The sequence below is a fragment of the Psychromonas ossibalaenae ATCC BAA-1528 genome (assembly GCF_000381745.1).
Lineage (GTDB): Bacteria > Pseudomonadota > Gammaproteobacteria > Enterobacterales > Psychromonadaceae > Psychromonas > Psychromonas ossibalaenae.
The window spans coordinates 1-57,671 of the sequence record NZ_KB906990.1 but is presented as its reverse complement, the minus strand read 5'-3'; the positions used below and the strand labels follow the sequence as shown (position 1 = coordinate 57,671).

48 protein-coding genes and 1 pseudogene (1 of these 49 running past the window's edge) are annotated in these 57,671 nt (G+C 41.2%); 37 read left to right on the top strand and 12 right to left on the bottom strand.

Features of this window, described 5'->3' with window-relative positions:
- On the bottom strand, positions 1-1,390 hold the 5' portion of the coding sequence (locus G327_RS0112785) for an NAD-dependent malic enzyme (protein ID WP_019615178.1). It extends 326 nt beyond the left edge of the window; 1,390 of the gene's 1,716 nt are visible here — the first part of the coding sequence; its start codon is at positions 1,388-1,390; its stop codon lies beyond the left edge, outside the window.
- A gap of 483 nt (positions 1,391-1,873) precedes the next feature.
- On the opposite strand from G327_RS0112785, the gene G327_RS0112780 reads away from it, so the two are divergent.
- The gene (locus G327_RS0112780) at positions 1,874-2,257 is read left to right on the top strand and encodes a hypothetical protein (protein WP_019615177.1); all 384 of its coding nucleotides are present in this window, start codon (positions 1,874-1,876) and stop codon (positions 2,255-2,257) included.
- Positions 2,258-2,349: 92 nt separating this feature from the next.
- Here G327_RS0112780 and G327_RS0112775 read toward each other — a convergent pair whose 3' ends face one another.
- Positions 2,350-3,285, bottom strand: coding sequence for a LysR family transcriptional regulator (locus G327_RS0112775; RefSeq protein ID WP_019615176.1), 936 nt, complete (start codon positions 3,283-3,285; stop codon positions 2,350-2,352).
- 780 nt (positions 3,286-4,065) lie between these two features.
- Between G327_RS0112775 and G327_RS0112765 the strand changes: the two genes are divergently transcribed.
- Entirely contained in the window at positions 4,066-4,722 is a 657-nt protein-coding gene (locus tag G327_RS0112765) for an NAD(P)H-dependent oxidoreductase (RefSeq protein ID WP_019615174.1), read from the top strand.
- Positions 4,723-5,142: 420 nt separating this feature from the next.
- On the opposite strand, the gene G327_RS26090 is transcribed toward G327_RS0112765, so the two are convergent.
- Positions 5,143-6,264 carry a GGDEF domain-containing protein gene (locus G327_RS26090; RefSeq protein WP_019615172.1) on the bottom strand — a complete coding sequence of 374 codons (1,122 nt, stop codon included), beginning with the start codon at positions 6,262-6,264 and terminating at the stop codon, positions 5,143-5,145.
- A 225-nt stretch (positions 6,265-6,489) separates the two neighbouring features.
- Between G327_RS26090 and G327_RS0112750 the strand changes: the two genes are divergently transcribed.
- The 3 genes from G327_RS0112750 (at position 6,490) to G327_RS0112740 (ending at position 10,411) form a co-directional block, all read left to right on the top strand.
- Positions 6,490-6,948, top strand: coding sequence for an AAA family ATPase (locus G327_RS0112750; protein WP_019615171.1), 459 nt, complete (start codon positions 6,490-6,492; stop codon positions 6,946-6,948).
- Positions 6,949-7,585: 637 nt separating this feature from the next.
- Positions 7,586-8,158 (top strand): class I SAM-dependent methyltransferase, encoded by a 573-nt coding sequence (locus tag G327_RS24620; RefSeq protein ID WP_245542692.1) that lies wholly within the window; start codon positions 7,586-7,588, stop codon positions 8,156-8,158.
- Between the two features lie 300 nt (positions 8,159-8,458).
- On the top strand, positions 8,459-10,411 hold the full coding sequence (locus G327_RS0112740) for a methyl-accepting chemotaxis protein (protein WP_019615169.1): 1,953 nt from the start codon (positions 8,459-8,461) through the stop codon (positions 10,409-10,411).
- A gap of 130 nt (positions 10,412-10,541) precedes the next feature.
- Here G327_RS0112740 and G327_RS0112735 read toward each other — a convergent pair whose 3' ends face one another.
- Positions 10,542-11,129, bottom strand: coding sequence for a hypothetical protein (locus G327_RS0112735; RefSeq protein WP_019615168.1), 588 nt, complete (start codon positions 11,127-11,129; stop codon positions 10,542-10,544).
- Between the two features lie 702 nt (positions 11,130-11,831).
- Here G327_RS0112735 and G327_RS0112730 point away from each other — a divergent pair.
- A complete protein-coding gene (locus G327_RS0112730) occupies positions 11,832-12,386 on the top strand; it encodes a type II secretion system protein (protein ID WP_019615167.1) in 555 nt (184 codons plus the stop codon).
- 452 nt (positions 12,387-12,838) lie between these two features.
- Entirely contained in the window at positions 12,839-15,031 is a 2,193-nt protein-coding gene (locus tag G327_RS0112725) for an alpha-amylase family glycosyl hydrolase (protein ID WP_019615166.1), read from the top strand.
- A 78-nt stretch (positions 15,032-15,109) separates the two neighbouring features.
- Here the strand turns inward: G327_RS0112725 and G327_RS0112720 are convergent, their stop codons facing one another.
- Both G327_RS0112720 and G327_RS0112715 read right to left on the bottom strand, forming a co-directional pair.
- Entirely contained in the window at positions 15,110-15,829 is a 720-nt protein-coding gene (locus tag G327_RS0112720) for a phosphatase PAP2 family protein (RefSeq protein ID WP_019615165.1), read from the bottom strand.
- 100 nt (positions 15,830-15,929) lie between these two features.
- Positions 15,930-16,694, bottom strand: coding sequence for a substrate-binding periplasmic protein (locus G327_RS0112715; RefSeq protein ID WP_019615164.1), 765 nt, complete (start codon positions 16,692-16,694; stop codon positions 15,930-15,932).
- A gap of 276 nt (positions 16,695-16,970) precedes the next feature.
- Here G327_RS0112715 and G327_RS0112710 point away from each other — a divergent pair, with 276 nt between their 5' ends.
- The 5 genes and pseudogenes from G327_RS0112710 to amrA all read left to right on the top strand — a co-directional run bounded on the left by G327_RS0112710 (position 16,971) and on the right by amrA (position 20,457).
- Positions 16,971-17,168 (top strand): EamA family transporter, encoded by a 198-nt coding sequence (locus G327_RS0112710; RefSeq protein ID WP_026339350.1) that lies wholly within the window; start codon positions 16,971-16,973, stop codon positions 17,166-17,168.
- A 395-nt stretch (positions 17,169-17,563) separates the two neighbouring features.
- Positions 17,564-18,233 (top strand): annotated as a pseudogene (locus G327_RS26530) (DMT family transporter); the annotation flags it as partial.
- 154 nt (positions 18,234-18,387) lie between these two features.
- Entirely contained in the window at positions 18,388-18,732 is a 345-nt protein-coding gene (locus G327_RS0112695; RefSeq protein WP_019615163.1) for a YggL 50S ribosome-binding family protein, read from the top strand.
- 219 nt (positions 18,733-18,951) lie between these two features.
- On the top strand, positions 18,952-19,734 hold the full coding sequence (gene amrB, locus G327_RS0112690; protein WP_019615162.1) for an AmmeMemoRadiSam system protein B: 783 nt from the start codon (positions 18,952-18,954) through the stop codon (positions 19,732-19,734).
- A gap of 123 nt (positions 19,735-19,857) precedes the next feature.
- Positions 19,858-20,457 (top strand): AmmeMemoRadiSam system protein A, encoded by a 600-nt coding sequence (gene amrA, locus G327_RS0112685; protein WP_245542691.1) that lies wholly within the window; start codon positions 19,858-19,860, stop codon positions 20,455-20,457.
- 71 nt (positions 20,458-20,528) lie between these two features.
- Here amrA and G327_RS0112680 read toward each other — a convergent pair whose 3' ends face one another.
- The gene (locus G327_RS0112680; RefSeq protein WP_019615160.1) at positions 20,529-21,830 is read right to left on the bottom strand and encodes a DEAD/DEAH box helicase; all 1,302 of its coding nucleotides are present in this window, start codon (positions 21,828-21,830) and stop codon (positions 20,529-20,531) included.
- Between the two features lie 703 nt (positions 21,831-22,533).
- On the opposite strand from G327_RS0112680, the gene G327_RS0112670 reads away from it, so the two are divergent.
- The 7 genes from G327_RS0112670 to G327_RS0112640 all read left to right on the top strand — a co-directional run bounded on the left by G327_RS0112670 (position 22,534) and on the right by G327_RS0112640 (position 29,582).
- Positions 22,534-24,243: a sensor histidine kinase gene (locus G327_RS0112670; RefSeq protein ID WP_019615158.1), complete on the top strand. Its 1,710-nt coding sequence runs from the start codon at positions 22,534-22,536 to the stop codon at positions 24,241-24,243.
- Complete coding sequence (gene btsR, locus G327_RS0112665) at positions 24,236-24,964, top strand: two-component system response regulator BtsR (RefSeq protein WP_019615157.1); 729 nt, start codon at positions 24,236-24,238, stop codon at positions 24,962-24,964. Before G327_RS0112670 ends, btsR begins: the two co-directional genes overlap by 8 nt.
- A 279-nt stretch (positions 24,965-25,243) precedes the next feature.
- Complete coding sequence (locus tag G327_RS0112660; RefSeq protein ID WP_019615156.1) at positions 25,244-26,743, top strand: carbon starvation CstA family protein; 1,500 nt, start codon at positions 25,244-25,246, stop codon at positions 26,741-26,743.
- Positions 26,744-26,863: 120 nt separating this feature from the next.
- A complete protein-coding gene (locus G327_RS0112655; RefSeq protein WP_019615155.1) occupies positions 26,864-27,226 on the top strand; it encodes a peroxiredoxin family protein in 363 nt (120 codons plus the stop codon).
- 84 nt (positions 27,227-27,310) lie between these two features.
- Positions 27,311-27,583 (top strand): hypothetical protein, encoded by a 273-nt coding sequence (locus G327_RS24610; protein WP_019615154.1) that lies wholly within the window; start codon positions 27,311-27,313, stop codon positions 27,581-27,583.
- Between the two features lie 12 nt (positions 27,584-27,595).
- Positions 27,596-28,459 (top strand): putative metalloprotease CJM1_0395 family protein, encoded by an 864-nt coding sequence (locus G327_RS24605; protein WP_019615153.1) that lies wholly within the window; start codon positions 27,596-27,598, stop codon positions 28,457-28,459.
- 223 nt (positions 28,460-28,682) lie between these two features.
- Positions 28,683-29,582, top strand: a complete 900-nt coding sequence (locus G327_RS0112640; RefSeq protein WP_019615152.1) for a LysR substrate-binding domain-containing protein — start codon at positions 28,683-28,685, stop codon at positions 29,580-29,582.
- A 116-nt stretch (positions 29,583-29,698) separates the two neighbouring features.
- Here G327_RS0112640 and focA read toward each other — a convergent pair whose 3' ends face one another.
- On the bottom strand, positions 29,699-31,192 hold the full coding sequence (gene focA, locus G327_RS24600) for a formate transporter FocA (RefSeq protein ID WP_051090315.1): 1,494 nt from the start codon (positions 31,190-31,192) through the stop codon (positions 29,699-29,701).
- Positions 31,193-31,878: 686 nt separating this feature from the next.
- Here focA and G327_RS0112630 point away from each other — a divergent pair.
- Together G327_RS0112630 and G327_RS0112625 are read left to right on the top strand one after the other, a co-directional pair.
- Entirely contained in the window at positions 31,879-32,217 is a 339-nt protein-coding gene (locus tag G327_RS0112630; protein ID WP_019615150.1) for a hypothetical protein, read from the top strand.
- Positions 32,218-32,285: 68 nt separating this feature from the next.
- Entirely contained in the window at positions 32,286-33,461 is a 1,176-nt protein-coding gene (locus G327_RS0112625) for an HD-GYP domain-containing protein (RefSeq protein ID WP_019615149.1), read from the top strand.
- Between the two features lie 49 nt (positions 33,462-33,510).
- On the opposite strand, the gene G327_RS0112620 is transcribed toward G327_RS0112625, so the two are convergent.
- The gene (locus G327_RS0112620; protein ID WP_019615148.1) at positions 33,511-34,494 is read right to left on the bottom strand and encodes a Gfo/Idh/MocA family protein; all 984 of its coding nucleotides are present in this window, start codon (positions 34,492-34,494) and stop codon (positions 33,511-33,513) included.
- Between the two features lie 383 nt (positions 34,495-34,877).
- Here G327_RS0112620 and G327_RS0112615 point away from each other — a divergent pair, with 383 nt between their 5' ends.
- The 3 genes from G327_RS0112615 (at position 34,878) to G327_RS0112605 (ending at position 38,673) form a co-directional block, all read left to right on the top strand.
- On the top strand, positions 34,878-37,061 hold the full coding sequence (locus G327_RS0112615; protein WP_019615147.1) for a Tex family protein: 2,184 nt from the start codon (positions 34,878-34,880) through the stop codon (positions 37,059-37,061).
- A 254-nt stretch (positions 37,062-37,315) separates the two neighbouring features.
- Entirely contained in the window at positions 37,316-37,993 is a 678-nt protein-coding gene (locus tag G327_RS0112610; RefSeq protein WP_019615146.1) for a tRNA (adenine(22)-N(1))-methyltransferase, read from the top strand.
- Between the two features lie 137 nt (positions 37,994-38,130).
- Positions 38,131-38,673, top strand: a complete 543-nt coding sequence (locus G327_RS0112605; RefSeq protein WP_019615145.1) for an NUDIX hydrolase — start codon at positions 38,131-38,133, stop codon at positions 38,671-38,673.
- A 64-nt stretch (positions 38,674-38,737) separates the two neighbouring features.
- On the opposite strand, the gene G327_RS0112600 is transcribed toward G327_RS0112605, so the two are convergent.
- Together G327_RS0112600 and G327_RS0112595 are read right to left on the bottom strand one after the other, a co-directional pair.
- Positions 38,738-40,132 (bottom strand): hypothetical protein, encoded by a 1,395-nt coding sequence (locus tag G327_RS0112600; protein WP_019615144.1) that lies wholly within the window; start codon positions 40,130-40,132, stop codon positions 38,738-38,740.
- 13 nt (positions 40,133-40,145) lie between these two features.
- Entirely contained in the window at positions 40,146-40,808 is a 663-nt protein-coding gene (locus G327_RS0112595; RefSeq protein WP_019615143.1) for a DUF2913 family protein, read from the bottom strand.
- A gap of 230 nt (positions 40,809-41,038) precedes the next feature.
- On the opposite strand from G327_RS0112595, the gene G327_RS0112590 reads away from it, so the two are divergent.
- From G327_RS0112590 to G327_RS0112540, 11 genes are all read left to right on the top strand, one after another.
- On the top strand, positions 41,039-41,923 hold the full coding sequence (locus G327_RS0112590; RefSeq protein ID WP_026339347.1) for a patatin-like phospholipase family protein: 885 nt from the start codon (positions 41,039-41,041) through the stop codon (positions 41,921-41,923).
- A 104-nt stretch (positions 41,924-42,027) separates the two neighbouring features.
- The gene (locus G327_RS0112585; protein ID WP_019615141.1) at positions 42,028-43,173 is read left to right on the top strand and encodes an HD-GYP domain-containing protein; all 1,146 of its coding nucleotides are present in this window, start codon (positions 42,028-42,030) and stop codon (positions 43,171-43,173) included.
- 73 nt (positions 43,174-43,246) lie between these two features.
- Entirely contained in the window at positions 43,247-43,729 is a 483-nt protein-coding gene (locus G327_RS0112580) for a hypothetical protein (protein WP_019615140.1), read from the top strand.
- 56 nt (positions 43,730-43,785) lie between these two features.
- The gene (locus G327_RS0112575; RefSeq protein WP_019615139.1) at positions 43,786-44,337 is read left to right on the top strand and encodes a DUF1415 domain-containing protein; all 552 of its coding nucleotides are present in this window, start codon (positions 43,786-43,788) and stop codon (positions 44,335-44,337) included.
- Between the two features lie 265 nt (positions 44,338-44,602).
- A complete protein-coding gene (locus tag G327_RS0112570) occupies positions 44,603-45,508 on the top strand; it encodes an ROK family protein (protein ID WP_019615138.1) in 906 nt (301 codons plus the stop codon).
- A 241-nt stretch (positions 45,509-45,749) separates the two neighbouring features.
- Positions 45,750-49,496, top strand: a complete 3,747-nt coding sequence (locus G327_RS0112565; protein ID WP_019615137.1) for an ATP-binding protein — start codon at positions 45,750-45,752, stop codon at positions 49,494-49,496.
- Positions 49,496-50,119 carry a hypothetical protein gene (locus G327_RS0112560; protein ID WP_019615136.1) on the top strand — a complete coding sequence of 208 codons (624 nt, stop codon included), beginning with the start codon at positions 49,496-49,498 and terminating at the stop codon, positions 50,117-50,119. The genes G327_RS0112565 and G327_RS0112560 overlap by 1 nt, the downstream gene beginning before the upstream one ends.
- The gene (locus G327_RS0112555) at positions 50,119-51,381 is read left to right on the top strand and encodes a hypothetical protein (RefSeq protein ID WP_019615135.1); all 1,263 of its coding nucleotides are present in this window, start codon (positions 50,119-50,121) and stop codon (positions 51,379-51,381) included. Before G327_RS0112560 ends, G327_RS0112555 begins: the two co-directional genes overlap by 1 nt.
- Entirely contained in the window at positions 51,378-52,238 is an 861-nt protein-coding gene (locus G327_RS0112550) for a DUF7281 domain-containing protein (RefSeq protein ID WP_019615134.1), read from the top strand. The genes G327_RS0112555 and G327_RS0112550 overlap by 4 nt, the downstream gene beginning before the upstream one ends.
- A 37-nt stretch (positions 52,239-52,275) precedes the next feature.
- A complete protein-coding gene (locus G327_RS0112545; protein WP_019615133.1) occupies positions 52,276-53,259 on the top strand; it encodes an alpha/beta hydrolase in 984 nt (327 codons plus the stop codon).
- A 20-nt stretch (positions 53,260-53,279) separates the two neighbouring features.
- Entirely contained in the window at positions 53,280-53,681 is a 402-nt protein-coding gene (locus G327_RS0112540; RefSeq protein ID WP_019615132.1) for an NUDIX hydrolase, read from the top strand.
- 61 nt (positions 53,682-53,742) lie between these two features.
- On the opposite strand, the gene G327_RS0112535 is transcribed toward G327_RS0112540, so the two are convergent.
- The gene (locus G327_RS0112535; RefSeq protein ID WP_019615131.1) at positions 53,743-54,594 is read right to left on the bottom strand and encodes a tetratricopeptide repeat protein; all 852 of its coding nucleotides are present in this window, start codon (positions 54,592-54,594) and stop codon (positions 53,743-53,745) included.
- A gap of 176 nt (positions 54,595-54,770) precedes the next feature.
- Here G327_RS0112535 and dapA point away from each other — a divergent pair, with 176 nt between their 5' ends.
- Positions 54,771-55,652 carry a 4-hydroxy-tetrahydrodipicolinate synthase gene (dapA, locus tag G327_RS0112530; protein ID WP_019615130.1) on the top strand — a complete coding sequence of 294 codons (882 nt, stop codon included), beginning with the start codon at positions 54,771-54,773 and terminating at the stop codon, positions 55,650-55,652.
- Positions 55,649-56,773 (top strand): outer membrane protein assembly factor BamC, encoded by a 1,125-nt coding sequence (gene bamC / locus G327_RS0112525; protein ID WP_019615129.1) that lies wholly within the window; start codon positions 55,649-55,651, stop codon positions 56,771-56,773. The genes dapA and bamC overlap by 4 nt, the downstream gene beginning before the upstream one ends.
- The last annotated feature ends 898 nt before the right edge of the window (positions 56,774-57,671 follow it).

Sequence of the window (57,671 nt, the reverse complement as noted above, 5' to 3'; positions counted from 1 at the left end):
AGCACTGATCGTTAAACTGTACATCATCAAAGGGGCTGCCTGTTGCTACTATAGCCTGACCGTCACTCCAGTTATAAATATCTTCCGGTAATGCTTCACAATTACTGGTTGGATTAGAAAGAGGGAAGATCATCGGTCTTGCAGTGTAATCGAGCATTTTCTTGATATGCTGCTCTTTGAATGCACCGCCGACACCGCTGCACCCCAGCAGAACGGTGATCGCTGTGTTATTTATTAATTCTGTTAGAGTCGCTTTGTTCGGTACCGCCAGCTCCCAGTCTGCAGCTAACTGTGCAGGTTTTGCAAAACGCTTTTTGTATTCATCCAGATCCGCTCTGTCGTCAAATACAACGCCGCGAGAGTCGAGAATAAATATTCTGTCCCGTGCTTCCTGATGAGATATACCTTCTTTAAGCAGGCCGGCAAATATTTGATCTGCAACCCCTACGCCGCCGGCTCCAGCACCATAAACCGCATAAGTCTGGGTAGCTAAGCTTTCACTTTTAATTTTGGTCGCGCCGATTATGCCGGCAAGTACTACCGCACCAGTGCCTTGTATATCATCGTTGAATGACGGAAGTTGATCTTCGTAGTTGCTTAAATTGTCAAAAGCATTAGATTTACTGAAATCTTCCCACTGCAGCACAGCTTTAGGAAAGTGCAGTTGTACCTGTTCAACAAACTTTTTAATAAACACCTTGTAAGCTTCACCAGTTAAGCGCTTATTCGGAACGCCTAAATACATAGGATCGGAGAGTAAGTCTTGATTGTCTGTACCTATGTCTAACGCGATAGGTAAACAATGATCCGGGTGGATGCCTGCGCCTAAGGTATAAAGGGATAATTTACCAATTGGAATCCCCATACCGCCGACGCCCTGATCGCCAAGCCCTAGAATTCCCTGACTGTCCGTTACTACGATAATTTTAATATCTTTACCCGCAAACTGGCGGGCCATATCGCCGAGATCATTAACATTATCAGCAGTTACATAAAGGCCTCTGGCTTTCTGATATCGGTGACTGAACTCCTGACAGGCTTTGCCCACGGTTGGAGTATAAATGATAGGAGTCATCTCTTCGATATGACGTGAAATCAGTGCGTAAAACAAGGTTTCATTTCTATCCTGCAGTGCCCGCAGAAACAGATATTTTTCAATGTCGGTGGATGCATTACGAAAGCCGTGGTAAACACGCTTAAGTTGATCTTCAAAAGTTTGTACACGCGGCGGGAGCAGGCCGTTTAGTGAAAACTCTTCGCGTTCCTGGTAACTGAAGGCTGTACTTTTATTTAATGTTCTGTCATTGAGCAGTTCTGTGCCTTTAATTGAAACGGGTCTGAATTCATTACCCTGAGAATCTTTCCATCTTAAGTATTTACCTGTGCTCATAACATGCTCCGTGATTAATATTGTTAATAATTTGTATGATATTTCCAAGAAGCTTAACAATACTCCGGTCAGTGCTTAAATAAAAGTACCTTTATCCTTAATAACAGATAGTTATTTAGTGTATTAAGGCGCCGTGCTGTATTGTTGAGGAATTATTAAGTTGTAGAAAATTTGTAAAAGAAATCATTTTGTGCGATTGACAGATTGCCGGTGGTTTGAAGAGCATAGATTGACGGCTTTATGCCCGGCCTGGGTACGTAGTATCTGCTGGGCTTATTACGCTTAATTAAACGTACAGGATGTATACTCTTTGTTATGTTGTAACTATATTGTTATCTCTACACTGCTGGTCTATATTTATTCAAACAGATTTCAGTTGATGAAAAATTATATGAAGCGTGATATTTTTGTGATTGGCTTGATCTGATCAGCAATAGTACTGATCAACCGGAACAGAACTTGAATCATTAAAAAGGATATTTTATGAATCTATATGATCTGTCTTTTGTAAAAATTATTTTATTGCGTGATGATATCGCAGAAGTGATCGTCAATGACCGTATCGAAGTTAATGTAGAAATGGTAAAGCAGACGCATGCGTTTTTGCTTTCTCATTTGACTCAGCCGTTTTCGCTGCTTATTAATAAATTAAACTCCTACAGTTATACATTTGAGGCACAAATGGAAATTACCAGTCTTCCTGAAATTAACGTATTAGCAGTCGTTTCCTACAATAACTTCAGCACAGTATCTACTCATTATCTGCACTCACTCACACGAGATAACAACTGGAATCTACATATATTTTCTCAGCGGGATGAAGCATTAGCCTTTTTAGAAAAAGCTCAGGAAAAGTGTTTAATTTAGCTGGTCTGAATTAAGCCGGGTAATTGAACTCATAATAAAGCTTCATCTGCACCAATATCGCTTTATATTACATAACTTAATTAGAGCGGGCGCTAGATAAGCACCTTTTCATCTAAAATACCCTGTTCTATCAATTGTTTTAACACGGCTTTACTCTGCGTTCTAAATGTATCTCTTAATAAACGCACCGCAGGCGTAATGGACTGCCGACTTGGGCAAATCAGCCATAACTCAGTGGGTTTCGGTTTAAACTCAGGCATTACATTAACGAGTTTTCCCGATAATAAATCTGCAGACATATCAAGACAGGATTTAACCGCCAATCCGTGTCCGGCAACACACCAGCGCCTTACTAGCTCAGCATCATTGGCAATGCGGTTGCTGCTCATTTTTATTTTATAGTCTTTATCTTTATCTGAAAATCGCCAGACATTATGAACGATATCATGAAGCTGATAAAAAAGTCCGTTATGTGCAGCTAAGTCATGAGGGTGTTCAGGTGTACCGTGTTTTTCTAAATATTCAGGCGTTGCACATAATATTCCTGGAACATTACATATTTTAAACCCGTAAATACCGGCATCCGAAGGTGACCCGTAACGTAATGCTATATCTACAGAATCGCGGTAAAAATCGACATTACTGTCACTAATATTGACTCTTAAACTAACATTAGGATGAGCAGCCATAAAATCATCCAGCCAGGGAATCACTCTATTTCTTCCTAAGTCTGATGACAGTGCAATACGCAGTTCACCGTCAATGATATCCAAATCATCCTTCATGTTTTTTTTTGCGAGATCTAACATCACTAATGCCTGCTCACATTGTGGGATATACCGCTCACCTGCGCTGGACAGGCGAAGCTGCCGTGTTGTCCGAATAAATAATTCGAATCCTAATGATTTCTCGACACGTTTAACAGCCGCACTGGCCGTTGCTGTACGCATATCTAAATTTTCAGCTGCTGCAGTGATACTGCGAAACTCAGCGACTTTCAGGATAACCTGCAGATCTTCTAATAACATATTGTCTAATCTAATTTGATAATATTTAAAATATTATACTGTTCAAAGATGCCTGATCAACCTCAACTACTAACATCAGTCAATAATACACTGGAGATACATCAATAATGCAGTTTCAGATACTTAGCTGTTAAGCACAGATTAGTTTTAGTTAACTCAACCCGTGGGGGGATTTACTGATCGAAGTTATAACTAGTGCGGATAAATTTAATGAAGTGTTTCAAGTTATAGGCGCAGTTAGCGAGAGCAATAACCAGTGCAGATGTATAGCGTCGCTATGTGGGACTATCCTGGAAAAAGTATTCGAAGGTTTTTACTACTATCAATTTTAATTTGATAATAATTCAAACAGCAGGCTGTTTATAGACGATGCAACTAACGCTATTGTTTAGTACGTAAACACAAATATAAATACACAGGAGAATATTATGACTACATTAAGTATCGTTGTCGGCATTGCTGCAAAATCAGGAAAAATTGAACTAGATAAAGCTGAGGTATTAAACTTTTCGATATAACTCGCGCTGAACAAGGCTGCATTAATTCTTATTTAAAGCAGAATAATGATAATCCTGTGCATTTGATATTTTATGAAAACTGGACGATTCGTGAACTATAGCGGGTAGACATGGATAGTCAGTACTTAGCTGATTAGATAGCTGCCGCCGCTGGTACGGTTGAGGAGTTTGCATTAGATGGAATGACGCAAACAGCAAGGGCTGCACCTGAAAGTACTACCGGTCACGACCGTATACAGTGAGAGTTAAACTGGAGAGAGATATGACACACCCAATTATTACCGATTTACAAAACCGCTATACAGCAAAAAAATATGACCCGTCAAAACGTATATCGCAGCAGAATTTAGAGGTGATTTATGAAGCAATGCGTTTGTCTGCTTCTTCAATTAATTCTCAGCCATGGAAGTTTATCGTGATTGAAAGTGAACAGGCTAAGCAGCGCCTGCATGATACTTTTGCGCATAAATTTCAGTTTAATCAGCCTCATGCCAAAGCCGCTTCGCATATTATTTTGTTTGCATATAACCCGGAATATAAACGGAAAGATTATGCTAAAGTAATTGACAGCGATATTGCAGCAAAGCGTACAAAATCACAAGATCGTGAACAAGCATTCGGCGCTTTTGCGTTTGCGGATTTAAATACCGATAAAACAGGCCGCAATGCTTCCTGGACTAAGGCTCAAACCTATCTAGCACTGGGTAATACACTGCATGTGTTAGCGCGTCTTGGTATTGATTCCACTACCATGGAAGGTATAGACAGCGCCATGATCAGTGAGATGTTTGCTGACGAGTTAGGCGGCTATACTTGTGATGTCGCACTGGCGATTGGTTATCATGACAGTGTCGAAGATTATAATGCGGCACTGCCTAAATCACGTTTAGCCGCCGGGCAGGTGATGCAGGTTTTATAATCCCAGCCACGGTTTTACTCAATGAAAGCTGCCTGATCTGGAAGCAGTTCAGGCTTTATGCTCGAAAAATAAACCATGTTACTTGAACCTCCGCTTTGTGATTTTGGTTGGAAAAACGCTGAGTTTACTTTACAAAATGCAGATGATAAAAGTTATACCATGAGCCTGTAGTTGGAGATAAAGGTTTATTAATCATGTTTATCTGTAGTCACTGCCCGTATGTGCTGCTTAATACGGTTTGACTTAGCCTTATCAGATTGATGAAACACAAATGGTCGGTAGACAATACGGTGCGCTCTGCATCCCTGATTTCTTTGTTTTTAACAGCAGAGTGAGCTTCAATATCGAGGCGCATTAGATAATGCGAATATGGGCGGCTCTATTGAATGGCGATAAAATAATTTTTGAATGCAGTTCTCATTACATAATGACTTGATTTCTGCCTGCATTTTTTGCTTGATATAAAGCAGTATCTGCTTTTTCAAAAAAATCATCTTTGCTTTCATCAAAAGCGGGGGTTGAATTGGAAATGCCGATACTGATGGTAATATGCAGCTCCAGCGTCTTATGCCGAAAAACCATATTAGTAACACTATTTCTAATTTGTTCAGCCAGGTTTAAAGTATCCTGCCTGCTCGTATCAGGTAGTATTACCGCAAATTCCTCTCCTCCATAACGCGCGACTACATCATTTTCTCGTTTAACCTGCTTTTTTAATAAGATTGATAATTGCCTTAAACATTCATCTCCCACCAAATGCCCGTAGTTATCATTAATTTTTTTAAAGTGATCGATATCGATAAGCAGTAAAGAGAGTGCAGATTGAGAACGGACTGCTTTTTTAATTGAAAGCGTTAAATAATCATCAAAAAAAGCGCGATTTTTAAGGCCTGTCAAAGCATCCATTGTGTTCAGCATCTTCAGCTTTTCGGCCTGCTCCTTTGCTATAAAATACGATGATAGCCCCAGCCAGTACTCTTTGTATTGGATTTTTGTCACAATGAACATTCCAACAGCAAAAATAATAAAAAGCAGCAGGATTGAAACAGATTGAGTGTTAAAAAATAATAAGGTAATAATTGACGGAAGCAGGTAGCCTGCAATAAGTCCGATAGTTAAAGAACGATCAGGAACTAAGGCCGCCACTCCGCCGCCGCAAAAACCGGCGGTAGAAATAATGACAGCTAAGGAAATGGGCTCAAAAATGGGAAGCACTAAAGCCATTGCACATAAAACGCCCCAGCTTAAGGCTGAGCCCCATACTAAAGGGGGGAATAATTGTCTCCATAATCTAGGTTGTTTTTTAAATAATCGTTCAAAATTCAGTGTTAAAGCAATGCGGGATAAAGAAAGGAAAATAAAAATCGAAGTAAAGGCAAGGCAGATAGAGGGGGCACTGCTGTAGAATTGAGTAGGAGTAATCAGAGCAAACCAGACAAGTAAATAGATGAAGGTGCCGTTAAAAGAGCGGCTGACAATGTCTTTATTGGCACGAAAATGCATTTGCTCGTTAATTTCTACATCCGCTAATTTAGTGATCATATTCCCTGCCTGTTCTTATCTCTGACCTTGTGTATATTGTCTGAGGAAAAATAAGATATATAAGATCATTCATTAATAGTAGCAGTAAAGCGCGAATATTAAGCTGAATGCAAAACAGTTAATTTAAACTTTTTGCTCAATAAACTGTTAAACTGCGCTTAGAAGCTGTTTTAAAATACAACTACATACAATATGATGCTTTAGCATCAAGCAGATGGATACAAAATGATAATCATAGAATACCTCAGCAAAAGCTATAATCGCTTTTTACAAGATTTGCCTCAGCACTCTACTCATCCGAGACGTTTCCTGATCACATTTAACGGTGCTTCCCCGAGTGATCTTAGTGCAGCAACCAATGATATTAGAACTTATACCAGTAAAGAGGTGGAGTTATCGAGCGCGGTTGCAGATAAGCAATCGGAATCTCATGTTGCTGAGTTATTCAGCAAAGCTCGAAGCAGTAGAGATATAATACAATTTGACAAAACAGATCTGTTATTTGAGAGAAAAACTGCCGTTCGAAATTCGCATGAACAAGAAAGCAGTTTTGATATTAATAATTTATTTAAGAACATCGCAAAACACAACGGTATAGTAATTTTAGCGACTGAAAAAGCGCAGACATTAACTGCTGCTATGTCATCAAAAGTAGATGTTGTTATCCGTTTTCCCAGCGTGTAAAAGTATCTTTGATAACCGGGCTCTCTCGGTTATAGGTGCCCGGCCGTTACATAATCTGCTTTTTTAGCGTACATAGTAACGGCCTTTCTTTATCAGCCGTTCTGTTATGGTTATTCTGATAATAAAAATAATTGGAGTAAATCAGCAGACATTATTTCACTGTTTATTATTGAAGTATGTGTCTGATCATATCCCTTGATTTGAAATACATTATTTTGTGCCTCCCTGCGTAACTGGCTGTGTAAAAAGATAACTCCGTCACTGTCTCCTCTATTGAATTTGTTGTCTGTTTTAAACAGTAAACAGCAAATTATACGGCAGGTTAACCAGTAGCTGCGGATTAAATTATTTGACTAAGAATTCTCTACAGATCGTAGTTCTGCATCATATGTACAGCAAAACCATCACGTTTAAAAAAGGTTAACGGCTCCCACATCCCCGTCTTTCCATGTTTAATTGTAAACAGGGGACTTTCGGCGTTTTCATATGTAAACACTTCTGAGAGTTAAGCGACTGAATTCACAGTAATAAAATAGTACTGATTTTTTAAAGATAAAAATCTGCATTATCTATTTTATGGTTAATAATAGGCTGAAGAATTATTAGACTTTTCACTTCAACAGAAGAGATCTTTATTGTGCCGTTTTTTTATATTTCATTGTTTTCATTACTGTTGTTAATGACTATTTCTATTATCTATAACACCATAAAATTAGGCATATCCCCCATGCCAAGCTCAAGCACAGCGTTTAAAGCAGTAAGTCAGCTGATCGATGAAAGCAGCACTGGTACAGTAGTAGATTTGGGCTGCGGTTGGGGCAATCTGGTTATACGTCTGGCGCGCAGATACCCGCAAAGACAAGTAATCGGTTATGAGCTGTCTTTATTACCCTGGTTAACAACTAAAATAATCAGAAAATGCCTGGGTTTGAAAAATTTAACTTTGTATAAGCAGGATTTTTATAAGGCAGATTTTTATGAAGCTTCACTATTAATCTGCTATTTAGAACCGAAGGCTATGCATAAAATCGAAAAAAAGCTGGCGGAACAGCCGGGGAAGGTTAATTATCTGATCAGCAATAATTTTGCGCTCCCCACATGGACGCCGGTGAAAGTGATCCGCCTGAATGACTTTTATAAATCACCTGTTTATATATATAGAGTTAAGAGACCCCCTAATAAATGCATAAGCAATATACCCGTGCTTTAAATGCACGCTTATATTTCACAGTAAGCAGTGTTTTCAAAGTATTTAACTCTCTCTTTAATAGAATCTATTTCCGGCCGAACCTTATTTTTATCTGTTGTCTACAACACTTTGAGGTACACCTGCTTTGTCATAAGTTAACTGGTGATTAGCGCTTTTTTTCCTGTACAGATCTAAAACAGTGCGAATACTGGTTATTCTGTGCATTTATCCTAATCTAAAAATTATAGAAAGGGGTTGAGTTAACAGCTGTAATAGAATTGTAAAGCTCAATAAAAGGATGTAACTCGAAGAAGGTAATCTATGAAAATACGTACTAAGTTCCAGCTTGCTATTGCTGCAAGTGTATTATTTCCGGTGCTGCTATTATCTGCAGTCGCAATAAAGAGTATTCGTGATAATGCTGTTTTATCTTTTCAGCATTCAAGCTCTTCTGAAATTACCCATGTTGATACCGCTTTTACGCTCTATCTAAACGGCCTGGCTGAAGATGCCAGGTTTCTGGCAAATGTCATGCAGATACGCCAGCTGGACAAGTCTGTAATCAGTTATGTCGATTTGCCTTCACAAGATATGACGCCCCTGAGTAACTCTGCCGTTGAGGCGACTGCATTTGAAATGATGACTGCTTTCGGGGAAGCCCGGCCGGATCTTGCTTACGTTTATCTTGGTATGGATCATGGCGGTTATATTCAGTGGCCGACCAGTAAAAGTGCGGATCACTATGATCCTCGCGTGCGTCCCTGGTATACCAGCTCAATTAATTCAACGACACCAGTTCGTGTGCCGGCTTATGCTGATTCAGTAACAGGAACGCCGCTGCTTGATTATCTGCAGCGCTTTGAAGGAAAGGACGGATCGTTTGGTACTGTAGGTGTGGATGTTACTTTGTCAAAGCTTACTGAAATGGTAAAAAATGTGACTTTTGCCGAATCTGGTTATGTCATTCTGGTAGAAGATACCGGTAACGTTTTAGCTGATCCGCGCAACCCGGATCATAATTTCAAACAGCTTAACTCGCTGGGAGGCGCTTATGCTGATCTGGCAAATCTACCTCAGGGGCTGCATCCTATTGAACTTGACGGTAGTGAGTGGTTTGCAAATATTTATGTATCTCCGGATCTGGGATGGAAATTTATCGGCCTGGTAAATACCGATGAGGTGTATGCGCAGGCAAACAGCATGACTAGCAAAATGCTGTTTATCAGTGCTATATTGCTGCTGATATTTATTGCTGCTGGATTCTGGTTATCGGGTATGATCACTAAACCCATGAGTGCAATAACAGAAGGGCTGCAGGATATTGCTTCGGGAGAAGGAGATTTAACCCGTCGACTTGATATTAAAACAAAAGATGAATCTGGTGAAATGGCCAGTGCATTTAACACCTTTATCAGTAATATTTATCAGATTGTCAGCAAAGTGACTGCCACCAGTAAGGAAATGAACAGCATCTCAACGCAGGCTAGAAATGCATCTGCGGAAGTGGATGTGGTATCTCATAATCAGCTTGCCTCAATAGATCAGGTTACTACGGCATTTCATGAAATGGTCGCAACAGCTAATGAAGTTGCATTAAACTGTACCGAAGCCGCTTCTGCTGCCGATAACGGCGACCAGCAGGTCGATCAAGGCAGGGAGTTAATTCAGGGAACAGTTGATGCTGTAGCATCGCTGGAAAATATTCTAGCGGAATCTAACGAGGCAATGGCTGAACTTGCAGAAGAGTCGAATAATATTACGGTTATTTTAGATACAATTCGGGGAATTGCCGAACAGACCAACCTGCTTGCGCTAAATGCGGCTATTGAGGCTGCGAGAGCTGGAGAACAGGGAAGGGGCTTTGCTGTAGTCGCAGATGAAGTGCGAACTCTGGCAGGGCGCACAGCTGAGTCTACGCAGGAGATAGATCAGCGTTTAAGCAGTTTACGTCAGCGCACAGAAGTTGTCGCAAGTAAATTATCAAGCAGCATGGTTCATTCAAAACAAACTGCTGAGCATACGGCATCTACCGAGTCTATTTTTGAGTCCATTCAGCTGTCGGTCAAAACAATTCGCGACATGACAACTCAAATTGCGACTTCGGCAGAGGAGCAGCATCTTGTTGCAGAAGAGATAAACCGTAATGTGGTAGAAATTCAAACCGGTGCCAATGAAGCGAATGCCGCTTCTTCTGAAGCTGGGAAACACGCACAGTCACTTGAGGAGTTATCAGACCAGCTTACCGCACATGTCAGTCAGTTTAAAACGGAGTAATGTTTATCAACCAAAGAGCAGGGGCTATTGAAACTAGCGCCTGCTTTTTTATGCGTAGAATTATAAATGCCTGATCAGTCTGACTGCTTTAATGCAACACTAATTAGTTAACCTCGTTTCTAATATGCAGCTACTCATCAAGCTGTTTTTCATAATCTCTAAGCTGTTTATGTAATTTTAATATAGTGCGGATTAATTCTGATTTTTCCTGGCCTGCCAGTTCTTTTACATCATAATTTTTGGCTGCTTCATCTTCGAGTTCCTTTTTGTCCGCTTCTCGCTGCCTAACCTCTTGTTGTTCGGCTTTCAACTGTTTTGCTTCGCTTCGCTTAATTTCTTCGGATTGATAAGTACCGTATATTAAATCTTCAAGAGTACCGTTGATGGTACGGTTTTTAGCCAGCTTTTTCAGTTGAATGCCGGCCTGGATATCCAGATTAAAGGTAAACAGTTTTTTTCCGTTGTTACTGTCCCTAGATTTCTTGCTTCGCCAGGCTTTAAACAAACGTGTTCTTAATTCACGGCCTTCTGCAGATTTATCAAGCAGCTCACATAATTCATTAAAGCGCAGTAAATTGAGATTGTGAATATCGATACCAATACCGCTGCTTATCTGGTTGAGAAGGGGGGTTTTCTGAATCAGGTAACTTTTCAGCCAGTTAATATTACTTTCATTCCACTTAAATTCTTTAGGTATATAACTCGTCGCTGCATGCATAAATTCTCCATGAGACAGGTTCGTTTATCGGAAATACTTTTATAACAAACTAGCCTGCCATAGCGCAACAGGTTATTAATTAGTCATAACAGTATATGCGTGGTACTGACAGGGAAATGTATTACGGCGTCATGCCGCTAAATGTTGCCGCTATATGGTGCTGCATAGTGATATAAGATTGATTGGCAGGCTGTCGGGAGTGTGTTGAAAAGGTAATGCTGCAAAGTGGTGCCGCTTAGTCATGAAATTGTCATATCTACTTGAATTTAATCGTTTAAATGGCATTGGTTTGTTGGTAAAATATATTGTAAGGCTAAGTTTGGATGGTGTTTTTTCTGTAACTGAGAGTTTATGTGTGTTTGTTATTTTTAAGGTTAAGATGGATGGTAAAAGCAATTAATAATGCTAACCGACATAGTATATTTAATTGTTATACTAGTGTCCATCAGCTTCTCATCAGTAGATGACAGTTAATTTTTTGGTGGTACTGAGTTTCAAAACGCTACTGAACAGTCAAAATAAAACTATCGTTTTAATTGTTAATAAGCTTTAGTCTTCTGTGCAGGTTATTAAAGCTACAGTTCGTTAATACAGTCATCAAATCATTAACTGTATTAACGGCGATTGTCTGCTGCTTAATTGAATAGAATAAATTTAAGAAAAGTTTCTGTAAAACGCTAAAATTATATATAGAGAGATATCATGGACAGCAGTATGTGTAATAAAAGCGACACTATAAATAAAGTACGAGGGTTTACTCTTATTGAACTTGTGGTTGTTATTGTCATTCTCGGCATATTAGCCGCGACTGCACTGCCGAAGTTTTTTGATATGAGCGAGGATGCACATGCCGCAGTTGTAAAATCCACTGGCGGTGCTTTTTCTGCCGCGGTTAATCTGGCTAATATGAAATGGATTTCTACGGGCGGCTCTGGACCTGTAGATAATTTACAGGTATATGGAACGGGTGTGGATGGACAGTTAGACATTAACCAGTGGGGCTGGCCTGCTCAGAGTTGGCCTCCTGTAGAAACAAGCCCAAGACTAGATAATACCGAAGACTGTATTTCGGTCTGGATCACGGTTTTAGAAGACGGACCTACCGTATCGCTTTCTTCAGATAAGGCTGATTCAGACTATTTAGTTACGTATATCTCACCGGACCAATGTCGTTTTGTCTACAACCCGTTACCTTCGTTGTCTATATATTACGATTCACGCGACGGCAGCGTTATTACGGACTCTGATCCTAATTAGGGAGGAAAGAATCAATCAGATGCAAAGTTGGTTTAATGTAAACGTTTACCTGTTTTTGCATTAAAGGTTTAATGTAAACGTTTACTCGCTTTAGTTAAAGCTGATATATATCAAGAATGTTCTTTAACACGGTATATTACTGGTAAAAATCGCGATTTAATCCTATGTCTTTGTATTTAAAGTTTTTATTTTGTTTTTTTGGAGGTGTGGCTTTCAGTGTGATTAATTATAATTAATATTTATTAAAACCAGCTGCTATAAAAAATATAACTCTCTGCTCATGTTTTTGCTCTTTATAAATTACGTCTGACTTCAAACTACCTGTGTTTTTTATGGTTTTTTTGTTAAGGAGATCAACTTAACAGAATGATATTACTGACCTGCTCTTCACCTTTTTTATTCATATGCTTAAATCTGCGCCGGGAAGATAATTACAATTAAAAGGAAAAAAGATGAAATACGCATTTTCAAAAGTATCCCTGGCATTATCGCTTGCACTGACCTTGAGTGCATGTAACAGCAGCGACAGTACAGATTCCGTGATTCCGACACCTACGCCGACACCTACGCCGACACCTACTCCAGCACCAACACCAACACCAGAAGTAATACCTGAAATAATAGTTGAGCCATTGTCCGATGGAAACGATGTCACTATTGATATTGTGCAGGCCAGCGCGGCGCAGGACAGCAGACTTGCCTGTTATCAGGGCTTAGATTCGGTTTCGCAAACCTGTGGACTGGTTACCTATCAGATAATGGTGGAATCATTTATTGATGGTGACAGTAATATTGGTTACGGCACAGGGTATGGAAGCAGCCATCATGAAGGTGATCTGCAGGGGGTCATTGACTCGCTTGATTATATTAAAAGCTTAGGTGTGAATGCTATCTGGCTGACGCCTATTTTTCAGTCCACGCCTAAACAGGGGCAAACTGAGTGGGTGGATCGTCTGGATGCAACGGGTTATTTTACCAGTGATTACTTTAAAATAGACAGCAATTTTGGTGATCTGGCTAAAGCGAAAGAGATGGTTGAGGCTGCGCACGCCAAAGGTTTATATGTCTTTTTTGATGGAGTTTTTGGTCATCATAAAGGTAATGTAGCAGCATCACCCAACGGGCTGACTCCAACCAACGGCACCGCTCAAGGTGATGGATTTGAAGCGAGCTACCCGGCAGATTTAGCTTTTTATAAAGAGGTGGCTGCTTACTGGATTAATGAACTGAAAATTGACGGCTGGCGTTTAGACCAAGCCTACCAGGTGCCGACAGCTCAGTGGATTGAGTTACGTAAAACAGTTGAAGCTGCATCTGCCGCGGTCACTTACCAAAATGCATCCGGCGAGTCAGTTAATCCACTAGGGTATATGGTTGGTGAAATCTGGAAAGGACAGAATGAGATTGCTGAAAAAGCCTACGGCAGTACAGGTACTCCCGCACTAGACTCTGCGTTTGATTTTCCAATGCGTTATAACACTGTGCAGACCTTTGCAGTAGAAGAAAGCGGTAACGGCGATCGATTCGCTTCGAATTTAAACAGCGGTTTTATGAGTCACCTGGCTTACCCGGATCATGCAATGCCGAATTTGATGTTAGGTAATCATGACTTGGTCCGTTTTGGTGATCTGCTACAGCGCGGAGATATAAGCGAAACAAATAATGAAGAGTACTGGGCAAGACATAAAGGTGCATTCAGCTTTATGAGTGCTTATTCCGGTCCTATTACTTTCTATTACGGTGAAGAGATAGGTGATGAACTGCCGGGCTATGCTGATAAGGTAGATCCCTGCTCAGGAGATTCCGGGCTTTGTGATGACCATGTTGCGCGAACCAGTGCTAAAATAGACGGTGTAAATGTAACAATAAATTCAACCCAAGCAGATCTGAAAAATTACCTCGGCTCATTGATGAAAGTCCGCAGTGCCAACCCGGCACTTTATAATGGTGCACGTACCCACATCTTCTCGGACGAGAATGTCTACATTGACCGTAAAGATACAAGCGATAATCATGTGCTTTATGTACTTAATGCCAAAGGGAATTCTGTTTCACTTACCATTAACGGCAGCGCGATCGGCAGTGACGGAACATTAACCGATCTGGTTTTAGGTAAAAGCCATGCCGTCGCCGGTGATGTTTATTCACTGACCTTAGCACCATTTGAGTCACTGTTTCTGAATATTGATTCTCCAACTGCAGAGGGACCACAGTCATCTAACGGTGGCTCTCTTACAGGCACAGGCTTTATGGCTACCTGTGATAATCCAGACTCAAGTGATGCCGATCCGCTAGGTAAAGCAATGTATATTCGCGGCAGTTATACCGGAGGTGGTAATTTTGCTGAAACGCCGGCAGCGCGTCAATTCAGTTACAAAGGGCAGAATACCTACCAGGTAGTGGTCACTGAATCTGCTGTGACTTCTTACAGCTTTAAATTTGCCGCTGATGACTGGTCAAAAGAGTTTGCTGTTGCCGGCAGTGCCGCTGTTGTTATTGCACAGGAGCAGACTGCTGCCGTAGCTGCTGGAGCCGGAACCGAGTCCTCAATTGCTATTCCTGAGGCAGGCAGTTATGTATTTAGTTTCAGTGTAACCAATGAAGGGGATCCAAATAAGATGATGGTTAGTAAATGTGCTGAGTAACAAACAGCGTTAAAATAAAACTGTCTCTATCTTTGTCTTTGTTGACAGAGATAGAGGCAGTGCATATTAATAATTCCTTTAACTTTTTTCACTTACTCCGATTTTCGGTACCAGTAAAATCAGCAGTGAAGCGCAGACTATAGATGTTAATACGTCAGAAGGCCAATGCATACCTAGCCAGATTCGGCTTAATGCAACGCCGGTTCCCCAGCTGATAAGCAGTACTGCTGCTAAATACTTTCTACGTCGAAATAAAAAACCTCCCCAGAATAAAACACACACGGCTGTAAAAATAGTATGGCCTGACGGTAATGAATAATTTGTTTCACCATGCCAGTTCTGCACCCGCCATGGGCTGAACTTTTCCTCTGCCTGTGTAATAACCTGCTCTTTCTGCTCGGTTGTTAAGCCGTAGAACTGCTGTGCAGAACTGACCAGCTGTAATTGAGCCAGTTCCTGTGTATAAGGGCGAGGTACCTCAGTAATATGTTTTAATCCGCTTTTAAGCATAAAACTCAGCAATAAAAGAATGCCGAACTGAGTACAAATTATTAGACCTTGTTTAAGATTTACCTCGGTAGTTAACAGCAGGCAACAAAGAACAATAGTCGTAACTAGAAAAAATGGATTGCCTGCAGTAGCTGTGAACACCGTTAGGAACTGTCCAAATAGTGGAGACAAAGGAGCCTGAAGATCCGGAGAAGGCAGCAAAAGCAGTAATAAAGCAAGGCAGGAAGCAAATAGCGCACCGCACAAAAGATCCATTTTTTTATCGTGAATAGTAAATGTGAATGTCATTTAAAAACCTGATTGTTGGAAAAAGTAATATAAGGGCTGATTTTACATGGTGAAAATCAGTCTCCCAACCTTTATCCAGTCATAACTAAGTCATTTACATTCATTTGTTTTCTGCTGCTGGTTGAAAGCCGTGTTTCTGCCAGATCGGGGCAATTTCAGAGGATTTTTTAAGCTCCTGTAAAGTCCGGTTAAAGGATTCATTTAACCGGAAGCTGCCTGGTATTTTTTTTGACCATAGAATATGAATTGTCTGCTGTGAGATAATGATAGGCAGGGTGGTCAGCCTGCTTTTATCTGCTGGAAACTGTTTTTCCAACAAGGCCTGTCCAACCAGTTTATCGGCAGCAACATAATCGACTCTACGTGCAATTAATCTTTCAAAACAGTGCTTTAAACTATTTGATTTGACCTTAGAGAACAACCTGCTGCTGGTAAATTCATCACTATAATAATAACCGTTAATAACGCAGACACTGTGCCCGTAAATAGCGCTGAGATCTGGCGTTTCTCTATAGTTATCCGAATGGCTGAATAAAACCACATGACTGCTGGCAACCGCATCAGAGCGCCAGAAGAAAGCTGATCGTTCATTGCTGAAATAAGCGCCTAAAACCGCATCATAGTGACCTTGTTTGGTGTGCTCTATAGCCCGTTTCCAGGGAACAAACGTGACATTTACCTGATAACCTAATTTATTCAGTACCCGGCGGGTTATTTCAGTGACTGGGCCTTGATTATGCATTTTACCGCCGTAATAAGGCTCCCATTGATCTGTGACCATTTCAATGCTCTTGTCAGTACCTGGATAGCTGAAGCTGCTGAATAATATAAAAAACAAGATGTAAGTAAGTTTCATAGGTTTCATCTCAATGTCTTGATTTTATTTCACCATTATAGAACGTCGGACATATTATTTGTAATAAACTGCCTGCAGGAAGCGCAAAATCACAACAAGCGCACCTTCTGCCAGTCAAGCTGGGACTATTATTGACTGTTTTACTAAAGATTTAGTGCTTTGTCAGGGGAAATATATGATATTTACTTTGCTGAATGTTTAGCCGGCAAATTTTTTGATTACAGTATTAACGCTATATTATAACTGCTAATATTCGCTTCTTTTCATTTGTCGATAAAGTCGTTTATGCCAGCAGGTCTGTGTTTATTTATTGCAGCTTTATTATGGGGCAGTTCATTTGCCGCATTGAAGTATGCTGTTAATTTTTATGATCCGACTTTTGTCATATTTTTACGTATGCTGCCCACTTTTTCAATTTGTTTATGTTTGTGGCTCTGGGTAAAACGTTTTAAATATCAGCAGGGGACTGGAAATATCTACTGAGTATGTCACTGGCAGAGCCGTGTTTATACCCGTTATCATTCAAGATGCAAAAATCAGCAAGTCGAGAGCTGAACAGGTTCTAGGCGTGAAGCTGAAGATATAACGGGTTAAATAGAGGCTTTATAACAACGAAGATGTTTGCCTCACGGCTGGCCCTTGGGTCACTAGCTCGAAAACCAATACTGCGTTGCAACACTTGATAAGGGCTAGCCATTGTCATCATGTTACGCCTTGTCTTAGTGTCCGAGCTAGTGACTGATAAATGCATTTGTCATCATGTTACGCCTTGTCTTGGTGTTCGAGCTAGTGACTGATAAATGCATTTGTCATCATGTTACGCCTTGTCTTGGTGTTCGAGCTAGTGACTGATAAATGCATTTTGATTGGTAACGGGTATATATTTTCTATTTAAAGGTTATGCATTACAAAATACCTCTGCTTCTCAGGCTGGTATTCTAGTCTCCTGTCTGCCGATTGTTATCGCACTGCTTGCCTTTTTTATGCTTAAAGAACATATTTCTAAAGCGATTATTGTCGGTTTTAGTCTATGTATCGGCGGCAGTATTTTGTTAACCCTTGTTTCTCCAGTTTTGAGCATGCACCTAACCCCGCTTCAGGTAATTTCCTGGAGTTTCTGGCGATGGTTTGTGCTGCCTATTACTCTGTCAGTGTTAAATATTTGGCTGCCCGCTACGCTCCATTGTCATTGATAGCTTTACAGGGACTCAGCGGCACACTGTTTTTCGGGCCATTTTTGTTTTCACTGGTATACCGCAAGTCCATGATACAAATGCACTGCTTAACATTTTCTAGCTAGGTATGGTTGTAACATTGGGGGCTTATGGAATGTATAACTATGCCTTAAGCAAAGTATCTGTCCTAACAGCGGCTGCTTTTTCAAATTTAGTGCCTATTTTTGCTCTGCTGTTATCTTCACTATTTTTAGGTGAAGCCCTCAACATAGATCAGTGGATAAGTATTATGGTGGTATTCACGGGGGGGCTAGTAAGTCAAAAGCATAAGCCGAAGAATATTGAATACGGTCAGGAAAAGAGCGAAACTTAGTAGAATAATTAAGCGGGCAGCCGATAATCTGTAAAACAGCTGTTAATTGTTTTATTTACAGGTACTCTGACTGTCGCTTCAGCAATTTAGGCTGTTTTATATTTTTATTACCAAGCTGCAGTTAAGCCGGGTATGTCGATCAGGAGAGTAAATCATGAAAAGTAATGAACAGGTAAAAAGAAGCCGTCGTCTGCGTAAAAAGTTATATGTCGGTGAATATTCGGTACTAGGATTCGACGTATCATTCAGATTTGAAAATATTGATGAAAAGAGTTTTGATTCTTTTTTTGATGAAATCTGCAGTTTCACTGAGTCGAGAAATCTCATTATGGGAGGGGCGGGCGGTACTGATACTTTTAACCTTTATATCAGTTCACATGATCGTTACGGCTCAGCAACAGAAGAAGACCGCAGTGCTTTTGATGCCTGGTTAAAAAACAACGTATTTATTGTTGATGCAAAAGTCGACGACTTATCAGATGCTTATTACGGCATTTAAAATAAGCATGAACAATTGCGGTGACCAGTCTACTGTCACCGTCTGTTCCATTTCAATCCCCTCTGTTTGTTATTTAAGCGCAGTATAAAAAAACTTTATTTGTTCACCTGTCTTTGATCATTTCATACACCACTTGACTATACTTTTAGTGCAGAGTTACACCTGTTTTTAGGTCCGAGTACATTTAATCAATGTGTCGTTTGTTGAAGTGAGGTTTATATGAAATACAGAGGGCCGGTTGTGGCTGGAAGTTTTTATCCGGCTTCACCTGAACAGTTAAATACCCAGCTGCACACATTTTTGGCTGTTTCACCAGAGCAGAATCTTATCCCGCATGCGCTGATTGTACCGCATGCTGGTTACTGTTATTCGGGCGCGGTTGCCGGAGAGGCTTATGTTTATCTTAACGCGATAGCATCTGAGATTAAGCGTGTTATCGTACTGGGCCCTAGCCACCGAGTTCCTCTGCAGGGCTGTGCTATTTCAAATTATGATGTATTCAGTACGCCGCTGGGTAAAATACATGTGGCCAGTGACTGTTACAAGAAGCTGCTGAAATCTGCTCTGGTAAGTTTTTGCGATTCGGCGCATCTCTTTGAACATTCTTTGGAAGTACAGCTCCCATTTTTACAGTCTTGTCTGCAGGATTTTACCATAGTACCGATTGTTGTCGGGCAGTGTCCGCCAAGTCTGGTTAGCGATCTGCTAAATACATTAGAGGCAGATCAACCTTCTACTCTGGTGGTTGTCAGTACGGATCTCAGCCATTACCACAGTTACCGTCAAGCACAGCTTTTAGACAGCCAAAGCATAGAAAAAATATTAAGTAATGACAATAATCTGCATGGACAAGATGCCTGCGGCTGTTACGCTGTTAACGGTTTGTTAGATTATGCGGCTAAAAAGGGCTGGAAAATTAAATTAACTGCACAGGCTAATTCAGGTGATACTTTAGGCGATAAGCAGCAGGTGGTTGGCTATGCCAGTTTCGTTCTTTATTAGTTTCAGCAGTTATAAATAAAATTTAGATGATATTTTAACAAACAGCAGTAGGCGACGGGATAATAATCCAGTTTAATTCTTTACTAGCTTACATATAAAGACGAAGTTCAGGTGATAATTTAGATGACAAATAACAGGTGGTGGGTTATGCCGGTTTCATTCTCTATTAATTTTACTGCAGCAGAACAAAACGAGTTAAAAGAACTGGTAAAACAGGTTGTTGATACGACCACTAGAAAGCATTGTTTAGTGCTTCCAAAGCCTCCTTTATCAGCCTGCCTTCTGACTCGTCGAGCTTGTTTTGTAACCTTATATATTAACAAGCAGCTGCGCGGCTGCATCGGTACTTATGCTATTGAAAAACCGCTGTGGCTTAATGTTTGTGATTACAGTTATTACAGTGCTAGTCAAGATCGGCGCTTTGTGCCTCTGCAGCGCAATGAACTTCCGTATTTATCCTTTGAAATATCCGTTCTATCGGAACTGGAGTCTATCCCGAATAATGGTGAACAAGCTTTATTAAAAGAGCTGAAAGTTGGAACTGACGGTTTATTACTGAAAGAGGGCAGTCAAAGTGCCATATTTTTGCCAACTGTATGGAATTCTTTAACAACACCTATCACTTTTGTGCAGGCATTAAAACATAAAGGGGGCTGGGACAGAGATTACTGGAGTGAAAATATGACGCTGTATCGTTTTTCAACATTTGTTATTGAAGGCTAAGATTCTTATTTGGGATTTCTTTTCCACTATAATAAGCTTGTCGGGGGATAAAAATCCCCCTGCTTTATGAACTATCTGGCTTTTCTACGTTTTGCTTTAGCGCGGCGAACCGCAGCCGGGCTATTTTCTTCTTTCTTACGGGCGATCATCTGGTTACGCTCCTGGGTTGCTTTATAACGACTTTTTTTAAGCGGTTTAGCGTCAGAATCATTATATTGTGAAGATGACTGCGCATTGAATTCGTAACCCGGGTAAACAATGCGTTCAAACTTGCGTCCGATTAACTCTTCGATATTATCTAAGAACTGCTCATCTTTAGGGCTGACTAATGAAACCGCCATACCGTTTTTCCCTGCCCGGCCGGTACGTCCGATACGATGAACATAATCCTCTGCTAAAAACGGCAGATGGAAGTTTACCACGTAGGGAAGATCCGGAATGTCTAAACCACGAGCCGCCACGTCGGTTGCCACTAATACTCTTACGCTGCCTTCGGTGAATTTTTCAATTGCTTTATTACGTGCGCCCTGGGCTTTATCACCATGGCATAAAGCGGTTTTAATTCCATCTAACTGCAGCTCTTTAGCTAGTAGGTTTGCACTTTCTTTAGTACCGGCAAAGACCAGTACCTGTTTCCAGTTTTTAACACCGATCAGCTCCGACAGCAGTTCACGTTTACGCTGCTCCGATACCCAGTAGACCTGCTGCTTTACTTTACCCGATGTGGAGTTCTGCGGTGAGATCTCCAGGGTTTTTGGTGTGGTTAACAGCTTGTTGGCTAGAGTTTTAACTTTATTCGAGAAGGTTGCGGAGAACATCAGTGTCTGGTGTTTCTGCTTGATAACTTCCATTAACTTCTCAATATCCTGAAGAAAGCCCATATCCAGCATACGGTCGGCTTCATCTAAGACTAGGTATTTCACATGTGAGAGATCTACGTTTCTCAGTGTCAGGTGTTCAATAAGGCGGCCTGGGGTCGCAACCAGCACATCAACACCAGTTTTAAGCATTTTAGTCTGTGCAGGCATATTTGTGCCGCCACTGACAACACCCGAAGTCAGCGGTAAAAATTCGCTGTAGTCAGTAACATTTTTAGCAACCTGCAGGGCAAGTTCACGTGTCGGAGTTAAGATCAGCGCTTTGACCGTTGTATTGTTAGACGGTTTTGCACTGCTGTTTTTTGCTAAGATATCTAAAATCGGCAGCGTAAAAGCAGCTGTTTTACCTGTCCCTGTCTGCGCACTCGCCAGCAGGTCTGTACCAGTACGGATAAGTGGTATCGCCTGCTGCTGTATAGGAGTCAGGTTTTTATAACCACAAGCTTTTACAGCCTTTAATAACTCAGAAGATAAACCTATTGCATCAACACTCATTTACATCACCACTCTTATTACACATACGAATTAAATTATTGGGCGCGAGTATAACAGCTCTGGCTTATTGGGCATTAATAAAATGCATGCCATTATCAAGTTGCTGTTTAAACGTTTATTTATTATACTTTATGCAAATGATAATTGTTATCGGTGGTGTGTGTCAGCAGAGAAAAAAATTAAACATAATCGTAAATTAGAGAAACAAAAGCAGTCTGTTTATCTAGTCACCTCTACTGAAATGAAAATCACAACTAATTCGCAAATTATTCAGTCTACTATCTGTACAACAGAGTTTGCTTCACGTCCAATTAAATCAACGCCTTGTAAAAACTGCCCGGCTTTAAACTCAGGATTATGCAAATGTGCACTGAAAAAATTGAAAAAACGCAAGGCAGCATACCAGTAAATATATGCAGGGTTAGCATCGGCAGTTCTCAAAGATAAACAGCTCCTAGTTACTGTTGATTTATTAAAAGCGGATCACGAAAATACGGCTTGGTACGCACAACAGATCACCGTTGTGCTATTTTAGCGCTGTTCACAATAACCCATTTTGTAATGCCGCTAATAATCCGACTACGATAATATTATTTGACGGGTCTTACACTATCTATTTTTTTGATCTGCCTGTTTATTTTTCCTCTTTGTTTTACAGCAGATTTATGAATTCAGACTTAATTTTTAGTAAACGGTATCTTATATGGAATTAATATTTTCATTACTGCAGCAGCTCAGTGTGTACTTAGTGATTGCGTATTTGTTAAGTAAAACGCCGTTATTTATGCCGTTAACCACAGTCTCCGGTCATTTTTCGCAGCGTTTGGCCTGTTATGTGGTGTTTAGTCTGTTTTGTGTGTTGGGAACCTATTTTGGTTTAGCCATTGAGAATGCCATCGCTAATACCCGGGCTATTGGTGCGGTAATGGGCGGACTACTGGGGGGGCCGCTGGTTGGTTTCGCCGTAGGGCTTACCGGCGGCATACATCGTTATACGATGGGAGGCTTTACTGACACCGCCTGTGCAATATCAACCACTGCCGAAGGTTTATTAGGCGGCATAATCCACAGTTATTACGTGCGGCGCGGGCTGGTGGACAAGATATTTAAACCGAGTGTCGCATTTGTGGTGCTTCTGGCCGCTGAAGTGATGCAGATGACAATTATACTGCTTGTTGCACAGCCCTTTGAGCAGGCGCTGCATCTGGTTAAAGCAATCGCTTTACCTATGATTATCGCTAACAGTATTGGTGCTGCTTTATTTATGAGTATTATCCAGGACCGAAAGGCAATTTATGAAAAATATTCAGCGGCCTTTTCCAGTAAAGCATTAAAAATCGCAGAACGCTCTGTAGGTATCTTAAGTAGCGGTTTCAATCAGCAGAGTACCAAAAAAATTGCACAGATAATTTATGAAGAAACGGGAGTCGGTGCGGTTTCTATTACCGACAGAGAAAAAATCATGGCGTTTATTGGTATCGGTGACGACCATCACCTGCCTGGTACGCCTATTTCATCGGAGTGCACCAGACAGGCGATTCAAAACCGTGAATTAATTTACGCTGACGGTTACGAAGTTGCCTATCAGTGTTCACTGCATGAAAAATGTAAATTAGGCTCAGCGTTAGTTATTCCGCTGGTTGGCGGGGAAGATGAAGTGCTGGGCACTATTAAGCTTTATGAACCGAAACAGAAGCTGTTCTCAACGCTTAACCGTCATTTAGGAGAAGGGCTGGCAAAGCTGTTATCAAATCAGATCTTAACCGGCCGCTATATCGAACAACAGACGCTATTGACCCAAGCTGAACTACGCCTTCTGCAGGCGCAGGTAAATCCGCATTTTTTATTTAATTCACTCAATACTATCAGTGCGGTGATCCGTCGCGATCCGGATAAAGCACGAGAGCTGATCCAGCATCTTTCACAATTTTTCAGACGAAATTTGAAACATAATATTGAATCTGTGACTATTAAAGAGGAACTGGCGCATATCACGGCGTACCTCGAAGTTGAACTGGCGCGTTTTTCCGACAGATTAGAAGTTGATTTTGAGGTTGATCCTGAGCTGCTTAATGTTGTTGTACCCACCTTTACTCTGCAGCCCCTGGTTGAAAATGCGGTTAAACACGGAACTTCAACATTACTGCATAACGGCAGAATACAGGTCTTAGGACGTGTCATTACAGATGCGGCTCAGCCCATGGTGGAACTGCTGGTTATTGATAACGCCGGTAACTATATTGTAAAAGAAAATGAAACAGGCTTAGGGCAGCAGATTGTTGATAAACGTTTAAAGAATGCCTTCGGGCAGTCATACGGATTACAAATGTTCTGTGAAAAGGGAGTTTCTTGTACAGCACAGATTACTTTTCCGCTGCTGGAAATAAAAGGAGTTAACAAAAAAAATGCTTAAAGCGATTGTGATAGATGACGAACTGTATGCACGCGAGGAGTTGATCGAGTTATTAAGGGAGACTACTGAGGTAGATATTATTGCATCCTGCAGCAATGCGGTTGAAGGGTTACAAAAGGTAAACAGTTTAAAACCTGATGTTATATTTCTGGATATCCAGATGCCGCAGATAACCGGTTTAGAGATGCTCAGCATGCTGGATCCGGATACTATGCCGCACGTTGTTTTTGTTACTGCCTATGATGAATATGCTTTACAGGCCTTTGAAGATAATGCTTTTGATTACATATTGAAACCAGTCGAACCCTGGCGCTTAAGTAAAACCGTTAAACGTTTAAAGTCGAGTATCACTAAACGTGATTACAGCGGCCTGCTTCAGGAACAGTTAGAGTTAATTCCCTGTGCCGGTTATAACCGTTTTATATTAGTTAAACCCGATGAGATTGAAATGGCTTTTTCAGATCAGTCCGGTGTCCATGTGTTAACTAATATACACAGCAGCACTGAGCAGACAGCAGGCTGTTCTCTAAGCTTAAAAGTGCTGGAGGAGAAAACCTGCCTGATCCGCTGTCACCGCCAGTATTTGATTAATCCCACAGCAATTCGAGAAATTAAACTATTAGAGAATTCACTGGCTGAAATCATTACCTGCAACGGTTCAACGGCTCCGGTCAGCCGCCGTTATCTCAAAGCATTAAAAGATCGATTTTCGTTAAGTTAACTTTTTGGCCGATTCTTAAAACCACTTAAAAATGCTGTTGACCGTTTAAATCCGAATATGACCGCTGAGTTATTTATGCCGTGTATCTAACTATCTATCCGGTAGAGTGCTACTCATGACAGACGGATTTGGATGGTTTTACAAGTTATCAGTCGTTTTGTTATAGCCGTTCACTAATATTAATGATAACAATATTGATGAATGGAAATAACTAAGCGTCTCTAATTTAAACTCTCTAACTGCTGTTATCGTTATTAACTTAAACAGAGAGAGAATAATATGCTTTGGTTCCTATTTTGTGTTGCAGCACTGCTCGGCGGATATTTTATCTACGGGGCGTTTATTGAAAAAGTATTCGGCATTAAAGAGACACGTAAAACACCTGCTTATAGCAAGCAGGATGGTGTTGATTATGTTCCTATGTCGACTAAAAGAGTTTACCTGGTACAGTTACTGAATATCGCCGGAGTCGGTCCGATATTCGGTCCGATTATGGGCGCTTTATACGGCCCGGCCGCTATGTTGTGGATCGTGCTTGGCTGTATATTTGCCGGCGCTGTTCATGATTATTTCTCCGGCATGTTGTCGATTCGTAACGGCGGTGCATCCGTACCGACTATTACCGGCAAATATCTAGGAAAAAATGCAAAGCACTTTATGAACATCTTTGCTTTAGTGTTACTTCTGTTAGTCGGCGTGGTCTTTGTATCCGCACCTGCCGGTATGTTAACTAATCTGGTTAATCAGCAGACAGATCTGGCAATGCCGCTGCTTACTATGGTTATTATCATTTTCTCATATTATGTGATTGCGACAATTGTACCTATCGATAAAATCATCGGCCGCTTATATCCGTTTTTTGGTGCGCTGTTAATCTTTATGTCGGTAGGATTAGTTGTTGCGCTCGGTTTCTCAAGTGAACATACTTTATTAGGTGACTATGAAATGAGTCAGATGTTCACTAATATGAACCCGAATGATCTGCCGTTATGGCCGGCGCTGTTTATCACTATTGCCTGCGGTGCTATTTCAGGGTTTCATGCGACTCAGTCACCACTAATGGCTCGCTGTTTAGAAAATGAAAGTAACGGACGTTTTGTATTTTACGGCGCTATGATTGGTGAAGGTATTATAGCCTTAATCTGGTGTGCGCTGGCACTGTCCTTCTTCGGCTCAGTTGGTGCGTTATCTGACGCGGTCAGCACTGGCGGACCCGGCAGCGTGGTATACGATACATCGATTGGTCTGTTAGGTGTATTCGGTGGTATTGTTGCATTTCTAGGTGTGGTTATCTTACCGATAACCTCTGGTGATACAGCCTTCCGTTCAAGCCGTTTAATCCTTGCAGAGTATTTTAATCTTGAGCAGAAATCTATTCGTAACCGTTTACTAATGGCGCTTCCTCTATTTGTTATCGGCGCGATTCTGACACAGGTTGATTTTGGGATTATCTGGCGATACTTTGGTTTTGCTAACCAGACTACAGCTGTGATGATGTTGTGGACAGCGTCAGCTTATCTGCTTCGCCATAATAAATTCCATTGGGTAGCAACTGCTCCGGCAATGTTTATGACCACGGTAATAATTACCTTTATTCTTAATAACACTACATTAGGATTTGGTCTAGCGATGAATGTATCAACGGTTACGGGAATTTTAGCAATGCTGATGATTACCGTTTATGTGATAAAACGTTCTAAAGGCCGATATATTGAAGACGAAAGTGTTGACGGCGAGAATGACATCGTTGAAAATAAAGCGAAATTAGAATCAATTTAAATATTCTTCAAGAATATTATATGATTATGACGGTTATTCAGAAATGAATAGCCGTTTTTTTTAATAAAAATTCCAGAATTGACTTACACTATAAAAATGTAAAAGCTACTGAGAGTACCTATGATTAAATATATTAATGCGGCTCAAGCACATGAGCTGATAACCTCTACTAATACCTGTATTATTAATATAGTTGCAGAATGGTGTTCTGATTGTACACAACAAGCTGATAACTTCCCTCAATTTGCGCATAGTTTTACCGAGAAAGGTATTGCTGTCTATCAAGTAAATGTCCAAAAAGTAAAAAATGATTTCCTGTCTGATGCGCATCAAGAGTTAACAACTCTTCTGGGGGGGCCAGGTTATCCGCGTACTGTATTGATTAAAAAAGGAAAAATAATTGATGCAGACAATGTGGAAGTGATAAGTGATGAGGCTTTAGGAAAGCTAGCTGAAAAATTTGAGCAGGCGATATTGAGTTGATTAAAAAATGAACCTGTAGAGTTAGTACTTTATTGACTATTGTACGATAATTACAGTGTACAGGTTTATTTTGAGGAACAGCAAATGGACATTTCAGGAACATCAAGTGCTTCCAGTCAGCAGATAGCACCGCAGCGGAACGTGCAGAATGAATCAACTCTGCAGCGTCAGGAAACTGAAATTCAGAAGCAGACGCAGAGTATTGATAAAGTCACAACCGAACAGCCGGTTCAACAGCCAAAAAAACTCAGCGAAGATGTGGTTAATGCAAGGGTTTCTGAGCACCAGGCATTAGCATCAGGCAAACAAGTGACAGCAGATGAAGCGGTCGGTAGTCTGGTAGACGTACGTGTGTAATTAGCTGTTTTTATGAATATTTCAACAGCATCATCAGCAGTGCATCTTGCCGCATCTTCAACTGTGCAGAGCAGGCATTCAGTTGAGGTTTCAGCTTCACCTGTAATACCGGTCAGTGCACCTCAAGTTGATATATCCGTCTCCCCTGGAACTACTAGTGCTGACAATATCAGCGAGAATCCTACCTATCAAAAACCGGTCAACCTTGCCCCCGAAAAGGCAGACAAGTCTGTCGGCGGACAGCCCTCTGATGCACAAGAAAAGCAGACTGAAGTTGATCCGCAGACTGTAGAAGGTGCAGATAAAAAAACAAATGAACCTGATTCGAATCAGGAAAATGAGCAGTACAGCGAAACAGAACTGAAGCAGATTAGTAATCTGCAGGTGCTCGATGCTGAAGTGATCACACATGAAAGAGCGCATGCCTCGGTCGGCGGGCAGTATGCCGGCTCTCCACATTACAATTATCAAACTGGACCGGACGGTGTTAAATATGCGGTGTCCGGGGAAGTATCCATAGATACTTCAAGAGTGCCTAATGATCCTCAGGCTACACTGCGTAAAGCGCAGCAGATTAAAGCCGCTGCATTAGCGCCGGCAGAACCCTCCAGTCAGGACCGCCGTGTAGCAGCTAAGGCCGGGCAGATGGCGGCAGAAGCCCGCAGCGACATCCAGCAGGAGCTTCAGGGGGATGGTGAGGAAAGTATATCTTCAAGACGTTATGAGTCACATGTACCGGAACATTTTACCGGCCAGGAGCATCTCGCAGAAGAAACTAATGCACCACAGCTAGTTAACCGTAGTGCACAAATCAGTGACGTTTACCGAGATTCTTCCGTTATTAAAGAGAATTCGACCTTCCAGACACAGATCTGAATTCACCGTAACACACAAATCAGTGACGTTTACCGAGATTCTTCCGATATTTAAGGTTAATTCTTTCTTGCAGACGCAGTTCTAAATTCACAGCTGCATAGAAATTAATAAATCGTTCCGATTTTTTTGTTTTATATGATAAATCACTATAAAATCACCTTAAAATTCAGTATCAGTAAAATTGATACTTGATGAGATCTGATTTGTTATTTAGGAATGAAAAATGAAGTATTCATTGAAACAATTAGCTGTTTTCGATGCTGTTGCCAGCCAGGAAAGTGTCAGCGCCGCTGCACGAAAATTGTCGATGACGCAGTCTGCTGTCAGCATGTCTCTTTCGCAGTTTGAGAATGTCCTAGACCGTCCTTTGTTTATTCGTCAGGGTAATCGCCTGACGTTAAGTCACTGGGGACGCTGGCTTCGTCCTAAAGCAAAACGTTTACTGCAGGATGCCCAGCAGATTGAATTCGGGCTCCATGACCAGCAGATTATCAGCGGTAATTTAGTACTATGCTCTAGCCAGACCATTGCCGAACATATACTGCCGCAGTTAATCAGTAAAATTGATACTGATTTCCCAGAGCTGCGGATAGAAGTTAGCATTGAAAATACCGAGCATGTTGTGCAGGGCTTGATTAATCATGAATATGATTTAGGTCTGATAGAAGGGCGTAATGATGACAGCAGAATATTTCAGCATGATTTGACAGAAGATAATTTAGTTATATTTACCAGTGCTCATCATCCTTATGCTAAATATCCGAAGGTCAGTCTGGCGCAATTAGAGCAGGCAAAATGGATCTTACGCGAAATGGGAGCGGGAACCCGTCATATATTTGATGGTGCGGTACATGGATTAATTGAAAATATTGATGTATGGAAAATGTATGACAGTATTCCGGTTATTAAAGAGCTGGTAAAAAATGGTTTTTATCTGGGCTGTTTACCTAAACTAGATATCGCCAAAGAAGTCGCTAATGGAGAACTGGTTATATTAGAAACACCAGATTTAAATATGAAGCGTAATTTATCATTTGCCTGGCGTAATGATGCTGGTGAAAACCCGCTGCGGGATTGTATCATCGCAGAGGCAAGACGCTTAATTTCTAGTTTGAAACTCTAAAGGTTAGTCATGCACAGAGAGGGAACACATAAAGCCTGGCTTTTGTGTTGTGATCCTTAATCGAAAATGAATAAAACAAGCCGAGGCTTGTTTTATTCATATCTGCAGAAATAGAATTAAGCGACCTGAGCTTCTACTTTGTCATCCGGCAGGTATTGGTTAACAACTAGTGCTGCCATCTGACGGCGGCTTATCACACCGCACATTAAACCGTTGTTTATAACTGGATAGATGGAAGGGCGCTGTGCTGATGCACTTTTAAGACGCTGTTCATAACTCTGGTAACTACGGCTGGTCAGCATGCCGCCGTCATTAACCGGGAACAGTCTTTCTTTATCTACAACCATGAACTCGAGCAGGGTTGCTACCGGCTGGTGTGCATCAACAGTTAGAATTTCTGTCTGCATTGCATCTTCTACTTTATAGGTTAAATCAGTTGAGTATTCCTCTGACCATAATAGTCTTAAAATATCCTGTTGTGAGATGAAGCCGATCAGCTGCTGCTTATCATCAATAACAGGGGCCGCATCAATCTCATGGTCAGTTAATAAAGCTAAAGACTGGTAAATACACTTGTTCTGTAAAAATACTAGCGGCTCTTTATCCATAATCTGACTTACTGTAAGGCTGTTTAATGTGTTTTTCATAATGTGAGTCTCTCCAAGTTTAGTTAACTGATTGTTTGTTTCGAATATATTGTTGTTATTGCTATTGTCTTTATTGTTGTCTTTACCTTTACTGCCACCGTCAATTAACCAGTAACCAAGTCCGACTAATAAACCGCCGCCGACTATATTGCCCAGGGTGACAGGAATCAGGTTGTGGAAAATGAAGTTAGACCAGGTCAAGTCTGAAAAATCAGCGGCTGACAGCCCATGGTTTATATAAAACTGCGGCTCGCTAACTGCATTAATAGCGATGCCTAGCGGCACCATAAACATGTTCGCGATACTGTGTTCAAAACCGCTGCTGACAAACATCGCGACAGGCAGTACAAGCAGCATCGATTTTGCTAACGCATCCTTACAGCTGAATGTCATCCAGATACCCAAACACACTAGAATGTTACACAGGATCCCTAGAGCAAAAGCCTGTGCCCAGCTGTGATGGAGCTTATGCTGTGCAATCTGCAGGGCGTTAATTCCCCATGCTCCGCCGTCCAGCAGGTGCATCTGCGCCGTCACAATCAGTGCCAGCATTAAAGCCGCACCGGCCAGGTTGCCTAGATATACACGCAGCCAGCATTTAAGCAGCTGCCCGGTTGAAAACAGGCCCTGTGCCCAGGCCACAGTACTTAATACCGTGCTGGTAAACAGTTCTCCGCCGCATACGACGACTAATATAAGACCTACGCTGAATGCAAGCCCGCCTGAAAGTCTAACTAAGCCCCAGGGGGCACCACTTGCACCGGTTGTTACAGTGATATAAAAAACAAATGCAATGGCAATAAATGCACCGGCAAAGACCGCAAGAGCGAATGACTTTGATACAGATTTTTGCACTTTTTTTAAACCGTATTGTTCTACCTGCGCAATAACACTGTTTGCTTCAGGCGGTTTCTGCTGGTCATTGTTCACCAGCCTGACAGGGTAATGCATATTAGAACTCATAATGAACGTCGTGGCTGTGCACGCCTCTATACAGCGGTTTAATAATGGTCTGCGCAATTTTCATAAACTTCTCCTTAATGAATAAATATCGGCGTTAGTCTGTAACGCCCAATTACAATAGAAGAAATATAATCATAATAATATTTGATAATATCTATGCTCAGATTCAATTTTAATGATGGCAAGGTTTGTGTGAAATCTTAAGGAGGTAATCGTCAGCCTTTAGAGCGGTTGTGCTTTGGACAAAGCGAGAGATGAATTCTGCTCGTTGTTATGGAGTGCCGAATTAACCGGTATGTTGTTCTTGATTTTAAATAGATCAAGACTTGCGTTTATTGCATCTGGATTGACAACGGCTGTATATGTTTGGGTATATACTCAAAAGTATTTAATAGCTTTACTCGGACAAGTGCCGGTTAGCACAGCAGGCTGTAATAGAACGTTTTTTATGCGTTTACACAGATTAGTTTGAAACGGCATATGTTTTTGAGATCATTTTGTCGCTTTGTAAAGTCCTGCTGTATATGCTTGTCGGCATTCAAATATGGCGGTTATATTCAGTCGTCTCAAGGTGCAGGTAAAAGAAATAAGCATTCTACTTTGCTTGGTTCGGCATCCATGAAAACTGCGAATCTGCATCTTTAAGCGGGTTGCTTGTATATTATTATCAGCATAAGGAAAAGCAAATGACGTTTGCCAGCGGCATTCCGGATAATAGAAAAATGTTTGTGATATTTCGTATGGAGCCAGGCTCGTTGGGGCCCGACGGCAGTGAATACATCAATGAATTCTGTGATTTTGCACAAATGCAGCTGCAGGCCTGTGCTAGTCCCTATATAAAGTGGTCAATTGTACCTCGATTAGATAAAAGCTTAGCTGAAATGGAATTTCAAGTTTCGTCTAAAAAATTAACACGAAGCAAAGCAGGGCAGTATCTGAATGTATTCGGTGAAGATTTAGATCATTTCGAAGAGTTATTAGAAGATAACCTTGAAGCAATTATCAACCAGTATTTTGGCCGTTAGTATATTGCGTTAAATAATTTTGCAGAGGCCATTGCAGATAAACCTCTAAGACTTAAGTATGAAAAATTATGTTAAAAAAGATTAAAGTAACGCAGCTGCGTGTCGGTATGTATATAAATGACCTAAAATGCGGCTGGATGAATCATCCATTTACGGTTAATCGTTTTAAAATAAAATCTGATAGTGAGATTCGACAGATTATTGCAGCCGGTGTAAAAGAGATTGAGATAGATATAAAAAAAGGACTAGATATATTTGTCGAAAAACGTAAAGCGGAAAACGGCCCGTTACGTAAGGTGGTTGATCAGCGTAGTGAAAATCTGCCTGTAAAAGTCAGTGTAATGCAGGAACTAGGTCCGGCAAAAATCGCATTTGCTGAAGCAGGTGAATTTATCACTGATATGATGGCTAATGCAAAAATGGGGCAGCATGTAGAATTAGAACAAGTGAACCCAGTTATCAATAAAATGAGTGCCTCAATTTTACGTAATCCCAATGCCTTATTAGGCCTGTCACGCATTAGGGCAATGGATAAATATACCTTTGAACATTCGGTAAGCTTTTCCGTCCTATTGATGTCCTTTGCAAAAAGTATGGGGTTATCTATTGAAATAATCAATAACGTAGGTATTGGCGGACTGCTGCATGATATAGGCAAAACCTTAACGCCGGATGAAATTCTCAATAAACCCGGGAAATTAACCGACGAAGAATTCGTTATCATGAAAAAACATGTCGTTGACAGTCGCCTGATATTAGAAAAAACCAAAGGTCTGTCGCAGGTATCCATGGATATCGCCGCCCAGCATCATGAGAAATTTGACGGTAATGGTTATCCACTTGGTTTAAAAGGTGAGCAGATAAGTGTTTACGGGCAGATGGCTGCTATTGTGGATGTTTATGATGCACTGACTGCGGATCGTTGTTATCACGTAGGAAAAGAGCCTTCGGAAGTGTTAAAGCTGCTGTTAAAATGGAGCGGTACGCATTTTAATCCGGCTTTAGTGCGCAAATTTATTCAGGCTGTGGGTATTTATCCCGCCGGTAGTTTAGTTCTGTTAAGTAACCAGCATTTAGCAACCGTTATTGATATCAGTGACAATATGCTTAAGCCGCAGGTTGAAGTATTTGTTAATACCAAAAAACGCTGTTATGTGCCGAGAAAACTGATTAATTTAGCAGAGCAGGATGAGATTAAAATATTAAGCATAGAATCCTATGTTAAGTGGAATATAAAGCATTAGCAGCAGCACTGTACTAGACCCGGAACGATAAGCGCCGGGTTAGCTCTCCTTAACTGAATAATTCATCCGCCGGGAATTTCACCTTAGTTAAGGCTCTGATCTGCGTGATCACGTCTGCTGTCTGCTTAGAGCGTAAAACCGTCTTTTCATCCATTTTCCCCTGCTGAATCTGCTGTGCAAAAAAGTCGGCTTCGTAAACCATGCTGTTTTCCGGCTGAGGTAGAGTGAGATCGGTAATCTGTTGTTTCTGATGCAGGTTGACCTGCTCACACAGTGAAATATGCTTGATAACCAGGTTACCTTGTTCACCTTGTATTTCGCTGGGCAGTACCGAGTCACTTATTTTTGAATGATCAATACTGACAGTAAACTGCCCGTAATTGAGCAGAACAGCTCCTGCTCCGTCAACCCCAGAGTCAAGCAGGGTTGCTGTTGCGAGAATCTGCTCCGGTTTGCCAAACAGTGCAACGGTAAATGCCACACAGTAATAACCAATATCCATAATCGATCCGTTAGAATACTCTGGGTTAAAGGTATTTGGGTTTTCGCCGTTTAAATATTTTTGGTAGCGTGATGAATACTGGCAGTAATGAATATGTGCCTTGCGCAGTTTTCCAAGTTTAGCAATGTTGTTTTTTATCTGCACAAAGTTCGGCAGACAAGCGGTTTTATAGGCTTCGAATAAAACGACATTATTATCAACAGCCGTCTGATAAAGAATTTCAACCTGCTTCGCGTTTGATGCTAAAGGCTTTTCACAAATAACATGTTTGCCTTGATTTAACATCATTAATGCTTGTTCAAAATGCAGTGAGTTCGGACTTCCTATATATACTGCCTGTACCGTATCGCTTTTGCTTAACTTATTGAGGTCATTGAAACAGTTTTTAACCTGATACTTGGCTGCAAATTTTTCAGCTGTTTCGATATGACGGGAATATACTGCGTTAAGCTGTAGTTTGTTATTTATTAAGGTGGCATTAACAAATTCTTCGCTGATCCAGTTGGTGCCGATAACTGCAAAATTAATCATTTTATAAAATCCCGGTTAGTAGGGCCTGTTTATCTTTGAAAATTGCGCCTGTTGAGCCTGAAAGCTGCTCAATCAAGGCGCGAAGAATGAAGTTTAGTGTTCTAAATGAGTGATGAGCAACGCAGAGTGAGGGATTTTCAGCCTCAACCCGAAGGGCAGGGGCTATTTATACACTCAACTGTGTTATCAGTCATTAATGTAGAGTGACTACACTGCATGACTTCTGCCTTGCTGAGCATAAAAATAGCCTACAGCAGGAACAAAGAGCAAAGATAAACAGGCCCTTATTACATGAAAGTGGATATTAACAATCATGAAGCTCGATTAAAATCATTAAATATGCTGAAATGCATCCATAATTGTATAAAACTAAAAAGAAAATTATGAATTCAAATTTATCGTCAATTGCTTCGCAGCTGGCTGCTGAATCTTCAGTGACAGTGGCTCAGGTTAATGCTTTTGTTTCACTCTACGATGATGGTAATACCGTGCCGTTTATTGCGCGTTACCGCAAAGAGGTCACCAACGGGCTCGATGATGTACAGCTTCGTTTATTAGAAACGCGTCTTACCTATCTTCGTGAATTAGCGCTGCGCAGAACTGCGGTTTTAAAAGCGCTAAGCGAGCAGGGCAATCTATCTGATAAATTAAAAGGGCAGATAAATGCAGCATCCGATAAAACCACGCTTGAAGATTTATACCAGCCTTTTAAAAGTAAACGAATCAGTAAAGGGCAGTTAGCGATAGAAGCCGGACTGGAACCGCTTGCGGACAAGTTATGGTTTCAGAGTGAAGCTGATGCAGAATTGCTGGCCAAACGCTATATAAACAACAGCAAAGGTTTTCCTGACACAAAAAGCGTATTGACTGGTGCGCAGATCATCATAGTTGAACGAATTTCGTCTGATGTAACACTGCTGGAAAAATTACGTAAGCATTTGTTTAATAATGCAGCCCTGGTTTCTGTGGTGGTTAAAGGGCAGGAGCAGAATGCATTAAAATTTAAAGATTATTTTGAATTTCAACAAGCCCTGAAGAAAATATCTTCACATCGTTTATTAGCACTGCTGCGCGGTAAAAGCGAAGGATTGTTAAAACTTAAGCTTAATGCGGATCCCAAGCAGGATAAGAGTATTAAAGACTCCTATTGTGAAACATTGATAGCGAACCATCTAGGCTTTTCGTTAAAAAGTCTGGCGCCAGACTGCTGGCGAAAGGCCGCTGTCAAAAAGGCCTGGAAAAGTAAAATATCGACACTTCTGGAAACACAGCTAATCTCATCAATGAAAGAAACAGCATTTGACAGTGCCATTGATATTTTTGCCGGTAATTTAAAAGAGCTGCTGATGGCGGCACCTGCCGGCAGGAAAGTAGTACTCGGGTTAGATCCGGGGCTGCGCACCGGTTGTAAAGCAGCTGTAATCAGTGAAACAGGCAAGCTGCTCGATTTTGCAACCATCTATCCCCATGCACCTGCTTTGAAAGTAGATCAGTCAGCACATGAGATCATAAAACTGATAAAAAAACACAAAGTGAATCTAATCGCTATCGGTAACGGTACCGCATCGCGGGAATCAGATAGTTTTATCCGAGATCTGCTTCAGGATAACGATTTAACTATTCCTAGCTTAATCGTTAGTGAAGCAGGGGCATCGGTTTACTCTGCTTCAGAGCTTGCGTCACAGGAATTTCCGGATCTTGATGTTTCCATTCGAGGGGCCGTTTCAATTGCCCGCCGTCTCCAGGATCCATTAGCTGAGCTGGTCAAAATTGATGCAAAAGCGATCGGGGTTGGTTTATATCAGCACGATCTTAATCAGACTAAACTGGCTAGACGTCTGCAGACTGTGGTAGAAGACTGTGTAAATGCAGTCGGCGTCGATTTAAACAGTGCATCAGTGTCTTTATTGAGTTTTATTGCCGGATTAAATAAAACCATTGCGCAGAACATTGTGGATTACCGTGATGTTCACGGCGCTTTTAAATCTCGAAATGTGCTCAAAAAAGTTGCACGTTTAGGTGACAAAGCTTTTCAGCAGTCAGCGGGTTTTTTACGTATTAGTGAAGCAGCCAATCCTTTAGATAATTCAGCGGTGCACCCGGAAGCTTACGCACTGGTTAAGGAAATAGCCTCACAACAGGGCAGACAAGTTAGAGAGCTGGTCAATAACCCGGTTTTACTAAACAATATTAATGCCGAACAGTTTGTCACAACACAGTTCGGTCTGCTCAGTATCAGAGATATCCTCAGTGAACTTACTAAACCCGGACGAGATCCTCGTCCTGAGTTTAAAACGGTCAGCTTCGCAGAGGGAATTAACAAACCAGCTGATCTGCTTAACGATATGGTGTTACAAGGTGTTATCTCTAATGTAACCAGTTTCGGCGCTTTTGTAGATATTGGTGTACATCAGGATGGACTCGTGCATATTTCACAGCTTGCCGATAAGTTTGTCAGTGATCCTTTTCAGATTGTAAAAGCAGGGCAGATAGTTAAAGTACGGGTTGTAGAAGTTGATCTGCAACGCAATAGAATTGCATTAAGTATGCGCCTTCAGCATAGTTAAAAAGCGAGTTTAAAGTACGGGTTGTAGAAGTTGATCTGCAGCGCAATAGAATTGCATTAAGTATGCGCCTTCAGCATAGTTAAAAAGCGAGTTTCAAGTCCGAGTTGTAGAAGTTGATCTGCAGCACAATAGAATTGCATTAAGTATGCGCCTTCAGCATAGTTAAAAAGCGAGTTTCAAGCCCGAGTTGTAGAAGTTGATCTGCAGCGCAATAGAATCGCGTTAAGTATGCGTGTTAATAATGAGAATAAATAGTGAAACTTAGTTTACGTCTGCAGCAGATAGACAGCATGGTTAACAGAGAATATGATCATATTTGGGACTGCTGCTGCGACCATGGATTTTTAGGTATAAATCTACTTCAACGCCGGGCCGCGAAAACAGTGCATTTTGTTGATATTGTGCCGGATCTTTTAAAGCAGATAGAAGATAGGCTCAACAGTGACTTTGCAAAAAAGCTTCAGCTCAATACATGGCATGCCCATTGTGTTGATGCGGCTGCCTTACCCGTTGATTTGTATTCAAATGAGCCGCTTAAAGACAAGCATCTGGTTATTATAGCCGGTGTCGGCGGCGAGCTGCTGATTGAGCTGATGTTATCTTTACTAGAGCGGTTTTCAGATTACCAGGTCGAGTTTCTATTATGTCCGGTTCACCATAACTATAAAGTCAGGCAGTTTTTAATAGAGCAAAAGCTGGGTTTGATTAATGAGTCTCTTATTTGTGACAACAAACGTTATTATGAAGTACTGCATGTCGCGGTCGATGCTCCGCTGCCTGTCTCTAATGTGGGGTCAATCATGTGGGATTTTAACAATAAAAATCACATTAACTATCTGGACAAAACTATTCAACATTACCAGCGAATCGCGAAAAGTCCGGTAAACAATACGCAGACAGTGATCGAACAGTACCAAAGGCTGTATCAATAATAATTTACCTTCAGATGTTTCGCGCGAAAGTTCACCATGCTCCACTTTATTGCAGCATCCGGGCGAAGCTCTGAATTTGCGTCTTGAAGTCGTTTGGGTATATACTCTGCGCCCGTTTTGCCAGATATGAGTTATTAATGCGCCTGCTTAAATCCACCGTTCATCCTGATATCACTTGTTTAGATCAAAGTACCTTTACCCGCACGGCCGCCCGCGCGATTATTTTAAAAGGTGATAAAATTTTAATGCTTTATACAGAGCGTTATCATGACTACACTCTGCCCGGCGGGGGTGTTGATGCTGGTGAGAACCTGGAGCAGGGATTAATTCGTGAACTGCAGGAAGAAACCGGTGCACAGAATATCCGCAATATCGAAGAGTTCGGCTTATATGAAGAGTATCGTCCCTGGTATAAAGACGATTTCGAGATCATGCATATGAAATCCTACTGCTATGTTTGTGATATTGACAGCCGTCTCGGCAAAACAAAGCTGGAAGATTACGAAATCAAAAACGGTATGAAAGCAGTCTGGTTGGATGTCAACGATGCGATCAAACATAATGAGCATACTATTAAAAACAGTGCCAAGAAGGGCATGTCCATAGAGCGTGAAACCTTTCTATTAAAACTGATTGCCGAGGAACTGCTTCCGCAGGCCAAGGAGCAGAAAGCGGGTTGATTAATAGAGCAGTTTCATTAACTCGGAGAGGTTTAAAAATTGGGTGTTGGCTAGCGGCAGCTAGTTATTCGATATAGGTTTGTTTATCGAGAACAAACTCTATGCCGTACATCGACATTGCATCTTTAGTGGTTTGGTTCTGCTGCAGTGTTGCACATAAACTGACTTCCTGTTTTTTTGCCTGATCGATAAAACCCAGTAATTCGTCTGAGGGATTGCCGAGCAGCTGGTGGCTTAACTTCTCAGAGAGAATTAAATCTGAAACGGGAAAATTATTCAGAACATCGATGGAAAGCTGAGTTTCATCGTGTACCAGCCAGTAAATTCGGATTGAAGATAGGCGCGCCATCACTAAGGATGCAAAAAATACCGAGCTTGTCTGAATTTTTTCCGGATACTCGATGCACAGATCAATCTCTTCTAGTGACGTATTTAACCCTGCGGCTAATTCATTTTTGAGATCCCGTTTGATGCCATCGGGAAACCAGTCCTGCAGGCTGCGAGCACTGATTATTTTACGCGAATCTTGTTTCTCCGGTAGTGCTGCAATTTGATTTTTACTCATTCCAAACAGACAAAAATAACTGTTTAGCGTCTGTCTCTCAAGATTATACAAGCCGTAAGCACCCGTTTTAACCGGCTCTTCATTTATCCAGTGTTTAAGATAAACTTTAGAAAACAGGGACTCCAATAACTGCGACCACTGTTTTTGATCCGGGACGCAGGTCAGGCTGGCTAAGATAGTAAAACCATAGTTTTTAGTGAGCTGGTAAGCAGCCCTGCAAACATTTGCCGGCAGCTTACCGAACAGAAGTACAATAGGAAATTCATTGCGTGCGGATAACTGTGTAAGGATGTCGATCAGATGCAGTTCATTAACCGTCAAATCGATAATTAATAACTGTTGATTGTTAATTTTTTTCTGTGCATTTTTATTATCAAAATATTCCACGTGCTGCAGGCCTATTTCACTAAAAGCCGCCTGATGCTTTTTTTTCTGAATTGGATTATCGGCAATAAAAGCTACCCGGTACATCTCCAGCCACTGCTTAAAAATATGCGCGACGTGCAGCTGCCAGCGATCCAGATTAACAGTAAGTTGTTTAAGGCTGCTGCAGTATTCGAAAGTGGACAGATCAATATCCATACTCGGCATTCTTCCCACCCAGAAAACATGAATATCTGCGCGAATTTTTAGTAGTTTAAGCAGTTTGTCTAACAGGGGCTCAGATTCTATATGATCAGGTAAAATCAGTGCGATGCCGCGCGGGCTGGCAGTGATCATCAATATTAGCTCTTCAAGATTCTCAGACGGATAGACCGAATAATTATCGAACTCAAGGGTTAGTTGAAATGAATAAACAGCAACGTTATTATTTTTTTTCTGAACAGACTGCGTTGCCAGGAACGCCAGTTCCTGTTCTGTCAATATTGAACCTTGCTGTTTAATTATCGGCATATACTACCTACAGTTATTCCTGTTCGCTCGAATCGATCGGAAATTCCGGTAAAGCTGTTCCGTCGTTATTCGGGTAAACAATAAATTCACCATGATATTTAACTTTAGATTTGTAGTCTGTTATTTTATATAACAGTAGATCCTGTGCAAATGCTAAGTCAATGATTTCCTGCTGCGTACCGCGAATGTACAAAGAAATTGGTTTTATCAGTGTTCCCTGTGAATCAAAACAAGTGCTGATCTGCTCTGCACAGACAATTAACGATTGTTTACCACCGCTGTGACGATTTAGCTTATCACCGACCGGCAGATCTGTTGTTACCATCCACTGATCATCAGTTAGTGCAGCGTAAAGCGCATTAAGTTGTTCAACACTTACTGGCTGTACTTGCTTTTCTGCATTTAAAACCTGGCTGTAGCATTTCTCTAAATAGATAAACTGCCTTTTTAAACCTGCATTTTTACCCAGACTGCGGGCCTGACGCTGCCATCCTTTTAATGTTTCTAAAACAACACTGTCAAAACGTTTTTGTTTCATGGCAGTGGTGACCCATGCCCCCAGATAATGTGCTTCACTGAGCGGGTTTTGCGGCGTTCTTCCTGAGACCTGAGAAGCTGATAATTCAGTGAGCGCGCTAGTGATTAGTTTATATATTTCCTGAGAGAAGAGAACCATGTAATTCCTATTTTGCTTCGTAAAATGAAGACATATTAAAATAACCGTAATAAAACGGTGCAGGTTAAAATTATGACAGGCAATAAACACACTCACAAGTAGATAAATGCAACTAATTGCAATGTTTTTGTAAGGCAGCTGCACTGCATCAGTAAAATGAGATATTAGGTTAAATTAAAATGGATAATTACTTTTATAATAAGTATTTGTTTCACACAACTGAGGTGATTATGCACAGTGTTAAAAAGACAACTGTTTCACTGGTATTAGGAAGCGGTGGTGCGCGCGGGCTTGCTCATATCGGTATTATTAAGTGGTTAGTAGAAAATAACTATGAAATACGCTCTATTTCCGGGTGTTCGATAGGGGCACTTATCGGCGGCGTGTATGCAGCCGGAAAATTAGATATTTTTGAAAAGTGGATTTGTGAAATAGACAAACTGGATATTATTTCCCTGCTGGATATTTCATGGAAGTCCAGCGGCTTAGTACGCGGTGATAAAGTCATCAATACGTTAGTTGAGTTATTAGGTGATCAGCAGATTGAAGAGCTGGCTGTCAGGTATACGGCAGTTGCCGCTGATATCAAAAATGAAAAAGAGGTGTGGATAAATTCAGGATCTCTTTTTGATGCTATTCGGGCATCAATATCCCTGCCTTTGTTTTTTACTCCTGTAACACGCAATGGAGTTGAACTGATCGACGGAGGAGTACTCAACCCTGTACCAATCGCTCCTACTTTCAGTGACGATACAGACCTGACTATTGCTGTAAATCTTGGCGGAACAGTCACAGAAGCCCCAATTGAACTATCAAAACAACAGCAGTCAAAGCCCGGTTCACAGGGGCTGAAAATTCATGAAAGTATTTACCAATTCATCAGCCGTTTCCGAAGTGAGAAAAAGGAACAGAAAGCGCAGGACTGGGATGCCTATGATATTGCTAACCAGGCATTCGATGCCATGCAGAGTACCATAGCACGTCAGAAATTAGCCGCCTACCCGGCGGATTATAATATTGAAATAGCCAGAAACGCCTGCGGTACACTGGAATTTGACCATGCTTGTGAAATGATCGCATTAGGCTATAAAAAAGCGCAGCATTACCTGCCCTAAAAAGTTTAATAAGTGATATGTTTACTTAAACTTGACTGATATATATTAAATATCAAAGTCAATGGACTAAACTGTATATATTTATAACAGGATAACTAAGCATCATGGATATGATCAGGAATAATAAAGCACAAGAGATTGATGTTTCATCTTATCTTGAACATCATTCGGATCTGCAGGGGAAAATACATGAAATTCGTAAGGATCTAAGTAAGTCTTTTCCTTTTATTAACCGGGTTGCTATCGCACTTTATGATGTAGAGAGAGATGTGATTAAAACCCATGCTTTTGATGAAGACCGACCGTCAGATCTGCATAACTATGAAGCGATCCTGTCTGAATGCAGCTCTCTTCAGCATTTAGCCTCCTGTGCACAGGAAAGGGTAGTTAATGATATTTCAATATTTGATCACAGCAGCCATACTCATACAGCATTAGTACGCCAGGCAGGCTATCTTTCAAGTCTCACCATCCCTTTATTACTGGAAGGTCAGCTGCTTGGCTTTTTATTTGTCAATTCAAGAACTAAAAATGTGTTTACGGAAGAGGTCGTACAAAGGTTAAGGCTGCTGTCTATGGTAATAACCCTGCTGCTGCATCGGGATACCGCTCGAATTAATGTACTTAAATCAACAATTGAATCAATGAAAATCATCAGCTCTCACCGCGATCCGGAAACTGGAGAGCATCTACAGAGAATGGCCAGTTATTCATTATTGATTGCGCGGGAAATTGCTGATATTTATGAGCTTTCAGATCTGTTTATCAGTTATATATATCTTTATGCGCCGATGCATGATTTAGGTAAGTTAGCCGTACCTGATCATATACTTTTAAAAAACGGGTCGCTGACGGATAAAGAGTTTTCTGTTATGCAGGGTCATACGGCTAGCGGCGATGACTTGATTAAGAAACTGATTGAAGTGTATAAACTCTCCGACCTTCCGTTTATCAGTTCTCTTATAACCATTGTCCGCTCCCACCATGAGAAAATAGACGGCACGGGTTATCCTGACCATTTAACTGCTCACCAGATTGAGATAGAGGCCCGCATTGTTGCAGTAGCTGATATATTTGATGCATTAACCAGCGAGCGCCCTTACAAAAAAGCCTGGACAATAGATGATGCCTTCGCGGAGTTAAAACGCCTATCGGGTATAAAATTAGACAGTGATTGTGTTAATGCGCTGCTTAATAATAGATCTAAAGTGCTGAAAATTATGGATTCATTTAAAGACGCTTGTGATTGATCGTGATCAGGCTTACTGTCTTTAATACCTGAGTATAATACTCGGGATTTGTTGAATTCTTACTGGGACAGTTATGGATAGTGTTAATAGTTATATTTTTGCGCGTGCAGTACATATTTTTGCCGTTGTGTTGTGGATAGGCGGAGTGGCGTTTGTTACCACTGTTTTAATCCCTTCTTTAAAACAGATCCCGGATATTCACAACCGTCTTGAGCTGTTTGAAAAACTGGAAGGAAAATTTTCTATTCAGGCACGGATCACTACAGTACTGACGTTTGTATCCGGTGTTTACCTTATAGAAACAATGCAGATCTGGGACCGTTTTCTACAAGTTGAATTCTGGTGGATGCATCTTATGGTGCTGGTCTGGCTGCTCTTCACCCTGGTATTATTCGTATTTGAACCGTGGTTTTTACATGACTGGTTTAGAAAGCAGGCACTGATTGACAGTGATAAAACTTTTCGCCGTGTGCAGCTGATGCACATAGTATTATTGAGCATCAGTTTAGTGACTGTTGTTGGTGCTATGTTTGGTGCACACGGTTATCGATTTTAATTTTAAACAACGGCAGTGTTAATGTTGTCGCAGACATATTGTTACATAGGAAAATAATGGAAAAGAACAGCACAATTATCACCCAGACAGAAAACTGGGTTAAGCAGGTTATTGTTAAATATAATATCTGTCCGTTTGCCCGGAAGGAGGTTGAGCGGGGCTCCATTCGTTATGCTGTTGCCAGTAAGAGTGAAATTGAGGATCTGTTAGCAGAGCTTATTAGTGAATGCCTGTATTTAGATAAACACCAGAAGACTGAAACAACCCTGTTTATTATGGCTGATGCTGTGCAGGAGCTGGATAACTTCTTGGATTTAGTCGATTTAGCTAATGATTTGTTATTCGATCAGGATTATGAAGGTATCTATCAGCTGGCGAGTTTTCACCCCGGCTATTGTTTTGCCGGTGAACCTGCAGATGATCCTGCTAATTATACTAACCGCTCACCCTATCCGACACTGCATATTATACGTGAGTCCAGTATGGAGAAAGCTTTAGCCGCTCATCCGGATCCCGATGCCATACCACAACGCAATATTGAGTTTGCGCGCAGGAAAGGCAGTAAATTTTTTGCTGAGTTATTAGGCGCTTGCTTAAGAAACAGCTAATATGACATTCGCCTCATTTTCACCATAAAAAACCGCCAATTGCATTGTTAATAATGCATGCTTTTTCCCTTATGGTATATTCGCACCTCGAATTAAGCGGTTCAGACAAGACGCTGTAAAATATGTATCTGCAGGATAAGTTGATTGTTTGAACTTTTCAGTGCGCAGTTAGCTGCCTGTTACTGATGAATAGTTTCCTTAGAGTCAGCTTCTTATTAAAGTGACCTACAGAAACTTATATAACCTAATGCTAAAAGGAACTTCTATGTTGTACGGATTTGATGTTGGCGGTACTAAAATTGCTTTTTCTGTTTATGATCAGGCGTTGAACTGTCTGTTCGAAGATCAGCGGCCGACACCTGATGATTATGATTCATTTCTGCAGATTGTCTGCGCTATGGTCAAAAATGCAGATCAGCAGTTTGACTGCATCGGTGCCGTTGGTATGGGATTTCCCGGGGCAATAAATCAACAGGATAAGACCTTATATTGTGCAAACGTGCCTGCCATTAAAGGGCGTAATTTAGCCGCTGATTTGTCAGATCTTCTGGATCGCCCGGTTAAATTAGAGAATGATGCTAACTGTTTTCTGCTTTCAGAGTGTTACGGCGGTAGTGCGGACGGATGTTCAACGGCTATCGGCATCACACTTGGTACTGGTGTCGGTGGTGCAATTTTTGTTAATGGTGCGATTCATAGCGGTTATAATTCCTTTGCCGGTGAAGTGGGCCATTATCCGCTGCCTGCAACACTATTTTTACAGCATCCTGATTTACCGAATATAACCTGCGGCTGCGGTCGTCAAATGTGTTTAGAAACCTATATGTCCGGAACCGGGTTAGGCAACTTGTATCTGCATTATGCTAAGGAAGTCTTAAAAGGACCTGAAATTATTGAAAAGTACCGGGCCGGTGATCAACTTGCCTGTAAAGTCGTGGATATTTATTTTGATATTCTGGCTGCCGGTTTAGGCACGGCAATTTTAGTCTTAGATCCCGATGTGATTGTATTTGGCGGCGGGTTATCGAGCTTTGAAGTATTACATGAAGAACTGCCTAAACGTCTGCCGGAGCATCTGTTACCGAACGTTTTGTTACCTAAAATTACCACAGCAAAATTCGGAGGTACCGGCGGAGTGCGCGGCGCGGCAATTTTGAATTATATACCCTAGGGCCTGTTTATCTTTTCTATTACATTAAAGGCCGACTGTGTCTAAACTGTGCAATAATGTAGCGGGTTGAGGTCAACTCGCTGTCATGCCGTGCTAAATTAGCCATAAAGCCCGCTTAACCTGCATTTAAAAGCCCAATCTTCATTAAAAATCATCGACAAATCCGCTCTATCCTTATAAATTAGCGCAAAATATTCAAATCAATAACAGATTGTATAAAAACCGTTCACAAGGATTATCTATGGCTCAGCAAGCCTATCAATTACTGCGCATTATCATCATCGACAGTTTCTGGAAAGGCCAGGTTAATGAACTTAATTTAACTGGTCATACTCAGCTTGAAGGCACAAACGGAGCGGGTAAAACATCTTTGATGCGCTTATTACCGCTATTTTACGGCATGCGTCCCAGTGATATTGTCAGCAAGGTAGATCAAGCGCGAAATTTTGCCGATTATTATCTGCCTCGTGACTCAAGCATGCTGGTATATGAATACCAGCGTCCCTATGGGCAAACTTGTATGATGCTGGCTAAGAGTGACGGACGCGGTGTGCATTTTAAACTGATAGATGGTGCTTATAACAGTGACCACTTTATCGGCAGCGACAAGCAGCCGTTATCGGTTAATGAAGTCGAACGTATTTACCGTAGTGCCGGCAGTGTCTGCTCTAGTTATTTAGGTATAGATAAATACCGTCAGGTAATTCAGAACCTTCGCGGCGGCCGTAAACTTAAAGATATCCGCCAGTTACAAAGCCGTTTTGCATTTAGTGAGCAGCCTACCTCACATATCGACAAAGTCGTTAACGGTACGATTGAAAAGAATCTCGATTTTGATGCTGTAAAACGTATGCTGGTGGCGATTGCCAGCGATCATCTTGCCCGCAGCAGCATTGAAGAAAAAGAGCAGATCAGCCTTAATAAAGAAGATATCAGCCACTGGCTTGCAGATATTCAGGCTAGCCGTGCTATTCAGAAAGTTGCCGATAAAATTACGGTATGGCAGAGCGATTTTAATAATCTCGACAGCTTGTTAATTAAGCTGCAGCATCTGCATTTTGAAATTATTAACCATCAGCAGCATCTTGAAACTAAACAGAGCCAGCGCAAAGAGACAAAAGAACAGACGCGTTCTGAGTTGGAACAGCTGGAAGCGCAGCTTAAAGAGAGCAGCTCGTCGTTACGACAGGATATCGCTAAATTAACTGCCGAGATAGAAGCAGACCAGAGCCGTATTGATCTGCTGGATCAAGATAAATTAAATTATGATGATCAGGATGCCGCCAGTTTTCAGCTGCAGGCGGATCAAGCTCCGCGTCTGCAGATCCTGCTCAACGAGATCAATGCTGTTATTGAAGCTTTTGAAGGTAATATCAGTAAGGTTCATAACAAGTTTGAAAAATTAATTCAGGAACTGCAGTTACAGAAAGTTAAAGATACAGCTGCTAATAAAGAGCAGTCAGCCACTATTAAAGAGTCGGCAAATGTGCAGTTAACCGTGATTAATGAAACCTATCAGGCGCAGCTTGCACAGTTAAACGAACAGCTGAATGATACATTTCTAAAACTTAATATGCAGCAGCAGACAGTTGATAACAAACTTCATCAGGCGGCGCTGCAGCAGCAGAACCCGCTTATTGACAAGCAGCTGTTAACTGCAATTGAAGTTAACCAAAGCAGCCTTAGCCAGACTAATGAAGATCAGATGCTGATCCTGCAGAAAAGTAATGAGGAAAATCAGCACCTGTCGTTGTTGGAAAAACAGCGTGAGAAATTACTTGAGCAGCATAAGCAGGATAATCGTTATCTAGAACAGCTTAAACAGCAGTGCTATGCGGTAGAGCAGCAGCTGCTGCCGGAAGCCGGGTCTCTGCAGCATTATTTATGCAATGAAGCTGACGCTGTCGGCTGGAAGGATAATATCGGCCGCCTGTTATCTGCACAGCAGCTTAGCCGCAAAGACTTAGATCCTAAATGGGTTGGAAATTCTGACAGCTTTTACGGTCTGCAGTTAGATCTGCAGCTGCTTCAGGATAATGATCTGCAGCTTAACGAAAATGAGCTGCGTGAAAAAGCCGCTGCTTTAGATATAAAACGCGAACAGCTGGTCCAGAAAATTGAAACTCTGGATCAGCAGCTTACTGCTGTTCACAAACAGATTGAACAGCAGAAAGTCGCCATTAGCGAAGTAAAGCAGAAACTTAATCAAAACGAATTAAAACTTGAGCAGCTTAAAGTGCAGCAGCAGAGCCTTTTTGAGAAAAAGCATCGTGCTGTTAAAGAGGCTAGCTCTGCTGTTGAAACGTTAATTAAAGAACTGACAACTGAGAAAAAACAGATCAGCAGAAAAATTGACGAGTTCAAGGAATCTCAGCAGGAGCAGAGATTTGAACTGAGCAATATTATGCTGGATCAGCGTATGGTGGTTGAATCGGACCGTGACAGTCAGCTGGATCAATTATCGCAGCAGCTTGAGCTGATTGAAAGCAGTGCGAAAAGCCGTTTATCTGATTATAAAAAACAGAAAAACAGTGATTTAGCTAAACTTGATCCCGACGGAGAAGTTGATAAACGCAGTAAGCAGCGTAAAGAGCTCCAGTGCGAACTGGACCAGTGTGCTGTATGGGCGCGTAAAGCGCGTGAATACAGTCAGTTTATGAATGAACGTTATGTCAACCGAGACAAACTGGTTGAGCATAATCAAAATCGTGAAATTCAAAAACGCGGCTTTGAAAACAGCCTGGAAGATCTGCACACAGAAAAAACGGCTTTAATCGATAACTGCCATAAGCTGTTAAAAAAACTTAATAGTCAGCTGCGTGACAGTGGTGATCTGCTCACTCAGCTTAGTGAAAGCCAGCGCTCTTGTGAATTAAGCGGTATTGAAATTTTAGAAAGTGACTCGGAACCGAAAAATGAAGCGGATCTTGCAGTCAGTTTCTGTTTCGACTGGCTGAAGCACTTTAAATCTATTGAAAAACGTTTAACGGAGCAGCTTAATCGCTTTAATGAATCATTCAGAAAAAATCACGCCGGTAGTGAGCTTTATGATAACTGGCTGAAGTTAGTTTCTGATAATGATAATTATCAGGGGGCGAAGGGGTTATTTAAATACCGTAATCCGATTGCCGATCTGTTAAGCAGCGCTGAGCAGAAACAGAAAAATACTTATCAGCTGGTGACTGTTAACGCCAATATGATTAATGAGTTTTATCAGCATATCGAAAACTTTGGCCGTCGTATTAAAATCATCGGTAAACAGCTGTCACAGAATGTCACAGCATTAGCCAAGTTTGACGCCTTAGCTGATATCAATGTTTATACTGTGATGAAGCAGGAAGAACTTGAATACTGGGGACCGCTGCAGCAGTTTGCTAAACTGTTTGAACAGTATCGTGACGATCTGCGGGAAGGGCTCGGCGATATACCTGACGATCTTATTTATGCGATGCAGAAGCTCTCTACTTATCTGCCTAGTGAAGGTTTTGTACTGGCGCATAATAATCTCTTTGATATTGAATTTACCATTACTGAAAAAGGGCAGTTAAAACACGCTCGAAATGCACGCCAGTTGAAAAAGATTAGTTCAACCGGTCTTTCATACCTAGCCATGTTGTCACTGTTTGCCGGTATCCTGGGCATGCTTAGGGGGGCAGGTGAAAGTCCGTCACAGATTATTTTACCGGTTGATGAATTAGGCGAACTAGCTGCTGAAAATATCGATCTGCTGCTGAAAATGTTTAATGATAATAATATTTCTATGCTGTCAGCCTCACCTTCGACGGACCGTCATATTCTATCGCTGTATGATCGCCATTATAAATTAAAAGATAACAAAATATTCCATGCAGAAATCCCTGTATCTCGTCTGGATGAATTACTTGCTTTACGTCAGCAGGCAGCTGTGGCTGAAGAGGCCGGCGAGAGCGCTGCTCTGGAAACCCCGACCCAAACGCAAGCTGCTGAAATATCTGCGGAGATTGAATAATGTTTAAACAAACTGTAGAACAGCTGCTGACCGGTGCCGTTATTTGTGAAACTGCGTTTGCTGATGAATTTGAGTATTTAAAAGCACCTGAGAACAGCCTTCGCGTAGAAGATTTCTTAGCTAATTTAGACAGAAATTTAACCTACCTGGACAGCGCAGATGCCTATTACTGTACATTTCAACAGGTAGACCAGGATAACAGTGCCGAGCTGACTGCGCTTTTCAGCGATATCCGCAGCTCATTCCGTCCTATGGTGGAGTTTTTAGAGCTGCTGTTAACGGCCAGTCAGACTGATCTGCCGTTACGTGCTAAGTCGGTTGTTAATATTAATGAGTTATTTGATCCCTTTGAACATGATCAGACTCTGCGTGAGCAGCTTCGCCGTTTAACGTCGATTAAACCTTTTAAGACTAACAAAGTCGAAACGCGTGAACAGCTGGTTCTGATTTTTCAGAAGCTTGAAGAAACGGGCTACTTAGTGCGTAAAAATGCCGGCAGCAGCCGCTATTATGCAACGGCGCGTTTTGATCTGATCTATCTGCTGATCGAATTTTTAAATGACTCTGAACGTGTTGAATTGCCGGAGAGTGAACAACAGCAGCAAGAGGAGTTACTGTTTTAATGGCGGGTTATGATGCTGGACAAGTTGCGGAGTTATTAAGACAGATTGGTTGTCACGACCAGCTGCTTGCCGATGCTTATGTTTACGGCTCGACGGCTGCTGACGAACAAGACAACCGGCAGCTCAATATTCTGCATAAAAAGGGGCTGCTGCGGCCCGATGACGAGCCCGGAGAGTATCGAGTTACCGCTGAGCTGAAACGTATGCTTAATCGTCTGATGCGTAAACAAAGCAGCTATCGGCAGTTAAGCGACATGGGTAAAGTCATTGATGTATTAGACGATACCGTTAAAGATTATCAACTGTCTATCTTACACAGTCAGTACGATGATGCCGAATATTATCTGGATCAGCTCGACGACCTGCTTTATGAAGCAAAAGATAATCTTAATGTCAGCTTAGATAATATGCATTATGCTATTTCCAGCCAGTTTGGTTTTGTCAGCACTTTAAGCGCTAAAGTGCGCGAAAATGAACGTGCCTTGGTTTACGCGCAGAAACTGTTAACTGAACTGCAGCAGATTGATCCTGAAGCCTGTTATGAATGGACAAACTGGGCATGTCCGATTGAATTTGCACGTAAAATAAGTTCTTTTGTGTACTGGTTTAACCAGACCCTGCCGCGTCTGCGTTTTATTATTGATAATATGCGTTTGAGTTTGTTCCGCTTACGTCGTGATGAAAAACAAGCCAGCTTGCTGCGTAATATGGCGCGCTACCTGCACAAACATCCTGAATTTGAAATTAGTGAAACACTTTTTGAAGATCAGAGCCTTGATAATAGACTTAAGTTTGCGGCGCCTCTTAAACTCAAATCCTATGCCGATACCAGGAACAGTGCACTTGAGGCACCGTTAATTGCCATCGTGCAGGCGCTGCGTAAACAGGCCAGTCCGATAGAGCTTAAAGAGCGGGAAAGCGCCTCGGTTGAATTAACTGAAATTGAACAAGTTGCCGCCAGCCATGATTACTTTGAAGAGCAGACAGAGCGTCTGTTTGAACAGGCGATTACTAGTGGTAAACCTGTTTCGGCTATAAAATACTGGCAGAGTGAGTGTACAGACTGGTCGCAGAGCGCGCAAAGTATCGAGCCCAAAGCGTGGATTGAGCTGGTTTTCAGCTGTTATTGTAAGTTAACCAACGAGCAGCAGGCTGCCCTTGATATTAATATGAAGGGGGTAAAACTGTCAGGGACCACTCATAACTACAGTTATAATGATGTGGTTATTGTATTAAAAGATAATATACAAAGGTGCATATGAACAAAGGCCTGTATCAGTTTTGCCAGAAGAAATTTAAAACTCTGTGTAACGGCAAGCTTAAACTGTCTAGTTCATTGACCCGTTTAAATAACGAATATAGTTTTGGTGATATTAAAGAGGGTTATCTTCACTTTATTGATAATGATCGTCAGGCTTTAATTGAAAGAGTATTTCAGGAAAACGGGTTAGAGCTGTTTCGCGATCCTTATCCAGATCTGCAAAGCCGTAGAGAGGTGGCTGGCGGGGATCGTAATGAAAAAAACAATGCCTATCCGGTCAGCCGGAACTATGTATTGGTTAATAGTTTACATACGATCCGGCTGAATCAACAGGTGCACACCGTTAGTCCTTTCACTGCATTCGGTTTGACTATTAATGCCGATCAAATCACTTCTATTGAGCACCAAAAAATTGTCTTTGTGGAAAACCTTGAAATTATGGCGGTGCTTGATAAGTTAAATATGCCGGAGTCGTTACAAGAGGCATTATGGCTATACCGTGGTGAAGTCCGAGAAGACCGCAGTACGATGAAGGCTTATCAGTTCTTTCGTCGTTTTGCAGGCAGTCACCAGTTAGTTTGTTTTTCTGATTTAGATCCTGCTGGTATTGAAATAGCGTTGACCAGTGGTGCACATCACTGGTTAACACCGCAAGACAGTTCGATCATAAATATGAAATTACTTGGTGCTGAAAATGAATGGTTTAATCAGCAGAAAAGCATCACTTACCTGAAACAAAAAACAGATTTAGCCGAGAAGTGTCAGCAGGCTTTTGATGAAATGTGCCGACAGCGCAAAACCCTTAAACAGGAACATATGCTCGGGCATAATATAAAACTTGCTTTGTATCCATTATAATTTTCGAAGACATTAATTGTATTAAAAGGAATTAATTATGAAATTTAGACCGCTATTATTAACGCTCAGCTTAGTTTTACCTTTTGCATCGACAGCCGCTCAGGCTGATTCTAATTCATCAAATCCTCCTAAAGACTTTTTCTCTCTTAGTGAAATTAAAGGCGCCGAGCAAAAGCCGCTGCAGCCGCTTGAATATACTCAGGCCAGTGACGGCATGTCATTAGCTTATCGTGCTTATCTTCCTGAGCAGGCAAAAGCCGTGCTGGTTTTCTATCACGGCGCAGGCGCGCATAGCGGACTTACCTATAATCATATCGGTATCGGTTTACGTGATGATTTTTCTGTTGCTGTTTATATGCCGGATATCCGCGGCCATGGTGCATCGGGAGGTGAAAGGGGAGATACTCCTGAGGTTGAGCAGGTATGGTCTGATATCAACAACATCATTAAAGAGGCACGCAGTAAATATCCAAATCTGCCTGTTTTTGTCGGCGGTCATTCTGGAGGAGCCGGGCTGGCACTTAATTACTCAAGCTGGGAGGACAGAGCGGATACTGCCGGTTATGTTTTTCTTTCTCCCTATTTTGGCTTCAGATCTGAAACGAATTACGATGCAGACGATAAGGAGCGGTTCGAGTTTTCAACGGTAAATACCTCTGATTTTGTTTTAAACTCTATCAGCGGCGGTCTGCTTTTTGGTCATGCAAAAGCAATTCATTTCAACTTTCCTGAACGTGTATTAAAAAAGAACCCGGAAATAGTTACCTTTAATACCGTTAATATGTCTAATGCTGTGACACCTCATTCTCCAGACGAGCAGATAGCAGAGCTAGCAAAATTCGGGCTGTGGATCGGCGCACAAGATGAAGCGTTTGATCCGTTAAAAGTGACCCGCTTTGCCGCTGATAACAGCAGAACAGACAGCAAAGAGATTCGAATGGTGGAAAATGAAAATCATTTTTCTTTAATTATTTCAGCTTCGAATTACATAGGCCCCTGGATAACAGAGACAATTAAATAAGTAGTTTTGAAGGAACATACATGAGTAAACAAATCGACAAACTGGCCTGGTTATATATTGAACAAGGGAAATTACTGACAGCGCGCTCTAAGGGAAAAGAGCTGTTTTATATTCCCGGCGGGAAGCGAGAGGTAGGAGAGTCCGATCATCAGGCTTTAATTCGTGAAGTTAAAGAAGAATTATCGGTTGATCTTGTACCTGAAACTATTCGCTACGTAGAAACTTTTTCTGCGCAGGCAGACGGTAAAAATAAAGGTACTATTGTAAAACTCACCTGTTATGTCGCTGATTATAGCGGTGAGCTTAGTCCGGACAATGAGATAGAGCAGTTAGAATTTCTAAGTTATCAGCAGCTGCGTTCAGGTTCAAAGGCAACGGCTGCAGTAATGGAGTGGTTGAAAATTCAAGGTCTGATTGATTAACGGCCGCGGGGTAAAATACTGAGCTGCAGAGATACACAGCTCAGGTTATTCTGTTCAGCAGCTAGTATAATAAACTGTACAGTTTACGCCGGTATTCACTCACCAGACTGGGATCATCAACGGCAGCTAACAGATCTAGCATAGTCTTTTTCGCTTCACCGTTTTCATAACCGACATCAGTTAGCAGTATTTTATACAATAAAGTTAATGCTTCACTGTTCCTGTTCGCCTGTTTATATTCAAGAGCAAGTTTATATTCGACAGCTATTTTATCTTCAGCCGTTTCCAGTAAAGCTTCTAAAGCCGTAATCTCCGGAGTTTGTGCAGACTGCATAGCCACGTCTAACTGAGAAATCAAACTGTGGTAGATCATGGTCTGATCTTCTGCGGGAATTAGCGCTAATATTGGCTGTGCATTTTCATGTTCGCCAAGTCCCAGGTAAATCTGTGCCAAAGCCAGTTTAATATCGTTATTATCTGGTGCTAATTTTACCGCTTGTAATATCGCTGTTTTGGCTTCTGTTAATTGACCCTGAGCATATAATGTCTGCCCCTGACTCAGCAGCGTTAAGGCCTGATCCGGCGTGTGTTTTTTTATAAACAGACGGACAAACTCTTCGCTCTGCTCGCCGGCAAATCCATCTACTCCCTGACCGTCAACAAACATAAATACACTTGGTACGCTCTGCACTCCGAAATGAGATACTATCTGCTCCTCTACGTCGCAGTTAATACGCGCTAGTGTAAAAGCCTGATTGTCTTCATCGTGTATTTTATCTAATAACGGAAGCAGGCTATGGCAAACTGAGCACTGCTGCGACCAGAAAACTACTAGAACAGGTTTTTCTTTTGAACCTTCAATAATTATCTGTGGAAAAGTCGAGACGCTAACGTCGTAATTATTAACTTGCATTTTATTCTCAGCCTTATCTTATTTTTATTGTTAATAGCAGGATTATCCTCTAAAAAGGAGAAGCTAACCACCAATAATGAATTTTTGATCTAAGAAGCTAAATCTATTGGCTTTATTGCTTGTTTTTAACAGCCTGCAAAAGTACCATTGAAAAACAATATATAGGAGCTTTTAACATGTTAACAGGTAGTATTGTCGCACTCGTGACACCAATGGATCAAAACGGTGAAATAAATTTTCCTGCATTAAAAGAACTTGTTGAATTTCATATTAAGTCAGGAACCTCTGCGATTGTAGCAGTGGGTACAACCGGCGAGTCTGCAACGTTAGTTGTGGAAGATCACGTAAAAGTTGTAATGAAAACTCTTGAATTTGCTGCAGGCCGTATTCCCGTTATTGCAGGTAACGGTGCTAACTCAACAGCCGAAGCAATATTTTTAAGCAAATTATTTGCTAACAGCGGCATTGTTGCCGGTTTGAATGTAACACCGTATTATAACAAACCAACACAAGAAGGTCTTTTCCTGCATTTTAAAGCAATTGCTGAGTCTTGTGATTTACCGCAGATTCTTTATAACGTACCAGGCCGCACGGCCGTGGATATGCTTCCTGAAACGGTTGCCCGTTTATCTGAAATCAAAAACATTATCGGTATCAAAGAAGCAACCGGCGATTTAGAACGCCTCTCAGAAATTAAGGCACTGGCTGCTGATGATTTTGTTTTATACAGTGGTGACGATGAAACAGGCTGTGATTTTATGCTTCAGGGTGGACATGGCGTTATTTCGGTAACCAGTAATGTTGCCCCTGTGCAGATGGCTGAAATGTGTGAAAAAGCGTTAAGCGCTCAGGCTGAAGATGCGCAGCAGATTAACAGCCGCTTAATGCCGGTTCATCAGAAATTGTTTGTTGAAGCTAACCCTATTCCAGTTAAATGGGCTTGTGCTGAACTTGGGCTTATCCCCTCTGCAGACTGCCGTTTACCATTAACTATTCTTTCGGAGCAATACCAGTCTGTTGTTCGCGATGCCTTAACTAAAGCAAAATTATATTCATGATTAAATTATTTAAACAAAGACGCTGCGCAGCGGCTGTTCTTATTAGTCTGTCACTAAGTGGTTGTATACGCTTTGATACACGCATGGAAGCTAACGGCTCATTTGAATATGACCAGGCTAAGTCAATTGAAAAATACCAGACTGGCTCTTTAACCAATGATGAAGCTAGAAACCAGTTTGATATTCCTGCATTAACTGAAAAGCAGAAAGTGATTGGAAATGTAGTTAATAATGTTGATATTCGTCCTCCTGTGCAGCTGATTCCAGTATTAGAAGGTGTAATGCTCGAGGCTAATGATCAGTATCAGACTAAAGTCTGGTTCAATGCGTTTAACCAAGATGAAGATATGAGTCTGAAGGTCTGGAATATGCTTCAATCTTATCTTGCTGTCAATAATGTTGAAATTGTTTCACAGGATGAAACGCTGCAGCAGCTGCAGACAGGTAATATCCGCCAGGAAACAGTTTACGGCAGTGCGCTTAATAAAAACCGCGTGATTAAAAATTCCAGCTATCGTTTCAGTATTGAAAAAACGGCAGACAGTCATAGTGTTGCTTTAAATGTTGAAGCACTGACTTATTCAGAAACTAATGATGGTAAAAAATTAAAAGTAAATTTAATTGATAAAAATAAACAAAATATTGAAATTCGTTTTGTTAATGATCTATTAGAATATGCTTATGAAATTAATGAGTCTGAACAGTTAAAAGATGCAGATTCTCAGCCTCTGCCGATAAAACTAGGTTTTGATGATAATCATCAGACTGCCTGGGTTGTGGATGCAGACTTTTTACAGACCTGGCATAAACTGCCGGAACTGTTTAACTTGTTAAGCTTTAAAAAGGTGGATGCTGACAGAAACCTTGGTTATTACTTAGTTAAATTCGAACAGCCAGATGATGAATACTGGGCGGAAAATAATTTGAATCCGTTCGAGCTTGATGAAGAAGAGTATTATATTCAGTTAGGTGAGTTAGCTAACGGCAGTACTTCTCTTACCTGGCTAGATGCTGATAAAAAATCGCTATCAAACCAGCAGGTTAGTGATATTTATTTAAGTATCACAGATCAGGTGCGTCATGTTCTGCTGTTAAATGATAAACAAACCATAGAATTTTAATTTATCAAATTCTTAATTTATTAAACCAGTGGACGGTTTGTCTACTGGTTTTTTATCTGTCAGGTTATGCTTATAAATTTATTTTCTATAAATTATAAGTTTTATAGCCTTGGCTGCATGAGATGCTTATCTAAACTTTTTCGGTGCAGATTTTTCTCGGGACGAATAGACCACTCCATCTCATAATTCAACCGGTGTATCCTCAACAGTAATAATCTGCCTTGTTGTTTTTACATATAGTTTGTAAAGCGCATATTCTCCGTTACTGTGAACAAAAATGTAGACGTTATATTATTTCCTTTTCATATCCAAAGTAATGTTTTTATACACAGTGTGAGAGGTTTGCCGTAATTACGCCAATTTCCCACCTTTCTCTATGGTTTGTCTTTGATTTTTAATTGTAATGCATTGATGTGTTTTCAGAATCAAGTAATCTGACTTCATATTTAAGTAAATAAACGACTGTCGCCTTTCCACCGGAAATACGCCATTTTGTATTACAATAAGCTGTTAGTTGCCAAAATATTAATATTAAAAAGGTTGTGAAAATAGTGTGGTATTCCAGTGAATTGTTCTGGAATATTCGGCGGTAGCATTTGCTTTGTTCGGGTTTGTATCGGTACATTCCGCCCAATAATGAAGTCGCTAATAGTTGTCTTCATACGTTATAAAACTGCAATTTCGCAACATTATCTCCCGCTTGTTTATGCGGGCTACATTGCTGTTTTGTTGTTGGCATTCAGCGCATAATTTGGTTTTTCGTTGTTGGGGTTCTGTTTTATTAAAACACTCACGGAGTGTTGCAACTAACAAGGCACTCAATCGGACAAAAAACAGCTGGCTTTGTTCGTGCCTCACAAATTTTAGCCAGCATTTTTTTGCCGCTTAGTGCGGCGTT

Bases quoted from the DNA above. Each gene is read 5' to 3' on its own strand.
- G327_RS0112780 (WP_019615177.1), top strand. From the start codon at position 1,874: ATGAATCTATATGATCTGTCTTTTGTAAAAATTATTTTATTGCGTGAT.
- G327_RS0112775 (WP_019615176.1), bottom strand. From the start codon at position 3,285: ATGTTATTAGAAGATCTGCAGGTTATCCTGAAAGTCGCTGAGTTTCGC.
- G327_RS0112765 (WP_019615174.1), top strand. From the start codon at position 4,066: ATGACACACCCAATTATTACCGATTTACAAAACCGCTATACAGCAAAA.
- G327_RS26090 (WP_019615172.1), bottom strand. From the start codon at position 6,264: ATGATCACTAAATTAGCGGATGTAGAAATTAACGAGCAAATGCATTTT.
- G327_RS0112750 (WP_019615171.1), top strand. From the start codon at position 6,490: ATGATAATCATAGAATACCTCAGCAAAAGCTATAATCGCTTTTTACAA.
- G327_RS0112740 (WP_019615169.1), top strand. From the start codon at position 8,459: ATGAAAATACGTACTAAGTTCCAGCTTGCTATTGCTGCAAGTGTATTA.
- G327_RS0112735 (WP_019615168.1), bottom strand. From the start codon at position 11,129: ATGCATGCAGCGACGAGTTATATACCTAAAGAATTTAAGTGGAATGAA.
- G327_RS0112730 (WP_019615167.1), top strand. From the start codon at position 11,832: ATGGACAGCAGTATGTGTAATAAAAGCGACACTATAAATAAAGTACGA.
- G327_RS0112725 (WP_019615166.1), top strand. From the start codon at position 12,839: ATGAAATACGCATTTTCAAAAGTATCCCTGGCATTATCGCTTGCACTG.
- G327_RS0112720 (WP_019615165.1), bottom strand. From the start codon at position 15,829: ATGACATTCACATTTACTATTCACGATAAAAAAATGGATCTTTTGTGC.
- G327_RS0112715 (WP_019615164.1), bottom strand. From the start codon at position 16,694: ATGAAACCTATGAAACTTACTTACATCTTGTTTTTTATATTATTCAGC.
- G327_RS0112710 (WP_026339350.1), top strand. From the start codon at position 16,971: ATGCCAGCAGGTCTGTGTTTATTTATTGCAGCTTTATTATGGGGCAGT.
- G327_RS0112695 (WP_019615163.1), top strand. From the start codon at position 18,388: ATGAAAAGTAATGAACAGGTAAAAAGAAGCCGTCGTCTGCGTAAAAAG.
- amrB (WP_019615162.1), top strand. From the start codon at position 18,952: ATGAAATACAGAGGGCCGGTTGTGGCTGGAAGTTTTTATCCGGCTTCA.
- amrA (WP_245542691.1), top strand. From the start codon at position 19,858: ATGACAAATAACAGGTGGTGGGTTATGCCGGTTTCATTCTCTATTAAT.
- G327_RS0112680 (WP_019615160.1), bottom strand. From the start codon at position 21,830: ATGAGTGTTGATGCAATAGGTTTATCTTCTGAGTTATTAAAGGCTGTA.
- G327_RS0112670 (WP_019615158.1), top strand. From the start codon at position 22,534: ATGGAATTAATATTTTCATTACTGCAGCAGCTCAGTGTGTACTTAGTG.
- btsR (WP_019615157.1), top strand. From the start codon at position 24,236: ATGCTTAAAGCGATTGTGATAGATGACGAACTGTATGCACGCGAGGAG.
- G327_RS0112660 (WP_019615156.1), top strand. From the start codon at position 25,244: ATGCTTTGGTTCCTATTTTGTGTTGCAGCACTGCTCGGCGGATATTTT.
- G327_RS0112655 (WP_019615155.1), top strand. From the start codon at position 26,864: ATGATTAAATATATTAATGCGGCTCAAGCACATGAGCTGATAACCTCT.
- G327_RS24610 (WP_019615154.1), top strand. From the start codon at position 27,311: ATGGACATTTCAGGAACATCAAGTGCTTCCAGTCAGCAGATAGCACCG.
- G327_RS24605 (WP_019615153.1), top strand. From the start codon at position 27,596: ATGAATATTTCAACAGCATCATCAGCAGTGCATCTTGCCGCATCTTCA.
- G327_RS0112640 (WP_019615152.1), top strand. From the start codon at position 28,683: ATGAAGTATTCATTGAAACAATTAGCTGTTTTCGATGCTGTTGCCAGC.
- focA (WP_051090315.1), bottom strand. From the start codon at position 31,192: ATGAGTTCTAATATGCATTACCCTGTCAGGCTGGTGAACAATGACCAG.
- G327_RS0112630 (WP_019615150.1), top strand. From the start codon at position 31,879: ATGACGTTTGCCAGCGGCATTCCGGATAATAGAAAAATGTTTGTGATA.
- G327_RS0112625 (WP_019615149.1), top strand. From the start codon at position 32,286: ATGTTAAAAAAGATTAAAGTAACGCAGCTGCGTGTCGGTATGTATATA.
- G327_RS0112620 (WP_019615148.1), bottom strand. From the start codon at position 34,494: ATGATTAATTTTGCAGTTATCGGCACCAACTGGATCAGCGAAGAATTT.
- G327_RS0112615 (WP_019615147.1), top strand. From the start codon at position 34,878: ATGAATTCAAATTTATCGTCAATTGCTTCGCAGCTGGCTGCTGAATCT.
- G327_RS0112605 (WP_019615145.1), top strand. From the start codon at position 38,131: ATGCGCCTGCTTAAATCCACCGTTCATCCTGATATCACTTGTTTAGAT.
- G327_RS0112600 (WP_019615144.1), bottom strand. From the start codon at position 40,132: ATGCCGATAATTAAACAGCAAGGTTCAATATTGACAGAACAGGAACTG.
- G327_RS0112595 (WP_019615143.1), bottom strand. From the start codon at position 40,808: ATGGTTCTCTTCTCTCAGGAAATATATAAACTAATCACTAGCGCGCTC.
- G327_RS0112590 (WP_026339347.1), top strand. From the start codon at position 41,039: ATGCACAGTGTTAAAAAGACAACTGTTTCACTGGTATTAGGAAGCGGT.
- G327_RS0112585 (WP_019615141.1), top strand. From the start codon at position 42,028: ATGGATATGATCAGGAATAATAAAGCACAAGAGATTGATGTTTCATCT.
- G327_RS0112580 (WP_019615140.1), top strand. From the start codon at position 43,247: ATGGATAGTGTTAATAGTTATATTTTTGCGCGTGCAGTACATATTTTT.
- G327_RS0112575 (WP_019615139.1), top strand. From the start codon at position 43,786: ATGGAAAAGAACAGCACAATTATCACCCAGACAGAAAACTGGGTTAAG.
- G327_RS0112570 (WP_019615138.1), top strand. From the start codon at position 44,603: ATGTTGTACGGATTTGATGTTGGCGGTACTAAAATTGCTTTTTCTGTT.
- G327_RS0112565 (WP_019615137.1), top strand. From the start codon at position 45,750: ATGGCTCAGCAAGCCTATCAATTACTGCGCATTATCATCATCGACAGT.
- G327_RS0112560 (WP_019615136.1), top strand. From the start codon at position 49,496: ATGTTTAAACAAACTGTAGAACAGCTGCTGACCGGTGCCGTTATTTGT.
- G327_RS0112555 (WP_019615135.1), top strand. From the start codon at position 50,119: ATGGCGGGTTATGATGCTGGACAAGTTGCGGAGTTATTAAGACAGATT.
- G327_RS0112550 (WP_019615134.1), top strand. From the start codon at position 51,378: ATGAACAAAGGCCTGTATCAGTTTTGCCAGAAGAAATTTAAAACTCTG.
- G327_RS0112545 (WP_019615133.1), top strand. From the start codon at position 52,276: ATGAAATTTAGACCGCTATTATTAACGCTCAGCTTAGTTTTACCTTTT.
- G327_RS0112540 (WP_019615132.1), top strand. From the start codon at position 53,280: ATGAGTAAACAAATCGACAAACTGGCCTGGTTATATATTGAACAAGGG.
- G327_RS0112535 (WP_019615131.1), bottom strand. From the start codon at position 54,594: ATGCAAGTTAATAATTACGACGTTAGCGTCTCGACTTTTCCACAGATA.
- dapA (WP_019615130.1), top strand. From the start codon at position 54,771: ATGTTAACAGGTAGTATTGTCGCACTCGTGACACCAATGGATCAAAAC.
- bamC (WP_019615129.1), top strand. From the start codon at position 55,649: ATGATTAAATTATTTAAACAAAGACGCTGCGCAGCGGCTGTTCTTATT.